The organism is Geodermatophilus ruber, from assembly GCF_900114385.1.
Taxonomy (GTDB): domain Bacteria; phylum Actinomycetota; class Actinomycetes; order Mycobacteriales; family Geodermatophilaceae; genus Geodermatophilus; species Geodermatophilus ruber.
In genome coordinates, this window is sequence record NZ_FOSW01000008.1 from 166823 (window position 1) to 223794 (window position 56972).

Annotated in this window: 56 protein-coding genes (2 of these 56 running past the window's edge); 33 read left to right on the plus strand and 23 right to left on the minus strand. The window is 74.2% G+C overall.

Annotated elements, in window-relative coordinates; genetic code table 11:
• From BMZ50_RS14425 to BMZ50_RS14445, 5 genes are all read left to right on the plus strand, one after another.
• Positions 1-693: the 3' portion of an NAD-dependent epimerase/dehydratase family protein gene (locus BMZ50_RS14425; protein ID WP_091325796.1), read on the plus strand. Its footprint begins 282 nt before the window's first position; the window shows 693 of its 975 coding nt (coding positions 283-975); its start codon lies off the left edge, out of view; the stop codon is at positions 691-693.
• A 38-nt stretch (positions 694-731) separates the two neighbouring features.
• A complete protein-coding gene (locus tag BMZ50_RS14430) occupies positions 732-2240 on the plus strand; it encodes a sugar transferase (RefSeq protein ID WP_177212793.1) in 1509 nt (502 codons plus the stop codon).
• Between the two features lie 76 nt (positions 2241-2316).
• Positions 2317-3615 carry a GumC domain-containing protein gene (locus BMZ50_RS14435; RefSeq protein ID WP_091325800.1) on the plus strand — a complete coding sequence of 433 codons (1299 nt, stop codon included), beginning with the start codon at positions 2317-2319 and terminating at the stop codon, positions 3613-3615.
• 8 nt (positions 3616-3623) lie between these two features.
• Positions 3624-4970: an O-antigen ligase family protein gene (locus BMZ50_RS14440; RefSeq protein ID WP_091325802.1), complete on the plus strand. Its 1347-nt coding sequence runs from the start codon at positions 3624-3626 to the stop codon at positions 4968-4970.
• A 22-nt stretch (positions 4971-4992) separates the two neighbouring features.
• Positions 4993-6471 (plus strand): flippase, encoded by a 1479-nt coding sequence (locus tag BMZ50_RS14445; protein ID WP_091325804.1) that lies wholly within the window; start codon positions 4993-4995, stop codon positions 6469-6471.
• Here the strand turns inward: BMZ50_RS14445 and BMZ50_RS14450 are convergent.
• Positions 6455-7642 (minus strand): glycosyltransferase, encoded by a 1188-nt coding sequence (locus BMZ50_RS14450; RefSeq protein WP_091325805.1) that lies wholly within the window; start codon positions 7640-7642, stop codon positions 6455-6457. The two genes, BMZ50_RS14445 and BMZ50_RS14450, sit on opposite strands and share 17 nt — an antisense overlap.
• Before the next feature lie 279 nt (positions 7643-7921).
• On the opposite strand from BMZ50_RS14450, the gene BMZ50_RS24225 reads away from it, so the two are divergent.
• Together BMZ50_RS24225 and BMZ50_RS14460 are read left to right on the plus strand one after the other, a co-directional pair.
• Positions 7922-9148 (plus strand): SdiA-regulated/phytase-like domain-containing protein, encoded by a 1227-nt coding sequence (locus BMZ50_RS24225; protein WP_177212794.1) that lies wholly within the window; start codon positions 7922-7924, stop codon positions 9146-9148.
• Between the two features lie 291 nt (positions 9149-9439).
• On the plus strand, positions 9440-10942 hold the full coding sequence (locus tag BMZ50_RS14460) for an SdiA-regulated/phytase-like domain-containing protein (RefSeq protein WP_143087179.1): 1503 nt from the start codon (positions 9440-9442) through the stop codon (positions 10940-10942).
• On the opposite strand, the gene BMZ50_RS14465 is transcribed toward BMZ50_RS14460, so the two are convergent.
• The 5 genes from BMZ50_RS14465 to BMZ50_RS14485 form a co-directional block, all read right to left on the minus strand.
• Positions 10890-11651: an AAA family ATPase gene (locus BMZ50_RS14465; protein ID WP_091325810.1), complete on the minus strand. Its 762-nt coding sequence runs from the start codon at positions 11649-11651 to the stop codon at positions 10890-10892. The genes BMZ50_RS14460 and BMZ50_RS14465 overlap by 53 nt on opposite strands.
• Positions 11648-13114 carry a nucleoside/nucleotide kinase family protein gene (locus tag BMZ50_RS14470; protein ID WP_091325812.1) on the minus strand — a complete coding sequence of 489 codons (1467 nt, stop codon included), beginning with the start codon at positions 13112-13114 and terminating at the stop codon, positions 11648-11650. The genes BMZ50_RS14465 and BMZ50_RS14470 overlap by 4 nt, the downstream gene beginning before the upstream one ends.
• 159 nt (positions 13115-13273) lie before the next feature.
• Positions 13274-14548, minus strand: a complete 1275-nt coding sequence (locus tag BMZ50_RS14475; protein WP_091325815.1) for a hypothetical protein — start codon at positions 14546-14548, stop codon at positions 13274-13276.
• Positions 14549-14727: 179 nt separating this feature from the next.
• Positions 14728-15426 carry a monooxygenase gene (locus BMZ50_RS14480; protein ID WP_218146254.1) on the minus strand — a complete coding sequence of 233 codons (699 nt, stop codon included), beginning with the start codon at positions 15424-15426 and terminating at the stop codon, positions 14728-14730.
• A gap of 78 nt (positions 15427-15504) precedes the next feature.
• On the minus strand, positions 15505-17616 hold the full coding sequence (locus BMZ50_RS14485; protein WP_091325820.1) for a catalase: 2112 nt from the start codon (positions 17614-17616) through the stop codon (positions 15505-15507).
• Between the two features lie 136 nt (positions 17617-17752).
• On the opposite strand from BMZ50_RS14485, the gene BMZ50_RS14490 reads away from it, so the two are divergent.
• The 3 genes from BMZ50_RS14490 (at position 17753) to BMZ50_RS23725 (ending at position 20187) form a co-directional block, all read left to right on the plus strand.
• Positions 17753-18655, plus strand: coding sequence for an ABC transporter ATP-binding protein (locus BMZ50_RS14490; RefSeq protein ID WP_218146255.1), 903 nt, complete (start codon positions 17753-17755; stop codon positions 18653-18655).
• Complete coding sequence (locus BMZ50_RS14495) at positions 18652-19401, plus strand: ABC transporter permease (RefSeq protein ID WP_091325825.1); 750 nt, start codon at positions 18652-18654, stop codon at positions 19399-19401. The genes BMZ50_RS14490 and BMZ50_RS14495 overlap by 4 nt, the downstream gene beginning before the upstream one ends.
• A gap of 408 nt (positions 19402-19809) precedes the next feature.
• Positions 19810-20187 carry a hypothetical protein gene (locus BMZ50_RS23725; protein ID WP_143087180.1) on the plus strand — a complete coding sequence of 126 codons (378 nt, stop codon included), beginning with the start codon at positions 19810-19812 and terminating at the stop codon, positions 20185-20187.
• An 8-nt stretch (positions 20188-20195) separates the two neighbouring features.
• Here the strand turns inward: BMZ50_RS23725 and BMZ50_RS14505 are convergent, their stop codons facing one another.
• The 3 genes from BMZ50_RS14505 to BMZ50_RS14515 all read right to left on the minus strand — a co-directional run bounded on the left by BMZ50_RS14505 (position 20196) and on the right by BMZ50_RS14515 (position 23118).
• A complete protein-coding gene (locus BMZ50_RS14505; protein WP_091325830.1) occupies positions 20196-21137 on the minus strand; it encodes a sulfite exporter TauE/SafE family protein in 942 nt (313 codons plus the stop codon).
• A 202-nt stretch (positions 21138-21339) separates the two neighbouring features.
• Positions 21340-22515, minus strand: a complete 1176-nt coding sequence (locus BMZ50_RS14510; RefSeq protein WP_177212795.1) for a serine hydrolase domain-containing protein — start codon at positions 22513-22515, stop codon at positions 21340-21342.
• A 54-nt stretch (positions 22516-22569) separates the two neighbouring features.
• Positions 22570-23118 (minus strand): DUF1990 domain-containing protein, encoded by a 549-nt coding sequence (locus BMZ50_RS14515; RefSeq protein WP_091325834.1) that lies wholly within the window; start codon positions 23116-23118, stop codon positions 22570-22572.
• A gap of 44 nt (positions 23119-23162) precedes the next feature.
• Here BMZ50_RS14515 and BMZ50_RS14520 point away from each other — a divergent pair, with 44 nt between their 5' ends.
• The 3 genes from BMZ50_RS14520 to BMZ50_RS14530 all read left to right on the plus strand — a co-directional run bounded on the left by BMZ50_RS14520 (position 23163) and on the right by BMZ50_RS14530 (position 26631).
• On the plus strand, positions 23163-24017 hold the full coding sequence (locus BMZ50_RS14520; RefSeq protein ID WP_091325836.1) for a HipA family kinase: 855 nt from the start codon (positions 23163-23165) through the stop codon (positions 24015-24017).
• The gene (locus tag BMZ50_RS14525; RefSeq protein WP_091325838.1) at positions 24014-24406 is read left to right on the plus strand and encodes a DUF3037 domain-containing protein; all 393 of its coding nucleotides are present in this window, start codon (positions 24014-24016) and stop codon (positions 24404-24406) included. The genes BMZ50_RS14520 and BMZ50_RS14525 overlap by 4 nt, the downstream gene beginning before the upstream one ends.
• Positions 24407-24693: 287 nt before the next feature.
• Positions 24694-26631, plus strand: a complete 1938-nt coding sequence (locus BMZ50_RS14530; protein ID WP_091325840.1) for a PhoX family protein — start codon at positions 24694-24696, stop codon at positions 26629-26631.
• Between the two features lie 74 nt (positions 26632-26705).
• On the opposite strand, the gene BMZ50_RS14535 is transcribed toward BMZ50_RS14530, so the two are convergent.
• The 7 genes from BMZ50_RS14535 to BMZ50_RS14555 all read right to left on the minus strand — a co-directional run bounded on the left by BMZ50_RS14535 (position 26706) and on the right by BMZ50_RS14555 (position 31015).
• Entirely contained in the window at positions 26706-26999 is a 294-nt protein-coding gene (locus tag BMZ50_RS14535; protein ID WP_091325842.1) for a 4a-hydroxytetrahydrobiopterin dehydratase, read from the minus strand.
• Positions 27000-27079: 80 nt separating this feature from the next.
• Complete coding sequence (locus BMZ50_RS14540) at positions 27080-27790, minus strand: phosphoadenylyl-sulfate reductase (protein WP_091325843.1); 711 nt, start codon at positions 27788-27790, stop codon at positions 27080-27082.
• On the minus strand, positions 27787-27963 hold the full coding sequence (locus BMZ50_RS23730) for an Insertion element protein (protein WP_143087181.1): 177 nt from the start codon (positions 27961-27963) through the stop codon (positions 27787-27789). The genes BMZ50_RS14540 and BMZ50_RS23730 overlap by 4 nt, the downstream gene beginning before the upstream one ends.
• Positions 27960-29633 carry a nitrite/sulfite reductase gene (locus tag BMZ50_RS14545; RefSeq protein WP_091325845.1) on the minus strand — a complete coding sequence of 558 codons (1674 nt, stop codon included), beginning with the start codon at positions 29631-29633 and terminating at the stop codon, positions 27960-27962. Before BMZ50_RS14545 ends, BMZ50_RS23730 begins: the two co-directional genes overlap by 4 nt.
• Before the next feature lie 100 nt (positions 29634-29733).
• Entirely contained in the window at positions 29734-29838 is a 105-nt protein-coding gene (locus BMZ50_RS25280) for a putative leader peptide (RefSeq protein ID WP_425432013.1), read from the minus strand.
• Between the two features lie 91 nt (positions 29839-29929).
• A complete protein-coding gene (gene cysC, locus BMZ50_RS14550; RefSeq protein ID WP_091325848.1) occupies positions 29930-30493 on the minus strand; it encodes an adenylyl-sulfate kinase in 564 nt (187 codons plus the stop codon).
• A gap of 48 nt (positions 30494-30541) precedes the next feature.
• Positions 30542-31015: an RrF2 family transcriptional regulator gene (locus BMZ50_RS14555; RefSeq protein ID WP_091325850.1), complete on the minus strand. Its 474-nt coding sequence runs from the start codon at positions 31013-31015 to the stop codon at positions 30542-30544.
• Positions 31016-31050: 35 nt separating this feature from the next.
• Between BMZ50_RS14555 and BMZ50_RS24520 the strand changes: the two genes are divergently transcribed.
• The 10 genes from BMZ50_RS24520 to dapC all read left to right on the plus strand — a co-directional run bounded on the left by BMZ50_RS24520 (position 31051) and on the right by dapC (position 41074).
• Positions 31051-31812 carry a (deoxy)nucleoside triphosphate pyrophosphohydrolase gene (locus tag BMZ50_RS24520; RefSeq protein WP_218146256.1) on the plus strand — a complete coding sequence of 254 codons (762 nt, stop codon included), beginning with the start codon at positions 31051-31053 and terminating at the stop codon, positions 31810-31812.
• Between the two features lie 429 nt (positions 31813-32241).
• Positions 32242-33900, plus strand: a complete 1659-nt coding sequence (locus tag BMZ50_RS14565) for a peptide ABC transporter substrate-binding protein (protein ID WP_091325852.1) — start codon at positions 32242-32244, stop codon at positions 33898-33900.
• Positions 33901-34036: 136 nt separating this feature from the next.
• The gene (locus BMZ50_RS14570) at positions 34037-34960 is read left to right on the plus strand and encodes an ABC transporter permease (protein ID WP_091325855.1); all 924 of its coding nucleotides are present in this window, start codon (positions 34037-34039) and stop codon (positions 34958-34960) included.
• Positions 34953-35903 (plus strand): ABC transporter permease, encoded by a 951-nt coding sequence (locus tag BMZ50_RS14575; protein WP_091325857.1) that lies wholly within the window; start codon positions 34953-34955, stop codon positions 35901-35903. Before BMZ50_RS14570 ends, BMZ50_RS14575 begins: the two co-directional genes overlap by 8 nt.
• Positions 35900-36952, plus strand: a complete 1053-nt coding sequence (locus tag BMZ50_RS14580) for an ABC transporter ATP-binding protein (protein WP_091325859.1) — start codon at positions 35900-35902, stop codon at positions 36950-36952. The genes BMZ50_RS14575 and BMZ50_RS14580 overlap by 4 nt, the downstream gene beginning before the upstream one ends.
• On the plus strand, positions 36945-38021 hold the full coding sequence (locus BMZ50_RS14585) for an ABC transporter ATP-binding protein (RefSeq protein WP_091325861.1): 1077 nt from the start codon (positions 36945-36947) through the stop codon (positions 38019-38021). The genes BMZ50_RS14580 and BMZ50_RS14585 overlap by 8 nt, the downstream gene beginning before the upstream one ends.
• A gap of 83 nt (positions 38022-38104) precedes the next feature.
• Positions 38105-38998, plus strand: coding sequence for an N-acetyl-1-D-myo-inositol-2-amino-2-deoxy-alpha-D-glucopyranoside deacetylase (gene mshB / locus BMZ50_RS14590; RefSeq protein ID WP_091325863.1), 894 nt, complete (start codon positions 38105-38107; stop codon positions 38996-38998).
• Complete coding sequence (locus BMZ50_RS14595; RefSeq protein WP_091325865.1) at positions 38995-39402, plus strand: DUF6113 family protein; 408 nt, start codon at positions 38995-38997, stop codon at positions 39400-39402. The genes mshB and BMZ50_RS14595 overlap by 4 nt, the downstream gene beginning before the upstream one ends.
• Positions 39403-39629: 227 nt before the next feature.
• The gene (gene fdxA / locus BMZ50_RS24525) at positions 39630-39956 is read left to right on the plus strand and encodes a ferredoxin (protein WP_091325867.1); all 327 of its coding nucleotides are present in this window, start codon (positions 39630-39632) and stop codon (positions 39954-39956) included.
• A 32-nt stretch (positions 39957-39988) separates the two neighbouring features.
• Positions 39989-41074 (plus strand): succinyldiaminopimelate transaminase, encoded by a 1086-nt coding sequence (gene dapC / locus BMZ50_RS14605; RefSeq protein ID WP_281245441.1) that lies wholly within the window; start codon positions 39989-39991, stop codon positions 41072-41074.
• 54 nt (positions 41075-41128) lie between these two features.
• Here the strand turns inward: dapC and BMZ50_RS14610 are convergent, their stop codons facing one another.
• The 4 genes from BMZ50_RS14610 to BMZ50_RS24230 form a co-directional block, all read right to left on the minus strand.
• Positions 41129-41926, minus strand: a complete 798-nt coding sequence (locus BMZ50_RS14610; RefSeq protein WP_091325870.1) for an alpha/beta fold hydrolase — start codon at positions 41924-41926, stop codon at positions 41129-41131.
• Positions 41927-41948: 22 nt separating this feature from the next.
• Positions 41949-43208, minus strand: coding sequence for an LLM class flavin-dependent oxidoreductase (locus BMZ50_RS14615; RefSeq protein WP_091325872.1), 1260 nt, complete (start codon positions 43206-43208; stop codon positions 41949-41951).
• Between the two features lie 340 nt (positions 43209-43548).
• Entirely contained in the window at positions 43549-44211 is a 663-nt protein-coding gene (locus tag BMZ50_RS24530; RefSeq protein WP_218146257.1) for a hypothetical protein, read from the minus strand.
• A 121-nt stretch (positions 44212-44332) separates the two neighbouring features.
• A complete protein-coding gene (locus BMZ50_RS24230) occupies positions 44333-45184 on the minus strand; it encodes a hypothetical protein (protein WP_177212796.1) in 852 nt (283 codons plus the stop codon).
• 122 nt (positions 45185-45306) lie between these two features.
• On the opposite strand from BMZ50_RS24230, the gene BMZ50_RS14630 reads away from it, so the two are divergent.
• On the plus strand, positions 45307-46404 hold the full coding sequence (locus tag BMZ50_RS14630; protein WP_091325873.1) for an alpha/beta fold hydrolase: 1098 nt from the start codon (positions 45307-45309) through the stop codon (positions 46402-46404).
• 25 nt (positions 46405-46429) lie between these two features.
• Here BMZ50_RS14630 and BMZ50_RS14635 read toward each other — a convergent pair whose 3' ends face one another.
• Together BMZ50_RS14635 and dapD are read right to left on the minus strand one after the other, a co-directional pair.
• Positions 46430-47803 carry a TrpB-like pyridoxal phosphate-dependent enzyme gene (locus BMZ50_RS14635; protein WP_091325874.1) on the minus strand — a complete coding sequence of 458 codons (1374 nt, stop codon included), beginning with the start codon at positions 47801-47803 and terminating at the stop codon, positions 46430-46432.
• A gap of 102 nt (positions 47804-47905) precedes the next feature.
• Positions 47906-48880, minus strand: a complete 975-nt coding sequence (gene dapD / locus BMZ50_RS14640; RefSeq protein WP_091325952.1) for a 2,3,4,5-tetrahydropyridine-2,6-dicarboxylate N-succinyltransferase — start codon at positions 48878-48880, stop codon at positions 47906-47908.
• A gap of 159 nt (positions 48881-49039) precedes the next feature.
• Between dapD and dapE the strand changes: the two genes are divergently transcribed.
• The 9 genes from dapE (at position 49040) to BMZ50_RS14685 (ending at position 56747) form a co-directional block, all read left to right on the plus strand.
• A complete protein-coding gene (gene dapE / locus BMZ50_RS14645; protein ID WP_091325877.1) occupies positions 49040-50146 on the plus strand; it encodes a succinyl-diaminopimelate desuccinylase in 1107 nt (368 codons plus the stop codon).
• Positions 50143-50979, plus strand: coding sequence for an LOG family protein (locus BMZ50_RS14650; protein WP_091325878.1), 837 nt, complete (start codon positions 50143-50145; stop codon positions 50977-50979). The genes dapE and BMZ50_RS14650 overlap by 4 nt, the downstream gene beginning before the upstream one ends.
• A 1-nt stretch (position 50980) precedes the next feature.
• Positions 50981-51358: a DivIVA domain-containing protein gene (locus tag BMZ50_RS14655; protein WP_091325880.1), complete on the plus strand. Its 378-nt coding sequence runs from the start codon at positions 50981-50983 to the stop codon at positions 51356-51358.
• Positions 51351-51809: an SRPBCC family protein gene (locus BMZ50_RS14660; protein ID WP_091325882.1), complete on the plus strand. Its 459-nt coding sequence runs from the start codon at positions 51351-51353 to the stop codon at positions 51807-51809. Before BMZ50_RS14655 ends, BMZ50_RS14660 begins: the two co-directional genes overlap by 8 nt.
• A 51-nt stretch (positions 51810-51860) precedes the next feature.
• Complete coding sequence (locus BMZ50_RS14665; RefSeq protein ID WP_245753654.1) at positions 51861-52790, plus strand: DMT family transporter; 930 nt, start codon at positions 51861-51863, stop codon at positions 52788-52790.
• A 44-nt stretch (positions 52791-52834) separates the two neighbouring features.
• Positions 52835-53383, plus strand: coding sequence for a DNA-3-methyladenine glycosylase I (locus BMZ50_RS14670; protein ID WP_091325885.1), 549 nt, complete (start codon positions 52835-52837; stop codon positions 53381-53383).
• A gap of 120 nt (positions 53384-53503) precedes the next feature.
• Positions 53504-53671: a DUF3117 domain-containing protein gene (locus BMZ50_RS14675; protein WP_012947303.1), complete on the plus strand. Its 168-nt coding sequence runs from the start codon at positions 53504-53506 to the stop codon at positions 53669-53671.
• Between the two features lie 71 nt (positions 53672-53742).
• Positions 53743-55275, plus strand: coding sequence for a leucyl aminopeptidase family protein (locus BMZ50_RS14680; RefSeq protein WP_245753655.1), 1533 nt, complete (start codon positions 53743-53745; stop codon positions 55273-55275).
• Complete coding sequence (locus tag BMZ50_RS14685) at positions 55275-56747, plus strand: hypothetical protein (protein ID WP_091325886.1); 1473 nt, start codon at positions 55275-55277, stop codon at positions 56745-56747. Before BMZ50_RS14680 ends, BMZ50_RS14685 begins: the two co-directional genes overlap by 1 nt.
• Positions 56748-56766: 19 nt before the next feature.
• On the opposite strand, the gene BMZ50_RS14690 is transcribed toward BMZ50_RS14685, so the two are convergent.
• A protein-coding gene (locus tag BMZ50_RS14690) for a phytoene desaturase family protein (RefSeq protein ID WP_091325888.1) crosses the window boundary here: on the minus strand, positions 56767-56972 show its 3' end. The gene runs 1297 nt beyond the window's last position; only the last 206 of its 1503 coding nucleotides appear in the window; its start codon lies beyond the right edge, outside the window; it ends in the stop codon at positions 56767-56769.

The window sequence follows — 56972 nt, forward strand, 5'->3', positions numbered from 1 at the left end:
GCGACGTACCTCTCCCGCAACGTCCTCGCCACCCAGGCCGTCCTCGAGGCGGCGCGGCAGGCCGGCCTCGTCAAGGTCGTCTACGCGTCGAGCTCGAGCGTCTACGGGGACGCCGAGTCCTACCCGACGGCGGAGACGCTGCGGCCGCAGCCGGTCTCGCCCTATGGCGTGACGAAGCTGGCCGGTGAGCACCTCTGCGAGCTGTACCGCGTGGCTTTCGGGGTTCCCACCGCGTCCCTGCGGCTCTTCACGGTCTACGGCCCACGGCAGCGTCCCGACATGGCCTTCTCCAGGCTGGTCGCGGCCGCTGTCCGCGGAGGCGTCTTCGAGCTGTACGGGAGCGGGACGCAGACCCGTGACTTCACCTTCGTGGCAGACGTCGTGCGGGCGCTGCGCGACGTGGCGCGGTCGGGCTTCACGGGCGTCGCGAACATCGGCGGAGGCAGCCGGACCTCGATGAACGAGGTCCTGCACCTCGTCGCGGAGCTGGCCGGTCCGCTGGAGGTCCGCCGGCTCCCCGCTGCGCGCGGGGACGTCCGCGACACCGCCGCCGACACGCAGGTGGCGTGCCGAGGCTTCGGTTATGCGCCGCGGGTGAGCCTGCGCGAGGGCCTGGCGTCGATGGTGGAGGCCGAGCGCGCGACCACCGGCGCCACCTCCGAGAGCCTGTTCCGGACGGGGGGCCGACTGTGACGTGTGCCGGACGACGGCACGACGGTGACGGAGCGGAGGTGCCGCTCCGTCACCGTCGTGCGGTCCGGGAACTGCGGCCGGCCCTGACCACCGACGTCGCGACGACCGGGACGTCGCTGGACGCGGAACTCCCGCAGGTGCGCACTCCTCTCGAGCCCGGGACGAGAACGGCGCAGGCGCCCACGTCATGGCCGGTGCTGCCGGCGCCCCGGAGGCGGACCCCCGCCCGGAGTTCCCTGCTCCCCGCGACGCTGCTGCTCCTCGACGTCACGGCGTTCGCGACGGCGACGCTGCTCACCGGGGCGGTGAACCCCAAGACGGTCGCGGTGCTGGCGCTGATCCTCCTGCTGTTCCACAACGCCGACCTCTACCGGTGCCGCCTGTCGCTCTCGGTGCTGGACGACGCCCCCTCGATCGTGGGGCGGGCCCTGGCCGCCGGCGCTGCGGCCATGGTGCTGGGCGGGCTGGAGGACGGCGTGGCCGGCATCGCCCGCCTGAAGACGGCCGCGGTGTTCGCCGTCCTGTGCCTGGGCGGTCGCGCCGTGGCGTACGGCGCGATCCGGACGGTGCGCCGGCACCACCGGATGCAGCAGCGGGCACTGATCCTCGGCGCCGGCACCGTCGCAGGGGCCCTCGCGGGCAACCTGCTGTCCCACCCCGAGTACGGCCTGCGCCCGGAGGGTCTGCTCGACGACGATCCGCTGCTGTGCCTGGACGAGCGCCCGGTACCCGTGCTGGGCAGGTATTCCGACCTCTGCCGGATCCTGGTGGAGAACGCCATCGACGTCGTGATCGTGACCTACGGCCGGATCCGCGAGCCGTCGGCGGTGGACATGCTGCGGGCCTGCGACCGTCTGTCCTGCGAGATCTTCCTCGTCCCGCGGCTCTACGAGCTGCACGCGGTCACCCGGGACACGGAGGTCCTCTGGGGCGTGCCGCTGGTGCGACTGCACCGGGCGCCGTTCCGGACCGGGTCCTGGACGGCCAAACGCGCGGCCGATGCCGTGCTCGCGGCCCTGGCCCTGGGGGTGTTCGCGCCGATCCTGGCCGTCTGTGCGCTGCTCAGCTGGTGGGAGACCGGGTCGGCGCTGTTCCGCCAGACCCGCATCGGCCTGGACGGCCGGCCGTTCACGCTGCTGAAGTTCTGCACCTTGCGGCCGGCGGTGGAGGCGGAGTCCGCCACCCGGTGGAACATCGGCGAGGACGGTCGTCTCCGGCCGGTCGGCAGGTTCCTGCGCCGCACCTCCCTCGACGAGCTCCCGCAGCTGTGGAACGTCCTTCGCGGTGACATGAGCTTGGTCGGGCCGCGACCGGAGCGGCCCTACTTCGTCGGCGAGTTCACCCGGCAGTTCCCCTGGTACATGGCCCGCCATCGGGTGCCGGTGGGGCTGACCGGCTGGGCCCAGGTCCACGGGCTGCGCGGCAACACCTCCATCGCCGACCGGGCGCGCTTCGACAACTTCTACATCGAGAACTGGTCCATGTGGGGCGACATCAAGATCCTGCTGCGGACCGTCGGACAGGTGCTCGGGGCGGTCGGCCGGTGACCCCCGAGCACGGACAGCGACATGCCAGAGCACTGCCTGTTGCAGCGGCAGGGCGCGGACGGATGGGACGGCGAGAATGGATCTGAACGAGGCGGCACAGCGCATCCTGAGGCGGCACTGGGTGCTCATCGTCGTGATGACCGTGATCGGACTGAGCATCCCGGTGGCGCTGCTCAGGCTGCAGGAGGACACCTACGAGGCGACGGCGCGCATCGTCATCGGCGCCGGTGACGCCCGGGACTCCAACGAGGCGACCGCTCTCGCCGACACGGCGCTGGCGTTGGCGACCAGCGAGGGCGTCCTCGGCCGGGCGCTGGAGCAGGCAGGGGCGCGCCGGGATCCGGTGATCTTCGTCGAGCAGGTGCAGGTCGAGCCGGTGGGGACGTCCGGGGTGCTGGAGCTCTCGGTCACCGACACCGACGCACGGGCGTCCGCAGCGATCGTGAACGCCATCGCGGCCGAGGTGGTGCGCATGCGGGACGACGGCTTCTACGCCTCGACCCGGCAGGCGCTCGCCGACACCGATGCGGAGATCGCGACGCTCTCGCAGCGGATCGCGGAGGTCGAGGCAGCGGCGGACTCGACGGTGGCCCGATTCGGGAGAGTCGATGCACTGGCGCTCCGGCATGCGCAGGCTGTGGGGGAGCGGGCCAACCTCCAGGGGCAGCGCCAGCAGCTCGTGCAGGCGCTCGCGGGGGCTGTCCGTCCGCAGGTCGTCGACGCCTCGGCCACCGCCGGGATCCTCGTGCCGTCGGAGGCGCCCAGCCGGCTGGCCGTCGGGGGCATCCTCGGCCTGGTCCTGGGGGTGGCACTGGCCGCGACGAAGGAGTCGCTCCGCCCCACGTTGAACGCAGCGGCGATCGCACGGCACCTCGGCGCCCCGCTGTTGGGCCGCTTGCCGCGGCGCCCCCGCGGGGACACCGGGGTGTCCGATCCGTGGCTGGCGAACTACCTGAAGCTCGCGGCCGACGACGCCGGCGTGCGGTCGGTCCAGCTCGTTCCGGTGGGACCGTGGGTGGACGTCTCCGGGCTGGCGCGGGATCTCGACGACGAGGAGGGCGGGCTGCGGGTCACCCCGCTCGCCCTCGACGCCGAGGCGACGCGCGACCAGGTGCGGCAGCGTGAGGCGGTTGGGCCCGGCGCGGGCATCGTGGCGGTGGTGCCCGCCGTGGTGAAGGGCACCGCGGTGTTCGAGCACGTGGAGCGGCACACGGAGCTGACCCGGCAGCCGGTCATCGGCGTCATCACGTACCGGGAGAAGGGCCGGCGCCGGCCGACCAGCGGCACCACCGCCCCGAAGCGGCCGGTGGCGGAGACCGGGGCGACGGTCGAGACGGACGCCGATCGCCGGCCCACCGTCGCCCCGGCGTCGTAGGCAGCGGCATGCGAGACGAGCTCGGCGGCGCACCCCGTAGCCCGCTGGATGCAGCGCCGCGGAGGCCGCCGGTCGGGCCGGCGGAGCCGACCCCGTGGCAGGCCGGCCCGGACGAGCCAGGGAGGCCGGTCCTCGCCGTCCTCGGCCTCTGCATCGCCCTGGTCCCCATCGTGAACCCCAAGGGGCCGGGCAACGCCGGGCCGATCGACGTCTTCATGGCCCTCGCCGTGACCGTCGCCCTGTTGTGGGCCCTGAGCCGGGGAGCCCGGCTGCGCGTCCCCTACTTCGTGCCCACGGCGGCCTTCGTGACCGTCGGACTGCTGGCGGCGATGCTCAGCGTGCTGCCGCTGCGCAGCGGCGTCGCCGTGGTCCAGGAGATCTTCCTGTTCTGCTGGTGCGCGGCGCTCGCCACCGTGTGCCGGACACCACACGCGCTGGGCGTGGTCATCCGGACGTGGGCGCTGAGCGTGACCGCCTGGGCCGCCGTGCTGGTCTTCGGGGTCGTGGCGGGTGTGGCAGCGATCACCAACGCCGAGGCCGGGGGAACGCGGGCCCGGCTGTTCTTCGACCACCCGAACATGGCCGGCAACTTCTTCATGATCGGCATGTTCGTGGTGGTGGCGTCCGGCTGCCCGCGGCGGCGCTGGCTGCGCTACGGATGTGTCGCCGTGCTCTTCCTCGCGATGTTCTACACCGCGTCGAACGCCGCCCTGCTGTCCCTCGTCGGCGGCGCTGCGGTCGCGGTGTTCCTCCACCTGAGGTCGCGTACCGGGATGGTCAAGGCGACCGCGGTCGGCGCGGCCCTGGTGGTCGCGCTCGGTGCCGGGGCCGTCGCGGCCCCGCCGCTGCTCGCGGCAGCGGAGCAGAGCCACAACCCGCTGCTCCGGTACACGGTGGGACGCAGCCCGGAGGCCGCCGACACGCGGACCCAGACCTTCGCCCAGCAACTCGAGGTCTTCGGGCGCGGCGAACTGCTCGGCATCGGCCCGGCCGCCACGAAGCACACGCTGGACAGCACGTTCGCCGGGCAGGCCAAGGAGGCGCACAACGACTACCTGGCGACGCTCGTCGAGCGCGGCCCCCTGGGGGTGCTCGCCCTGGTGGCCCTCATGGGTGCGGTCGGCGCCCGCGTCGTCGGCATCACCAGACGCCGGCTGCCCCCGGGCCTGGCGGCGGCGATCCCCGTGCCCGCCGCGCTGGGCGGAGCGTGCGCGGCGTTCGCGATCACGGCCGTGACGCACGAGGTGCTGCACTACCGGTGGTTCTGGACGCTCCTGGGCCTGGTCGCCGCCGTCCACCTGCTCGCCCGGCCGGTCGAGGCGACGTCGCGCACCGCGGCGCGGTCCGCCCGATGACCGGTATCCGTCGTCCCGGGACATGAGCACCGCGCTGTCCGCGGCGGCGGACGGCCACCGCCCGCCCGCGCCGCGGAGAGCGGTGTCCAACTCGACGGCGCAGCTGGCGACGTTCGCCTTCCGCGCCGCCGCCGGTGTCGGGGTCATCGTGCTGCTGGCGCGCAGCGGCGGGCCGTCGGCCCTCGGCATCGTCCAGTTCGCGCTGACGCTGACCGGGCTGCTGCCCTTCTACTACGGCGTCCCGACGCTGCTGGCCCGCGAGGTGGCCCGCCGCCCGGAGGAGGGACGGCGCTGGGTGGAGACCGGCACCCTGCTGGCCCTCCTGCTCGGCACCCTGTTCACCGTCCTGCTGCCGCTGGGTGCCCTGGCGGTGGGCGCCTCCCGGGACATGGTGCTGGCGTTGGGCGTCGCGTCGCTGGGGATGGTCCTCGACGGGGTGGCCCGGGTCCAGTTCGCCGCGTTCTGGGCGTGGGAGCGGCTGGAGCTGGAGACCCTGGTCACCGCCGTGCAGGAGACGGCGTACGTCGTCGCCACCGCGGTCGTCCTGGGCCTGGGCGGCGGGCCCCTGGAGGCGCTCATGGCCTTCACGGCCTCGCGCGCCCTGGGCGCGTGCGGGGGGTGGCTGCTCGTGGGCCACCACCTCGGCGGGCTACCCGTTCCCCGCGCCGGCCGTCCCCTGTGGCCGACGGTGCGCCAGTGCACCCCCTTCGCGCTCGGCGACACCCTCACCCTGACCTACGCCCGCTTCGACACGGTTCTGCTGGGCCTGTGGAAGGGGCCGGCGGCGGTCGGGCTCTACCAGGCCGCGACGAACCTGGTCCTGTACTTCAACGTGGTGCCGCGCAGCATCAACCGGGCGCTGTTCCCGCGCATGGGACGGGCCTGGCCGGCGCGCCCGGAGGAGTTCCGCTGGATGCGCGACGTCTCGCTGCGGCTCGTCGCCCTGATCGGCGTGCCGGTCACCGTCGCGTCGCTGCTGCTGGCCCCGCGCACGATCGACTTCCTCTACGGACCCGGCTTCGCCCCGGCCGTCCTGACCTACCAGCTGCTCGTCCTGATCATCCCGGTGCGGATGGTGGGCCACACGCTCAGCCTCTCCCTGGCGGCGACCGACCGGCAGACGGCGCGCACGGTCGCCGTGACCGTCGCCGCGGTGGCCAACGTGGCCCTGAACTGCTGGCTCATCCCGCGGTGGTCCTACCTGGGCGCGGCCGTGGCCACGGTGGTCTGCGAGGTGGGCCTGCTCGTCGCCTACGCCGTGCTGCTGCGCCGGGCGGCCGGCCGGTCGGAGCTCCTGCGGGCCAACGGGTGGCCGCTGCTGGCCGGCGTCCCGATGGGCGCGGCCATCCTGCTGACCGCCGGGCAGCACGTGCTGGTGTCGGCGGCGGTCGGGGCGGCGAGCTACGCGGCCGTCATCGCCGCTCTGGCGATGGCGAGCGTCCCCCGTGACCGGCGCACCCCGGGCCGGGCGCTGACCGCGCTGGTCAGCCCCGCGCGCTGAGCCGTTCGGCCCCCGTTCCCGCCAGCACGGGAGCCAGCGCGGCCCGCCAGGCGGCGGTGATCGCCTCCGGCGCCCAGCTGGACAGGTCGGCGCGCGGCTCCCGCTCGGCGGGGCCGGCGGCCAGCCAGGAGCGGGCGGCCCCGGCCACCTCGTCGAGCCGGCCGAGCGGCACCGCCGAGCCGCGGGCGCCCAGCGCCAGGATCTCGCGGACCCCCTCCACGTCGAACGCGACGAAGGGGGTGCCGGCGGCCGCCGCCTGCACCAGCACCTGCGGCAGGCCCTCCGCCTCGCTCAGCAGCACCACCAGGTCCGCGCCGCGCAGCGCGTCGTGCACGTGCCCGGGGTCGGCGAGGTGGCCGGCAAGGACGGCGTGGTCGCGGAGCCCCAGGGTGGCCAGCTCCCCGGTCAGCCGGTCCCGCTGCGGGCCGTCGCCCACCACCAGGAGATCGGGCGGGTCGGCTGCGCGGTCGTGCAGCCGGCGGAGCAGCGCGGCCAGCAGCAGCGGGTTCTTCCGCGGCTCGAGACTGCCGACGTAGCAGAGCAGCGGCCGGCCGGGCACGGTGCCGTGACGCCGGTCGAGGAGCCGCCGCGCCTCGGCGCGCGGCCGCAGCCGCCCGGGGAGCGGGACGCCGGAGCGCACCACGTGCAGCCGCTCCGGGGGGACGCCGACCGCGGCGAAGCGCTGCGCGAGGTCCGCCCCCACGACGCAGAACGCCGACGTCCGAGCGCCGAGCGCCCGCTCCACGTGCGGGAACACCCGGTTCTCCACCCGGCCGTAGCCCGGCCCGAAGCTGGCCATGGACAGCGAGTGGACGGCGGGCGGACCGCCGCCCGCCGCCGCGGCGATCCGGGCGAGCACGCCCGCCTTCGACTGGTGCGAGACGACGACCGCGTAGTCGCGCCGGTGCAGCAGCCGCCACAGGGAGACCAGTGCCCGCAGGTCGCGGACCGGGTCGACCGGGCGCACCAGCGTGGGCAGGGCCCACACCCGCTCCGCGCCGGTCTGCTGCCGGGCGAGCTGCAGGTCGGACTCGGCGCCGAGCAGCACGTGGTGCCGCAGCTCCGGCAGGGCGCGAATGCTGTCCCGCAGCCGGCGCTCGGAACCGCCGCGCTGGTAGCGCGTGCACACGTGCAGCGCCGTCGGCCGCTGGGTCTCGGGAACGACGTCCACGGGCGTGCTCCTGCCGGCCGGCGGAGATCGGGCTCAGCGCAGTGTGCGCGGGAGACGCGAGGGTGGGAAGCGTTCCCGTCGGCCCCGGACGAAGCTGCCGGGTTCCTCCGTCACACGCATGGCGCCGCCTACTGCACCCGCTGGTCGACATCGCCACGGGAATCCGCCTTATTACCGGTGAGAGGTCTCGGTAGGCCGGCGAACCGAAGGTGTCGACGTGCGGATGCGATGGCGGGGTCAGGCTGGCGTGCGGCTCGGCGAGCTCCGCAGCAGGCATCCGTGAACCCGGTGGCACGGACGTTCCGCCTGCGGCCGTCCCGATCCCTGCGCCTGGCCACCGCCGGCGGCATGTTCCTCGCCGCGGTGCCCAGTCTGACGGCACCACCCGTGGTGCCGGCGACGGTGACGGCCACGCTGATCGCCGACCGGCCCACGTCCACGTGGGACCGCCCCAGCCCCGATCCGTCCGGGATCACCTACCTCCCGGCCACGAACCAGTTGCTCATCAGCGACGGTGAGGTGGAGGAGACGCCGCTGTACGCGGGCACCAACCTGTTCCTCTCCAGCCTCGACGGGAAGCAGCCGGCCGGCTTCCCCGGCGGGACGAGCCTGCCCTGGACCAAAGAGCCGACCGGCATCGACTACTGGCCCGCCACGGGCGACGTCGTCGTGACCGACGACGACGCGGACCGGGTCCTCCGGTTCACCGCGGGTCCGGACGGCCGGTACGGCGCGCGGGACGACGAGGTGGCCTCCTTCGCCACGGCCGCGGTCGGCTCCGGCGATCCGGAGGACGCCACCGTCCTCACGGACCTGATGGGCGGCAGCCGCCTCTTCGTGGTCGAGGGGAGCGGGGCGAGGCTGTACGACTTCACCGCGGGCGTCGACGATCTCTTCGACGGGGTCCCTCCGGCCGGTGACGACACGGTCGTCGTCCACGACGTCGGCCGGTACGGCGCCCGGGACCCCGAGGGGGTCGAGTACCACCCGGGGCGGAACACGCTGCTCGTGCTCGACGGCTCCACCGAGACCGTGTACGAGCTCGACCTGCGGGGGGAGCTGCTCAACACAGTGGACATCTCCGCCGCCAATCCCCTGAAGGCAGGGGGGATCGCCCTCGCCCCCGCCAGCGACGGCTCGGGGGAGCTGCACCTCTACATCGTCGACCGCGGGCTCGACAACGACTTCTTCCCGCACGAGAACGACGGCCGCTTCTACGAGATGTCGCTGGACCTGCCGCCGCTGGCGGGCCGCGGCGCGACCGACGCTCCGGCGGGGAGCCCCGGTGCCGACCTCACCGTGCTGCAGCCCGATGCGGCGGCGGGCGGTGCGCTCCCCGGCGGTGAGCTGCGGCCGCCGATCGGCGTAGTGGCGCCGTCCCGGTCGCAGGTGGGCGGTCCGGGGTCGGTGAGCTTCGCCCGCCCGGAGCCGCCGGCGGGCGCCGGGTCCGTCGAGGCGGTAGCCGGGAGCGGCCTGCGGCTCCTGCAGTTCTCCTCCGTGCTGTAGGCCTCCGACGACGCAACGGTGCCGGACGGTGGAGGCCGGACCCCTGCTCCGTCGCGGGCACCAGGTGCGGCCGGAGCAGCGGCGCGGGCGGCGGATACGGAGAAATGATGACGCCGGATCGTCCACCTGGCGGTCCCTGACCAGCAGGAATAGCGGTTCGGTCACCTCTGCGACCGCGTTCGCACTGCGTTCGGAGACGCCGGGGACGCTGTCGGACATCGCCCAGGAGTGGTCGGCATCGTCGGTGTCCTCCGGACGCCGAGCGGGCCCGAACTAGTTCGGATGGTGATCGTGAGAATTCCTACCGCTGTGCGCGTCGTGCTCGTGCTGGCCGTCGTCGCCGGCGGAGCGGTGGTGACACAGGAGACCGCGCAGGCGGCCGCTCTCGCTGCGACGCTGGTCGCGCAGCACTCGACGTCCGGGTGGGGGCGGCCGAGCCCCGACCCGTCCGGCATCACCTACGACCCGCGGACCAACCAGCTCCTCATCAGCGACGGTGAGGTCGAGGAGACCCCCCTGTACGCCGGGACCAACCTGTTCGTCAGCAGTCTCACCGGCCAGCAAGCAGCCGACTTCCCGGGCGGCACGAGCCTGCCCTGGTCCCGCGAGCCGACCGGCGCCGGTTTCCGGCCCGCCACCGGCAACCTCTACGTCTCCGACGACGACGCGGATCGGATCTTCGAGGTCGTCCCCGGCGCCGACGGGCGATACGGGACCCCGGACGACGGCGTGACCTCCTTCTCGACCCGGCCCCTCGGCGGTGACGCGGAGGACGTCACCATCGACATGGACGTCGCCAGCAACGGTCACCTGCTGGTCATCGACGGGGTCGCCAAGGACGTCTTCGACTACGGCCCGGGCGCGAACGGCCGCTTCGACGGGGTCCCCCCGGCCGGTGACGACACGGTCGTCGCCTTCGACGTGGCCCGGTACGGCGCCCGGGACCCGGAGGGCATCGAGTTCCACCCTGAGCGCGGCACGATCCTCGTCCTGGACGGCCCCAGTCGGACCGTCTACGAGCTGGACCGGCAGGGTGGGCTGCTCAACACGATCAGCATCGCCGCGGCGAACCCGCGGAAGGCGGCCGGGATCACACTCGCCCCGGCCAGCAACGGGTCCGGCGGGCAGAACCTCTACATCGTCGACCGCGGGGTCGACAACGACACCAACCCGAGCGAGAACGACGGTCGTTTCTACGAGCTGGCGGTCACCCTGCCGCCGCTGCCCGGCGCTCCTGTCGACGGGCTGGGGGGACCGGGGGGTCTCGACGCGCCCGTGCGGGCCGGTGCGGACGACGCCGAGGAGCGCGCGTCGACCGGCGCGGTCGGCCTGACCAGCGGGGACCTCAACCTCGGACAGGACGGGACCAGGCCGCAGACGGTGGCCCTGCGGTTCACGGGGGTGGCGGTGCCGGCGGGGGCGCGGGTCACCAACGCCTGGGTGCAGTTCCAGGTCGACGAGGCCTCCACGGCTGCCGCGAGCCTGAGCATCGTGGGCGAGGCCGCGGCCGACGCCGGGCCGCTCACGACGACAGCGCGGAACATCTCGGCTCGGGCGAGGACCGCAGCCACCGTCGCCTGGGCTCCCGCGCCGTGGCCGACGGTCGGCGCGCGCACCGCCGACCAGCGGACCCCGGCCCTGACCGGGGTGCTGCAGGAGATCGTGGCGCGTCCCGGCTGGGCCTCCGGGAACGCGCTGGTGCTGATGGTCACGGGAACCGGGACGCGGGTGGCCGAGGCATTCAACGGCGGTGCGGCCCGGGCGCCGGTCCTGCACGTGGAGTACACGGTCTGACCGAGGCGCAGACCCGAGCCACCAGCAGCTCGAGGTCGGCGCCGTCGTCCGCCGCGCCGTCGAGCAGGTGCACCTCCCCGGAACGTGCCCACCACTCGGCCAGCCGGTCGAGCAGCCGGGCCCCGCGGTGCAGCTCGGCCAGCTGCGCGGGCCGGTCCAGCAGCTGCGTCCGGCTGTGCCGCGACACCCGCCGGGTCAGCCGCTCCAGCGCCAGCTCCGGCGGTACCCGGACGACGACGAGCAGATCGGCCGGGTGCCGGTGGGGGACGGCGGCGAGGACGGGATCCACGTCCCCGCGGATCCCGATCGACCACAGCGCCTGGACCGGTCCCTCGTCGAGGATGCTGACCCCGTCGAACCGCGCCGCGCGGGCGGCGGCCTCCTGGGCGACCAGCCACTGGACGACCCGGCCCGCGAGGTCCCCGGGGCCGGGCTGGTGGGAACCGGCGAGGGCGCGCAGCACGCGTGCCGTCGTTCCCGGCGCGGCGACCGCGGCGGCTCCGCAGGCCCTCGCCTTGCGCGCCAGCCGGCGGGCGGTCGGCACCGACGGGGCGAACCGCGCCTGGGGCTGGGTGACCGCGACCCCGAGGTGGGTCAGCCGTGCCGCCAGGGTCCCGACGCGGCGGCTCTTCCCGGACCCCGGGATCCCGGCCAGCTCCAGGCAGCGGCCCGGGGACGCCGCGGAGCCGGACGGGGGGCGGTCGGTCACAGGTTCGCCCAGACGGCGGACCGTGCCTGCGCGAGCACGTCGTCCGCCGGCCGGGCGGCGTCGAGCACCACCGCGCCGGTGGCGTGCCAGTCGGCGGCGAACACCTCGGCCGAGCGCGGGCGGACGAACTCCGCCGGGTCGACGCCGAGCTTGCGGGCCACCGCGGTGTCGGGATCGACCCGCAGGACGACGAGCAGGTCCGGGGGCGCGATCGCGGCGTAGGCGCGCTGCTCGGCCCGCACCAGCCGGCGGGCCAGGGCGGGCACCCCCTCGGTGGGTACCCACCGGGTGCGGGGGCCGTCCATGCGCGTGACCTGGTCGACGGGGAAGCGGTCGCAGACCACCAGGACGCCCCGCCCGGCCAGCGACCGGACCCGGCGGTGCTGCCGCCGGCGGTCGGTGGCGGTGACGAGCTGCCACAGCAGCCAGGCGTGGCCGGGGAAGCGGCCGCGGTGCTCTGCGGGGGTGGGGTAGTTGGGCAGCCAGCCCGGCAGCAGCCCCGCTCGGCGGGCTGCGGTGAGGGCACCCTTGACGACGAGGTTCGCCGGCCCGCGCGGGGGTTTGCCCATGTGCACGACCCGGGTGTCGAATGCGCCGCCGAGCCAGCCGGCCAGGCCGTTGGTCAGGGTGGACTTCCCAGCGCCGTCGCCGCCGACGACGGCGACGACGCTGCCGCCTGCCACCAGGCGCTTGGTGTTGCGCTGACCCAGTACGTAGTGCCGCACCCCCCACTCCACGCGGCGGCCGCACCGCAGGGCGGTGTCGACCGCGGGACGGCGGCGCATCAGGTCGCCGACCCCGCGCACGACGGCCCGGCCTGCGGGCAGGCACGCGCGGAGAGGCGCGCCGTCCAGGAGTGCGCGGTGGTACCGCGACCAGTCCCCCCATCCGATCCACGGGAGGTGGACCTCGACGACGCGGCGCAGGACCTCGTCGTCGACGCGTGCGGACAGGTACTGCAGCTCCCGACGCTCAGCGGGGCGCAGCGGGGCCAGGCCGAACGCGGCGGCGTCCCAGGTGGCGTGCTTGAGGGCGAGTCGCACCACGAGGACGGCGAGCTCGAACACCGGTGCGGGCACGGGGAACAGCGGCCCCTGGGTGCACGAGGCCAGGTAGGCCTGCTCGATCGGGAGCCGGACGCTCTTGGTCGTGTCGTCGCCGAGGACCAGCTGGGCCTGGGCGTCGACGTGGACCAGCGTTCCGGTGCGGGCGTCCAGGCCGTAGTAGTGGACCACCCCCGGCACCTGCCGCCCCCGCCGCGGGCGGGCCTGCTTGAAGCCGCACGCGGCGAGGACGCCGAGGAAGGCCGGCAGGTGCCGCCGGTCCACCAGGAGGTCGAGGTCGTTCACGCCCGAGGCGGAGAGGTGGAGCATGTCGGTGCTCTTCCAGTGGCAGTAGGACACACCGGTGTCGCGCAGCCGGCTGCACAGCTCCTCGACCAGCCGCAGTGGAACGGTGGGCACGGCCGACGACCGCCCGGGCCCGCGCACCGCTGTCGCAACAGGTGGAGCGTCGGGGTGCTCAGCCGCCACGTGCCCTCCTTCGTCCGAGCCCGATGCCGGCGTCCTCCTGGCGACGGCATCCGGCCGGTCCGTTCCGTTCCCGCACGGGCACCCACGCGGCTACGCCGCGGGCGGATCCGGGTTGATCATGCGGTTCATGTCCACGGCGTCGTCCCCGGCGACACCGTGCCGCGACTTCCAGTCGGCCACCGCGTTCTCGTAGACAGCCGGATCGGTGGTGAGCGTGCATCCATCGGGGACGTTGCCGGGGTACCGCCCGGGGCCGAGCCACACCAGCGTGACGTTCTCGTAGCGGTCGGCGAGCTGTCCCCGGCGTTCGGGGAGCTCGGCGTCCGACGGCTCCTGGAACCGTTCCGACGCGATGACGACGTCGCGCAGGACGAGCGCCGGCGAGTTGCGCCGGCTCTTGTAGATCTGGCCGTGGACGGCGTCCGTGGACCGGGTCTTGTAGCCGCCGGGGAACGGTCGCAACCGGACGACGCTGTTCTCGACGGTGACCGCGTGGTCCGTGGAGGCGTCGTCCAGGTCCTCGTCGTTGCAGGACAGGAACGTGTAGGTGCCCTCGACGAGGGTGTCGAAGACGTGCAGCTCGTGCCAGTCGTCGTTCTCGATCGCGTCGTCGTGGATGCTGCGCAGCCAGCAGTTGCGGATGTAGCAGGTGCCCGGGCCCTCGGCGAAGTCGCCGTAGAGGCCGATGCCGTCGTGGGTGTTGCGGACGCGCACCCCGTCCCACACCGCCCAGCTGCCCGGCTTGATGTAGACGCGGGGATCGCCGTCCTGGTTGCGGTTGTCGATCTGGCCGCGGTGCGGGTCGACGTCCTCCGGCCGGCCCGCGTCGATCCAGGCGTCGGTGTCGTCCTGCACGTGCTGGCCGTACTTCATCCGTTCCCAGGTCAGGGTCTCGGGCTGGGCGCCCTCGACCACGCCGCCGATGATGGCCGCACCGCCCACGGGTTGCCGGTAGCCGATCCGGATCGGGTGGGCGTTCTTCTGCTCCTCGGTGGCCCCGCCGGCGAACGCGTTGACCTCGAAGCGGGCGTCGGCGTCGAAGTAGCCGATGAACGTGGCGCCGCGCATGTCCCAGGTCGTGTCGTCGGACGGCCGGGGCACCTCGTACGGCGTCGTGAAGCGGCCGGTGGGCACCACGAGGGCGGAACCCGAGCGGGCGAGCAGTTCGCTCGTCGGCGCACCGAGGGAGTACTGGGGCGGGCGGGCCCCGGCGCTGCTGGTGGGGCCGTCTGGCGACGGGGCGGGCCCGGACGGTGCGGTCGCGGGAGGGTCCTCGGCCAGAACCTCCACGCCCAGCCACACCGCGACGGGCGCGGCCACCACGACGCCCGCGATCACGAGGAATCGTCGGCGGTCGAGCTCCATGTCCCCCGTCCTGCTGGGAAGGGATACCGGGGCGCGGCGACCATAAGGGACGTACGTCCCGCGGTGAAGGGCGAGGACGGCGACCGGAACGACGAGGGCCCGTCCCGCGGATTGCCCGGCCTGACGGTGAGCGGGCGGTCACGATCGGTGGGCGAGCGGCCGACCTGGCCGTTCGCCGTTCAGGCCAGGGGGTCGCGTCCGCCCAGGGTTCCGCCGGCCGACAGCAGCCCGAACCGGGCGAACAACTCCTCGGCGTACCAGCCCTGCCGAGCGGTCTGCTCGATCACGGCCGCGTGCGGTGCGCGGGTGTAGGCGAAGGCGTTGAGGGCCGCCGCCGACTCCCACACGCTGAACGTGCCCTGCAGCCCGATGGGCGCCTCCCCGATGCCGAGGGCCAGCCGCAGGCCCGGGCCGGCGTGCAGGTCCGCGGCGACCGGCGGCACGGCCCGCCAGAAGGCGAGCGCCTTGCGCGGGGCGAGGCGGGCGCGGGTGATCGCCGCGACGGGACCCTCCCAGCGCTGCGGCCAGGGGCGCCCGAACGGCTCGGCGCGGGACCACCGGCCGCGTGCGGCCAGCGGGCGCAGCCGCGCGGACCACTCCTCCTCGGCCGGCCGGCGCCACCGGCGCAGCAGGGGGCCGTGCTCGAACGCGTCCGCGTCGTCCGCGTCGTCCCACACCGCCAGCAGCGCCCAGCGGCGGGGGTCGGCGTCCCGCACGGTGAAGGTGCGTCCCCGGCCGGTGCCCAGCAGCTTGGCGAACCGCAGGCCCGGCGTGCGCCGCAGGGCGGGGCGGTCGGTGGCCACCCGGACCAGCGCGCCGGGCACCGCCCGGCCCGGCACGCCCCAGACGTGCAGCGTCACCATCCGTCGGGTCGTCACGGGCGCCGATCCTCCTCCCGATGCCGGACCGCCTGGAGCCGGGCCGAGGCGGCGGAGCGCCCCGGCCCGGACCGGCGGTCAGACCGTCGGCGGCACCAGCGACGCGCTGACCAGCGGCGTCCGCTCCCACGCCCGGTGCATCCCGAGGGCGGCGATCAGCCCGGTGGCCAGGGTCTTGTCGGACTTCTCGCCGGTCAGCACGCCCGGGGCCTCGACATCGACGCCTGCGGCCTGCAGCACCTCGACGCCGTCGCCCCAGGCGCCGACCGCCTTCAGGTGCCGGAAGGCCTCCTGCAGCATGACGAGGGCACGGAAGTCGCCGTCCTTCGGTGCGCCGTCGGCCACGACGATCGCATCGAACTCGATCGAGCGGCCGGTGGCGAAGGTGCGCTCGACGATCTCGACGTCCGAGCCGTCGACGAGCTGACCGCCGTGCGGGGCGATGACCCGCAGCAGCGCGCCCTCGGCCTCCAGCGCCTCCCGCAGCTTCGCGATGCCCTTCAGATCGGCGCCGGGACCGGCCACCACGCCGACGATCCGGCCCTCGATCGGGAAGGGCTCCGGCTTGATCTGGCGCAGCGCCGGCGACTCCCCGTGCTCCACCGGCTCGGGGGACGGCGCGGGCAGGCCGAGGCCGGCGGCGACCCGGGCGCAGAGATCGGCGTCGATCTTCGCGAGCACCGTCAGTGCCCGCTCCTTGATCGACTGCTCGTAGCACTTGCCCAGCTCGAAGGTGTAGGCGTCGGCCACGTGCTGCTGCTCGACGCTGGTGAGGCTCGCGTAGAACATCGCCGGCTGGGAGAAGTGGTCGTCGAAGGACGCCGGCGCGCTGCGGCCGACCTCGCCGCTGACCGCCCGTGGCACGTTCACGTAGCCGCCCTCGGACCAGTCCGACGGGAACGGGCTGCCGGCGTCGACGCTGTTGGGCGTGTACGGCGCCTGCCCGGTGTGGATCCCGTGCTGGTGGAAGCCGTCCCGGGTGTTGTCGTTGACCGGCGCGTGCGGCCGGTTGATCGGGATCTGGGTGAAGTTGGGGCCGCCCAGCCGGGTGAGCTGGGTGTCCAGGTAGGAGAAGTTGCGCCCCTGCAGCAGCGGGTCGTTGGTGCCCTCGATGCCGGGTACCAGGTGGCCGGTGTGGAAGGCGACCTGCTCGGTCTCGGCGAAGAAGTTGGTCGGGTTGCCGGTGAGCACCATCGTCCCGATCACCTGCACCGGCGCGAGCTCCTCCGGCACGATCTTGGTGGGGTCGAGCAGGTCGATGCCCTCGAAGGTCTCCTCCGGGGTGTCGGGGAAGACCTGGATGCCCAGGTCCCACTCGGGGAAGGCGCCGGCCTCGATGGCGTCGTAGAGGTCGCGGCGGTGGAAGTCGGGGTCGACGCCCGCGGCGATCTGCGCCTCCTCCCACGTCAGGGAGTGCACCCCGAGCCGGGGCTTCCAGTGGAACTTGACCAGGCAGGTCTCCCGGTCGGCGTTGACCAGCCGGAAGGTGTGGACCCCGAAGCCCTCCATCGTCCGGTAGCTGCGCGGGATCCCGCGGTCGCTCATGTTCCAGATCGTGTGGTGGGTGGCCTCGGTGTGGAGCGTGACGAAGTCCCAGAAGGTGTCGTGCGCCGACTGCGCCTGCGGGATCTCCCGGTCCGGGTGCGGCTTGCCGGCGTGGATGATGTCGGGGAACTTGATCGCGTCCTGGATGAAGAACACCGGCATGTTGTTGCCGACCAGGTCCCAGGTCCCCTCCTTGGTGTAGAACTTCGTCGCGAACCCGCGGGTGTCGCGCACGGTGTCGGCCGAGCCGCGCGAGCCCAGCACGGTGGAGAACCGGACGAACACCGGCGTCTCCAGGCCCTTCTCGGCGAGGACGGCGGCCCGGGTGACCTTCGCGGCCGCCCCGTTCGCGGTGAAGACGCCGTGCGCCCCCGCCCCGCGGGCGTGGACCACGCGCTCGGGGATCCGCTCGTGGTCGAAGTGCATGATCTTCTCGCGCAGGTGGAAGTCCTCGAGGAGGACCGGCCCGCGGGGGCCCGCCTTGAGCGAGTGGTCGGAGTCGGGGATGCGCACCCCGTTGGGCGTGGTGAGCGCGTCGCCGGCCTGCGCCCGGGGATCGCGGCCGTCCTTCGGGCCCTCGTGGCCCACGCCGGTGGGACTGACGGTGGTCGGCGCGGACTGGTTCGGCTGGCGTGCGGGGGGCATGGGTTCTCCTGAGGGGCCGTCCTGCGTGCGAGGCCCCGCGCTACCCGGTGTCGTTGCGTCCTCAAACGGCCAGGTCCGGAGCCCGTGTCCCTCGCGCCTCCACCCCGCGGCGGCCCCGGGCCGCGATGCTGTCCGGGTGATCGAGCTCGACGGGCTGACCAAGGAGTACCGCGAGCGGGTCGCCGTCGACGACCTCACCGTCCGCATCGAGCCCGGCCGGGTCACCGGCTTCCTCGGCCCGAACGGGTCGGGCAAGACGACGACGATGCGCTGCGTGCTCGGCCTCACCCGGCCCACCGCCGGGACGGCGACCGTGCTCGGCGTGCCCTACCGCGCCCTGGACCGGCCGATGCGGCGGGTCGGCGCGCTCATCGACCCCGGCGCCCGGCACCCCGGGCGCACCGCCTACCAGCACCTGGCCGTGCTGGCGCAGAGCAACGCGCTGCCCGCCCGCCGGGTCGACGAGGTGGTGGAGCTGGTCGGCCTGGGCGGGGTGGCGCACGAGCGGGTGCGCGGCTTCTCGCTCGGGATGGCGCAGCGGCTGGGCATCGCCGCGGCGCTGCTCGGCGACCCGGAGGTGCTGCTGCTCGACGAGCCGGTCAACGGGCTGGACCCGGAGGGCATCCGCTGGATGCGCGAGCTGCTGCGGGAGCTGGCCGCCGAGGGCCGCACCGTGCTGGTGTCCAGCCACCTGATGAGCGAGATGCAGGACACCGCCGACCACCTCGTCGTCCTCGGCCGGGGCCGGCTGCTCGCCGACGTGTCGATGGCCGACCTGCTCGGCGCGCACGCCGCGGTCCGGGTGCGCAGCCCGGAGGCGCCGCTGCTGTCGGTGGCCCTGGGCCGGGCCGGCGCGCACGTCTCCCTCGAGCTCGACGGCGCCCTGCGGGTGCGGGGCCTGGATGCGGCGGCCGTCGGTGACGTCGCGTTCGCCGCCGGCCTGCGGGTGCACGAGCTGACCCGGGTGGTGGCCTCCCTGGAGGCGGTCTACCTCTCGCTGACCGGCGAGGACGTCGAGTACCGGGCGGGCCGGTCGTGAGCGTCGCCGTCCCGGCCCGGGCGCTGCTGCGCAGCGAGTGGACCAAGCTGCGCTCGGTGCGCTCCACGTGGTGGTGCACCGCGGTCTACCTGGTCACGGTCGGGGCCTTCGGCTGGCTGGCCGCGGCCACCACGCCGACGGCGATCCGGGCCGACGTCGCGGTGAGCGTGGCGCTGACCGGCTTCGGCTTCGGGCAGCTGGTGATCGTGGTGCTCGGCGTCCTGGCCGTCTCCGCCGAGTTCGGCACCGGCACCGCGCTGGTCTCGCTCACCGCGGTACCGCGGCGGACCCGGCTGCTGATGGTGAAGACCGCCGTCGTCGCCACCTGGACCGCCCTGCTGACCGCCGCGCTCGCCGCCGTGTGCGCGCTGGCCGCCCGCACGCTCACCGCCGTCCCCGGCGGGTTCCTCCTGACCGGGGAGGGCGTGCTGCGCCCGCTCGGGCTGCAGGTGGCCGGCGCGGTGCTCGTGGCGGTGCTCGCCGTCGGGCTCGGTGCGGTGCTCCGCTCCACCGCGGGCGGCGTCGGGGCCGGCGTCGCGCTGGTCTTCCTGCTGCCGCCGCTGCTCGCCCTCTCCGGGAGTGAGCTGGCCGCCCGGGCCTCGCAGGCGCTGCCGGCGCTGCGGGTGGGGGAGGATCCGTTCCTCGCCGTCCCCACCAGCTGGCCGGTGGGCCTGGTGGTCACCGGCGCGTGGGCGCTGGGGACGTGGGCGATGGGCGCGGTGCTGCTCGAGCGCCGCGACGTCTAGATGACCTGTTCCGCGGGGCGGGTTCGTCGGGGCACGTGCCGGCACCGCGTCCCCCGCCCGCCCCGAAGCACCGGAACGAAACGGCCTCGCTGAGCGCGGGTTCGCCGCTAGCCTCCGCCGCGTGACCTGCCTCGTCACCGGCGGTGCGGGGTCCACCGGTGGATGTCGTCGCCGCGGACCGCGGCGAGCCTCCGCGGTCACGCACCGGCCCTGGCGCCGACCACACGTGCGCGCCGGCTGGAGCTGCGGATCACCGCCCCGCTGTTCACCGACGCCTACCGGGTCAACCGGATCACCGGCAGCTTCATCCGTCATCGACGCGGCGAGCAACGCCACCGTCGGCGCCGGGATGATCCTCTGACCTCCGGCCAGACCGTTCCGCCGGACCGAGAGGCGGTGAGGCGAGCGATGACGTACCCGGGGGCGCTGTGGCCGGTCGAGGCCGGCCACGTCCGCTCGGTCTCCGCGCCGGGCATCGTCGTCGCCGCCCCCGACCGGCCCCCGGTCACGCTGCTGTGCGTCACCGAGTGGCTGGGGCAGCTCAGCGTCCACCTGACCTGGCCGCTGCGGGAGGGCGACCCCCATTGCGGTCTCCGCGAGGCCCACCACCTGGCCGACGCCGCCGGGCGTGGGTGCCCGCTCGTGGCGTCCCTGGTGCAGCCGGTCGCCGGCCGGATGGTGGAGGTGACCTTCTTCGACACCCGCTCGGTGTCTGGGCCGCAGACGCTGGCACTGCGGCTGCGCTCCCGGCTGGCCGTTGCCCTCGACATCCCCGTCGAGGGGTGAGCGCCGCCTCAGGCCGCTCCGCGCAACCGGCGCCGGTGCTGGAAGACGAACGGCGGCTCACCGTGCCGCACCCGCACCCACGCCCAGCCGGCCGCGCCGCCGACCGCCGCCGACACGCCGATCACCAGCACCACGGTGGTCGGGACGCCGAGCAGCTTGGCGCCCGACGCGAGCAGGATCACCGGGAGCGTCCGGCGGACCAGGCTCCCCGGCGACCGGGAGGAGACCCGTGCCCCCAGCCACACGCCGGGGAGGGCGCCGGCCAGGATGCTGCCGGTCAGGCCGAGGGTGAACTCGCCGAACAGCAGGTGCCCCAGGGAGGCCGAGGCGACCAGCGGGACGGCCTGCACCAGGTCGGTACCGACCAGCTGCCGCGCCTGGATGGTGGGGTACAGCAGGAGCAGGCAGACGATCATCAGCGAGCCGGCTCCGACCGAGGTCATCCCGACGACCAGCCCCCCACCGGTGCCGACGAGGACGGTGGCGAGCGGCCGCGGCGGGACGGCCGACAGCCCCGTCTCCGCGCGTGCGCGGCCCGCGGTGCGGGCCCGCTCCCGCGCGCACAGCTTCAGGTACGCGCGCGCGGCCATGCCGAACGCAGCGAGCACGAGGACGGCGCCCAGCGCGACCAGCAGGACATCCTGCAGCGGAGCCCTCTCGCCGATGAGCCGGAGGAGGAGCACCCCGCAGAACCCGCCCGGGATCGAACCCAGGCACAGCCACTTCACCAGCCCGACGTGGACGGTGCCGTGCCGCAGGTGCACCAGCCCACCGACCGGCTTCATGAACAGCCCGGCGACCACGTCGCTGGAGACCGCCGCCAGCGGGGGGACGCCGAAGAAGAAGACCAGGGCGGGCGTCATCAGGGCACCGCCGCCCATTCCCGTCAGGCCGACCACGACACCGACCAGCAGGCCGCACGCGGCGATCGCCGGGTCCCACCAGTCCATCGGGCCTCCACCCCGTCCGGTCGAGCCCCAGTGCTCGTCCCGCGGGATGTCGGAGGACTCGCGGGCACGCATCCGCCCGGGTCGGGGCGTCGACGATAGGCCGTCGACGGCTCCGCGGACACCGGAACGTCCGCGATCCGGCACATCGCGGTTCCGGACGTATCGGGTGGTTACTCCACGTCATCCGTCACGGACGGGCAGGTCACCGGCGAGTCGGGTCCGGGCAGCTCACCCCGAACGCGGCCGCCCAGAAGTCGCCGAACACCGCGGGGGGCTGCGGGGACGCCCACATCTGGTTGGTCAGCAGGATCGCCGTGACGCCCGTGACGGGGTCGGTCCACCACGAGCCGCCCAGGCCGCCGTCCCAGCCGTAGGTGCCCGCCGAGCGGCCGTCCGGCGCGGCGGCGATCCGGACCCCGATGCCCAGGCCCCACCCACCGCCCTCGTCGTCCACTGCGCCGACCTGATCGGTCGTCATCGCCCGCACGGCCGCCTCGCTGAGCACCCGGGAGCCGCCCGGCGTGCGGCCCCCGGCGGACAGCATCGCGGCGAAGGCGGCGAGGTTGTCGACGGTGGAGACCAGCCCGTCCCCGGCGTCGGGGAACGCCGGGGGATGCGCCCACTGGCCCTCCGCGGGGTCGTAGACCGTCCGGGTGCCGTCATCGGCGGGGGGCGTCCAGTGCGGTCCCAGCCGGTCGCGGGCCGGCCCGGGCACGCCGAACCCGGTGCCGGCCATGCCCAGCGGGTCGAGCACCCGCTCGGCCAGCACCTCCGGCAGCGGGCGGCCGGCGGCCCGGGCGACGAGGACGCCCAGCACGCTGGCGCCGGTGTGGTAGAGCCAGCGCTCGCCGGGCTGGTGGGCCAGCGGGACGGTGGCCAGCCGCCGCAGCCACTCGTCCGGCGGTGGCGCGGCCTGCGGCTGGGGCGGACCCGCGGGCAGGCCGGCGGCGCCCATCGCGATCAGGGTCGGCGACGGCCAGGGGGCGGTGAAGTCCATCCCGAGGCCGAGCCGGAACGTCAGGACGTCGCGCACGGTGATCGCCCGGCGGGCCGGCACCGTCCCCGCCGCTGCATCGGCCGGATCGGCGAGGACCACGCGCCCGCCGAGCTCGGGGAGGACGGCGTCCACCGGGTCGTCCAGCCGCAGCACACCCTCGTCGACCAGCGACATCACCGCCGCGGCGACGACCGGCTTGGTCACCGACGCGATGCGGAACACCGTGTCCGGTGTGACCCGGTCCTCGCCGCCGGGGACGTGCACCCCCGCCGCGCCCCGGGCCACCTCGTCACCCCGGCTCACCCACCAGCTCGCGCCGGGTACCCGGCCCGCAGCCACGTGGCTGCTCACCGCCCTCTCGACGTCCTCCGCCACCCCCACGCCGCCTCCTCGGTCTGCCTCCGTGCACATTCCGACCGGCCGACCGCGCCGGACTCATCGGCCGCCGGCCGCCCGACGGATCGCGGCGACGTACCGCGCCGAGGCCAGCCGCTGCACGACCCGGCTGACCGGCCCACCGAGACGGGCCAGCGGCGAGGCCAGCCGGTAGAAGACCCGGAGGGTGAAGACGACCTCCCCGGTGGGGGTCAGCCGGACGAGGAACGCCTCCTCGCCGCTCTCCGGGTGCCCGGGCAGCGTGCCGTAGGCGAACCCTCGCTCGTCCCCGGTGGTCTGCGCCCACACCACCCGGCACGGGATGTCGTAGCCCAGGCGTGGCAGCCCGGCGGTGAGGACGACGACCGTGCCCGGCTCGCTCGCCGGCCCGTCGGCCCGCACCCGCATCCCGACGCTGCGCTGGGCGCGCCAGTCGAGGACCGCGGCCGTGGCCCGCTCGAACGCCTTCTGCCCGGTGCCGACGACCACGGACCGCTTCCCGTGCGTGTAGCCGGCCGGGAGCTCGGCGTCCCGGGTGGCGCCCACTTCGGCGTAGGTCAACGGTGCGGCGGCGAGGTCGCCGGGGGAGGTCGCGCGGAGAAGGCCCACCGCTGCAGTGTCGCCGGTGGGGGCGGCGATAGGGTCCGCGCACTGTGCTGCCCGCCGTCACCGCCACCCGCTACGTCACCCCGCTGCGCGAGGGTGGCTCGCTGCCGGGGCTCATGGAGGCCGACGACCTGGGGACCTACGTGGTCAAGTGGCGGGCCGCCGGCCAGGGTGTGAAGGTCCTCGTCGCCGAGGTGGTCTGCGGCGAGCTGGCCCGGGCGCTGTCGCTGCCGGTGCCCGCGCTGGTCACCGTCGACGTGGCCCCGGAGCTCGCGGTGGGGGAGCCGGACTTCGAGGTGCAGGAGCTGCTGCAGCGCTCCGCCGGGACGAACCTCGGCCTGGACTACCTGCCCGGCGCGCTGGACTTCGAGGCCGGTGTCGCCGAGGTCGGCCCCGAGCTCGCCGGGCGGGTGCTGTGGTTCGACGCGCTGGTCGGCAACGTCGATCGCTCGTGGCGCAACCCCAACATGCTGTTCTGGCACGGGAGGCTGCAGCTGATCGACCACGGCGCGGCGCTCACCTTCCACCACCACTGGCCGGGGGCGGAGGCCGCGGTGGCCCGGCCCTACGACGCCTCGCAGCACGCGCTCGTGGAGTGCCAGCCCGACGTGGTCGGCGCGGACGCAGCGCTCGCGCCCCGGGTCACCCGGCCGATGCTGGAGGCGGTGCTGGCGCAGGTGCCCGACGACTGGCTGGAGGGCCCGTCGCCGGACGACGCCCCGGACGACGTCCGCGTCCGCTACGTCGACCAGCTGCTGGACCGGGTGGCCCTCCGCGACGCGTGGCTGCCGCAGCTGGTCGCCACCGCGGCCGCGGGCGGGGCGCGCCGCCGGTCGCCGCGCGGGGAGAACCGGCCGCCCTGGCTCGGCCCGCCGCCGCCGGAGGGGGTGACCCAGCGATGAGCCGGGACACCTTCGAGTACGCCGTCCTGCGGGTCGTGCCCCGGGTGGAGCGGGGAGAGTCGCTCAACGCCGGCGTCCTGGTCTACTGCCGCCAGCGGGACTACCTGGGTTCCCGCGTCGACCTCGACGTCGACCGGCTGCGCGCGCTGGACCCGACCGCCGACGCCGAGGCCATCGGCCGCGCCCTGCAGGCCGTGGTCGACATCTGCGCCGCGGCGCCGGAGGCGGGCGCGGCCGGCCGGGAGGCGCTGGGTGCCCGGTTCCGCTGGCTCACCGCACCGCGCAGCACCGTGGTGCAGGCGGGGCCGGTGCACACCGGCCTGACCGGGGACCCCGACGCCGAGGCCGACCGGCTGCTGGGCCTCCTGGTCCTCCCGGTCCAGCACTGATCCGCCCCGGTCCTGTCAGCGGGCGGGGGTAGGCCCGACCCGTGGAGATCGCCGCCGTGGCCGTCAGCGCCACCGACCTGCCCCGAGCCATCGCCTTCCAGGAGCTGCTCGGCTCCGTTCCCGCCGGTGGAGCCCGGGTCGGTGCCCCCGCGGGGCCGCCTGCCGCGTGCGGAGGGCACCCGACGCGTGGCCCGGGGTTCACCGCACGGGCAGGTGCAGGCCACGCGCGCGTCAACCGGGCTTCCTAGCGTCCGCAGCGGTCCATCGCCCGACGTCCTGGAGGCTCCGTGTCCCTCACCCTCGAACCCGCCGCCGATCCCGACGACGACGCCAGCAACCCCTCGACCGCGCGGCCGTTCTCGGAGATCGCCGGAGCGCGGCTGTCCCGCCGCTCCGTGCTGGCCGGTGGCGTGCTGGCCGCGGCCGGGTTCCTCACCACCAGCCTGGTCGGCCCGCCGGCCGCGGTGGCCGCGCCCCCCGGGGGCCAGGACCGCGGCGGGCGCGGGCTGCTCGGGTTCGAGCCGGTGCCGCCGGGCACCGCCGACGAGGTGATCGTGCCGCGCGGGTACACCGCGCGGCCGTTCATCCCGTGGGGCACTCCGATCCTCGGCTCGTTCCCCGCGTTCGCGCCGGGGACCGCGGAGGAGGGCGGGCCGGCCGGCAACACCGCCGCCGAGCAGGCCGAGCAGATCGGCATGCACCACGACGGGATGACCTACTTCCCGCTGCACAGCGGCCGCCGCGGCAACGAGCACGGCCTGCTGGTCCTCAACCACGAGTACACCGACGAGTACTACCTGCACCGCGCGCAGTTCGTGGACGGCTACAAGCCGACGTCGGCCGAGGGGGTGCGCAAGTCGCAGAACGCGCACGGGGTCAGCGTCGTCGAGATCGAGCGCGCCCGGTCGGGGGAGTGGCAGGTCAAGCGCTCCCCGCGGAACCGGCGGATCACCGCCACCACCCCGATGTCGTTCTCCGGCCCGGCGGCCGGCCACCGGTTGCTGAGGACGGCGGCCGACCCCGCGGGCAGCACCCCGCTGGGCACGATCAACAACTGCGGCAACGGCGAGACCCCGTGGGGCACGTACCTGACCTGCGAGGAGAACTTCAACGGCTACTTCCGGGTGGATCCCGGCCACGGCGGTGAGGACGCCGCGCTGCAGACCCGCTACGGCGTGGGCGGGGACCGCAACGGCTGGGCGGCGCACGACCCGCGCTTCGTGGTCCGGGCCGGTGACGCCAACGAGCCCAACCGCTTCGGCTGGGTGGTCGAGATCGACCCGCTCAACCCGCGCTCGGCCCCGGTCAAGCGCACCGCGCTCGGCCGGCTCAAGCACGAGGACGCCACGGTCCACGTCAGCCGCGGCGGCCGGGTCGTCGTCTACATGGGCGATGACCAGGTCAACGAGTACGTCTACAAGTTCGTGAGCGCCGCGAACTGGCGCTCGATGCGCGCCCGTGGCACGAGCCCCCTCGACGAGGGCACCCTCTACGTGGCCCGGTTCACCGACGACGGCCGCGGCGAGTGGGTGCCGCTGGTGCACGGGCAGCATGGGCTGACCCCGGAGAACGGCTTCGCCGACCAGGGCGACGTGCTGGTCAAGACCCGCCAGGCGGCCGACCGGGTGGGGGCCACGCCGATGGACCGGCCCGAGTGGACCGCCGTCGACCCGCGCAGCGGCACCGTCTACGTCACGCTGACCAACAACACCGGGCGGACCATCGCGAACGCGGCCAACCCCCGGACCCGCAACCAGTGGGGGCACATCGTCCGCTGGGACGAGGACCACGGGGACCACACCGCGACCGGGTTCAGCTGGGACGTCTTCCTGCTCGCCGGCCCCGGCGACGGGGCCGACGGCTCGACGATCGCCGCGGAGGACGCGTTCGGCTCACCCGACGGTCTGTGGCTGGACCCCGACAGCCGTGCCTGGATCCAGACCGACGGCACGCAGCCCGGCGGCGCCAACAACCAGATGCTGGCCGCCGACCCGTACCGGACCGACCGGAACGGGGTCCCCGAGGTGCGCCGCTTCCTCACCGGTGCCCGGCAGTGCGAGGTCACCGGGATCGCGATGACGCCCGACCAGCGGACCCTGTTCGTCAACCTGCAGCACCCCGGTGAGGACGGCGACAGCAGCTGGCCGGGGCTGGACGGCGTCACCACGCCGCGCTCGGCCACCGTCGTCGTCGCCCGGGACGACGGCGGCGTGATCGGCAGCTGAGCGACCCCGTCGGTTCCGGACCTTCCGCGCCGAGAGTCCGGAACCGACGGGGACTCTCCGCGCGGAGGGTCCGCTCAGCCGGGGAAGAGGGCGTCGATGCGCCGGGCGAGCTCGAGGTCGAACTCGGTGACCCCGCCCGAGGCGTGGGTGACCAACGTCAGGTGCAGGCGACGCCAGCGCAGGTCCACGTCCGGGTGGTGGTCCATCTCCTCGGCGACGAACCCGATGCGCACGATCGCGGCGACGGCGTCCGGGAAGCCCGGCAGCTCCACGGTGCGGTGGAGGCCCTCGCCGTCCCCCGACCACAGCGGGAGCCCGGACAGGGCGGCAGCGAGCTCGTCAGGGGACAGGCGCGGCGGTGGGGGCACGGCCCCATCCTGCCGCTAGGGCTTCGTTCCAGGGGCCCGCGGCGTGCGAAGCGCGGCGTGGGGTGGAACGAAGCCCTTCATCAGGTGTGCAGGCCGCACTCGGTCTTGCCGCGACCGGCCCACCGGCCGGCACGCGGGTCCTCGCCCGGGGCCACCGGCCGCGTGCAGGGGGCGCACCCGATCGAGGCGTACCCGATCTCGTGCAGCGGGTTGACCGGCACCTGGTGCTCGGTGATGTAGGAGTCGACGTCGTCCTGGGTCCAGGCCGCCAGCGGGTTGACCTTCACCATGCCGCGCTTGGCGTCCCAGTCGACCAGCCTGGTGCCGGCGCGGCTCGGCGACTCGTCGCGGCGCACCCCCGAGCCCCAGGCCGTGTAGCCCTCCAGCGCCCGGGCCAGCGGCTGCACCTTGCGCAGCGAGCAGCACAGGTCGGGGTTGCGGTCGTGCAGCTTCTCGCCGTGCTCGGCGTCCTGCTCGGCGACCGTCCGGGAGGGGCGCACGTTGACCAGCGTGATCGGCAGGACCGCGCTGATCCAGTCCCGGGTGCCGATGGTCTCGGCGAAGTGGTAGCCGGTGTCGAGGAAGACCACGTGGACGCCGGGCGCCGCGCGGCCGGCCAGGTGGGCCAGCAGCCCGTCGGCCATGGACGACGTGACCGCGAAGTCCTCGCCGAAGGTCTCCCCGGCCCAGCGCAGCACGGCGAGGGCCTGCTCGACCGGGTCGGCGATGCCCTCGAAGCGGGCGTCGGCCTCGGCGGCCAGCTCGGGGCTCGGGCGGATCGCGGTCGTCATGGGTGCTGCACTCCTGTCCCGGTCAGCCGAACGGTGAAGGTCCGCAGGCAGGCGGCGCAGTGCCACTCGCCCTTGTCCCCGTGCGGGGTCAGCTCCTCGTCCCCGCAGTACGGGCAGTGGAACACCGGCAGTGACCGGGCCCTTCCCGTGCCCGCCCCGGGTTCGTCGGTCACAGCAGCCAGGCCTCCTCGGCCCGCGACACGTAGTGGGCGAAGGACTCGCCCTCGGTCCGGCGCTCCTGGAAGCCACGCAGCACGCGCTCGCAGTAGTCGGCGGTCTCGGCCTTGGTCACCTTGTGCCCGCGGAACTTGCGGCCGAAGGTGGCCTCGACGCCGAGGTGCCCCCCCAGGTGGACCTGGAAGCCCTCGACCATCTCGCCGGTGTCGTCGCGCACCATCGAGCCCTTGAACCCGATGTCGGCGGTCTGGAACCGCGCGCAGCTGTTCGGGCAGCCGTTGACGTTGATGCCGATCGGCACGTCGAAGTCCGGCAGCCGCTTCTCGAGCTCCGCGTAGAGGTCCTGCGCGTGCTGCTTGGTCTCGACGATCGCGAGCTTGCAGAACTCCAGCCCGGTGCATGCCATGGTGCCGCGGCGGAAGGCACTCGGGCGCACCTGCAGGTCGTGTTCGGCCAGCGCCGCGACCAGGGCCTCGACCTTCTCGTCCGGGACGTCGAGGATCACGAGCTTCTGCTGCGTCGTCGTCCGGATACGCCCGGCGCCGTACTCGTCGGCCAGGTCGGCGATGCGGGTGAGCAGGCTGCCGCTGATCCGGCCGGTACGCAGCGCGAAGCCGACCGCGTTGTTGCCGTCCTTCTGCCGGGCCACGCCGACGTGGTCGCGCTGGTCGTGCTTGGCGGGCGCAGGGGGCGGGCCGTCGGGCAGCACCTCGTGCAGGTACTCGTCCTGCAGCACCTGGCGGAACTTCTCCGGGCCCCAGTCGGCCATCAGGAACTTGATGCGGGCGCGGTTGCGCTGCCGGCGGTAGCCGTAGTCCCGGAAGATCGCGGTGCACGCGGCCCAGACGTCGGTCACCTGGTCGGGCCGGACGAACACGCCGATCCGCTGGCCGAACATCGGGTTGGTCGACAGGCCGCCGCCGACCCACAGGTCGTAGCCGGCCTCGCCCGCGTCGTTCAGCACGCCGACGAAGGCGACGTCGTCGATCTCGGGCTCGGTGCAGTGGTCGGCGCACCCGGACATCGACGTCTTCCACTTGCGCGGCAGGTTGCTGAACTCCGGGTTGCCCACGTACTTGGCGACGGTCTCCGCGAGGACGTCGCTCGCGTCGATCACCTCGTCCTCGAGGATCCCGGCCAGCGGGCAGCCGAGCATCACGCGCGGCACGTCGCCGCAGGCCTCCGTGGTCGACAGGCCCACCGACTCCAGCCGCCGCCAGATCTCGGGCACGTCCTCGATGCGGATCCAGTGGTACTGCACGTTCTGCCGGTCGGTGACGTCGGCGACGTCCCGGCCGAACTCGGTGCTGATGCCGCCGATGATCCGCAGCGCCTCGCTCGTCAGCTGCCCACCGTCGATGCGCACCCGCATCATGAAGTAGGAGTCCTCGAGCTCCTCGGGCTCCAGCACGGCGGTCTTGCCGCCGGGGATGCCCTGGGCCCGCTGGGTGTAGAGACCCATCCAGCGCATCCGGCCGCGCAGGTCGCCCGGGTCGATGCCGTCGAAGCCGGTCTTCGAGTAGATGTCGAGGATGCGCTGACGGACCTCGAGCCCGTCGGAGTCCTTCTTCATCCGCTCGTTCGGGTTCAGCGGCTCGCGGTAACCCAGAGCCCACTGGCCCTGGCCGCGCTGCGGCCGGTTGCTCGTGCGGGAGGGGGCAGTCACGAGGGCACTTCCTTCTGCGCCGTCCGCCCGGGCGCCGGGCAGGGAGGGGGCGCTGCCAGATCGGGGGGCGCAGCGGGCGCTGCGCGGGGACCGGGGGGTGTCAGCGCGGGAGGCGACAGACAGCGCTGCTCACGCGCGCCAGGTCGATGTGACGGCGCGCGACGAGGAACAGCCCGCGGTCGCTCACCGGGACATCCTCCCACATCCCCCGCTGGGTCGAGCGGTGACTCGGGCCATGTCCTCGGGCCCGGCTCCGCTCCCCGGTCGTCCCTCGCTGCGCTGCCCCCGGGCTGTCATCAGGCGACCCCGGCGGACTCCTCGTCCGTGGCGGCGTCCATCGCGGCGCGGATGCGGGCGACCGACTCGGCCAGGGGGGTCACCGAGGTGTCGATGACCAGCTCGGCGCGCACCGGCGGCTCGTAGGGGTCGTCGATGCCGGTGAACCCGGGGATCTCGCCGGCCCGGGCCCGGGCGTACAGGCCCTTGACGTCGCGACCTTCGCACACCTCGAGCGGGGTCGACAGGTGCACCAGGAGGAACCGGCCGTGCTGCTCGACCAGCGCGCGGGCCTCCTCGCGGGCGGCCTCGTAGGGGGCGATCGCCGCGACGAGGACCGTGCCGCCGTGCCGGACCACCTCGCCGGCGACGAAGCCGATCCGACGGATGTTGAGGTCGCGGTCCTCGCGGGAGAACGTCAGCTCGCTGGAGAGGTGGGTGCGCACCACGTCGCCGTCCAGGACCGTGACCGGCCGGCCGTCCCGCTCCAGGTCGGCGACGAGGGCGTCGGCGATGGTGGACTTCCCCGCGCCGGAGAGCCCCGTGAGGAAGACGGTGACACCGCGCTGCTGCGTGCCTGGCATGTGGCCCAGTGTCACCCAGCGGCGACCCGGTGCCGAGAACTGCCCCCGCTACTCGCCCGGTTGGTCGCTGAAAGAGCGCCAGGCCGCCTCGAGGGCGGCCAGCTCGGCGACCGGGGCGGGGAGCTTCCCCGCGACGACGTCGGCGAGGGTGACCTCCTCCAGCACCCGCCGGTAGGCCTCCCGCGCGGCCACCCACACCCCGGCCAGCGGCGCGGCGGTGCCCGGGTACTCGACGTCCTCGGGCCGCTGGCCGTGCACCTCGGCGAGGAAGCCCTGCTCGACGCGCATGACCCGGGCGATGGACACCTCCTCCGGCGGCAGGGCGAGCCGGTACCCGCCCTCGCGCCCGCGCTGGCTGGTCACCAGCCGGGCGTGCTGGAGGTCGCCGAGGATCGACTGGAGGAACCGGGACGGGATGCCCTGCGCCGCCGCGATGCGGTCGCAGGTGAGAGCGCCGGGGGCCGCCGCGGCCAGCTCGACGGCGGCGCGGACGGCGTAGTCGACCCTCGCGGTGATGCGCACACGGGCATAGTGCCCTGGTCTGGGAGGGTGGGCGGGTGCCGCAGCTGCGATTCACCACCCTGGTGGAGGCGCCGCTCACCGTGGCGTTCGACGTCGCGCGCTCGCTCGGCCGCCCGTGGGGTGCCCCCCTGGAGGAGCTCGTCTCGCTCCGGCCGGTGCGGGACGTGTACTCCGTGCGGGCCGGCCGGGGCTGGCGCTGGCTGACGCACTCCCGGCGCTTCTCGGCCACCGGCGCCGGCACGCTGGTCGACGAGCAGGTGGACTGGGCGACGTCCGTGCCGGGCCCGCTGGGTCGGCTGCTCGACCTGCTGCTGCGCCGCCGGGTGCTGCGCGCGATGCAGGCCCACCTGGACGCCTACGCCGCGGCCGCCGCCCGGCGGGCGCTCGACGTGGTGCAGGTGGTCGGCGCCGCCCTCGTCGACGGGGACCGGGTGCTGGTCGCCCGGCGCTCGGGTGGGCCCTACGACCGGTGCTGGGAGTTCCCCGGCGGCAAGGTGGAACCGGGCGAGGACGACCTGTCCGCCCTGGTGCGCGAGATCGGCGAGGAGCTCGGGGCGCGGATCGCGCCGCAGGCGTTCCTCGGCGAGGTCGTGCTGGACGGCGTCGTCGCCGGCGGGGCCCCGGGTACCTCGACGCTGCGGGTGTGGTGGGCCCGGGTGGTCGACGGCGGGCAGCTCACCGCGCACGAGCACGCCGAGCTGCGCTGGGTCACCGCCGACGAGCTGGAGTCGCTCGACTGGATCCCCGCCGACCGGCCCCTGCTGCCCGCCGTCCGGGACCTCCTGGCCCGCCTCTGACCCTTCCGCCGGTTTCGCGACGACCACCCCCTGCGGGGGAGAGCGGGGGCGGCCGGGCCCGGGCCTCGACGGGGCTGGCTCATTCCGCACTCCCGCTGTCCGGATCGCGGGCCGTCCACCCCGCACGAGTGATCCCGGAGCGCAAACGCCCAGGTCGACGGAATACGTCCGGTGAAACGTGATCCGCACCGCAACTCCTGCAGGCCACTGTCCGGCGGCCTTGCGCAAGCAAAATTCCACCCTGTGAGATCCTGAGCCGAGGTCACAAGTCGGTGACGGCCGTGGACGCCTCTTGCGGAGCGCGCCTAGGGTCCCCCGTCGTACCGGCTCCCGCCGGTATCCGAGCACGACGTCCAGCCGTCCGGCCTCCGGTGCTGGCTGCTGGACCAGAACCAGTCCATTCCCCCCGCAGCGCGGGACGAGGGAGGCATGTACGTGAAGTTGGGCAAGCGCTCTGCTGCGCTCATCGCAACCGGCCTGTCCGGTGCCTTGGTGCTCTCCGCCTGCGGCGGCAGTGACGACGACAGCGGCTCGGGGGGTGGGTCCGCCGACGGCGGCAGCTTCAGCATCTACATCGGTGAGCCCGAGAACCCGCTGGTGCCGAGCAACACCACCGAGAGCGAGGGCCACCAGGTCATCTCCTCGCTCTGGACCGGCCTGATCGAGTACGCCCAGGACGGCGCGGTCGAGTACACCGGTGTCGCGGAGTCCATCGAGTCCGAGGACAACACGACCTGGACCGTCACGCTGAAGGACGGCTGGACCTTCCACGACGGGACGCCGGTCACCGCGCAGTCCTTCGTGGACGCGTGGAACTGGGGCGCCTACAGCCCCAACGCGCAGGGTGCCTCGTACTTCTTCTCGAACATCCAGGGCTACGAGGACCTGCAGGCCCCGACCGACGACGCCGGCAACGTGACCGGCGACCCGGCCGCGACGGAGATGAGCGGTCTGAAGGTCGTGGACGAGCAGACCTTCACGGTCACGCTGGCCAGCGCCTTCGCCCAGTTCCCCGTGACCGTGGGCTACAGCGCCTTCTACCCGCTGCCCGAGGCCTTCTTCGACGACCCCGAGGCCTTCGGCACCCGCCCGATCGGCAACGGCCCGTTCCAGGCCGACGAGGACTTCGTCCCGGGCCAGGGCTTCACCGTCTCCAAGTTCGACGACTACGCCGGTGAGCAGCCCGCGCAGGCCGACACCGTCGACTTCCGCGTCTACGCCGACCTGAACACCGGCCTCAACGACGTGGAGGCCGGCAACCTCGACGTGCTGCCGGACATGCCGCCGGACGCGCTCGCCTCGGCCGAGGACACCTTCGGGGACCGCTTCATCGAGGCGCCGTCGTCGGGCTTCCAGTACCTGGGCTTCCCGACCTACGACGAGCGCTTCGCCGACAAGCGGGTCCGCCAGGCGCTGTCGATGGCCATCGACCGCCAGTCGATCGCCGACGCGATCTTCTTCGGCGGCCGCACGCCGGCCACCTCGGTGATCGCCCCGGTCGTGGACGGTCAGCGCGACGACGCGTGCCAGTACTGCTCGCTCGACGTCGAGCGCGCGAACCAGCTGCTCGACGAGGCCGGTTTCGACCGCAGCCAGCCCATCGAGCTGTGGTTCAACGCCGGCGCCGGCCACGACGCCTGGGTCGAGGCCGTGGGCAACCAGCTGCGCGAGAACCTCGGTGTCGAGTTCGCCCTGCGCGGGGACCTCGACTTCGCCGAGTACCTGCCGCTCGGTGACGAGAAGGGCTTCACCGGTCCGTTCCGCCTCGGCTGGAGCATGGACTACCCGAGCCCGCAGAACTACCTCGAGCCGCTGTTCTCGACCTCGGCCCTCCCGCCGGCCGGCTCGAACTCGGCGTTCTACTCGAACCCGCAGTTCGACCAGCTCGTCGCGCAGGCCAACGCCGCGTCCAGCAACGAGGAGGCCGTCAAGCTGTACCAGCAGGCCGAGGACCTCCTGCTCGAGGACATGCCGATCATCCCGATGTTCTTCGAGGTGGAGCAGGCGCTGCGCTCGGAGAACGTGAGCGACGTGGTCATCGACGTCTTCGGTGACATCGACGTCGCGCGGGTCGTCGTCAACAGCTGACCCGCACCTGGCACCATCCGGCCGCCGGGGGTGGCTGTCCGTCTGGACAACCACCCCCGGCGGCGCGTGTGCCCCCAGGCGGGCACCATGAGTCCGGCGCCGGTCGAAGCCGGCGCGCGCCAACCCAAGGGGGGACATGGGCCGCTACATCGCGCGCCGACTCCTGCTCACCATCCCGGTCCTGATCGGTGCCTCGTTCCTGATCTTCGCGATGGTGTACGCCCTGCCGGGCGACCCCATCCGCGCGCTGGGCGGTGACCGGCCGCTCGCGCCCGCCGTCGTCGCGCAGCTGCGCGACCAGTTCAACCTCGACGACCCGCTGCTCATCCAGTACGTCAAGTACGTCGGGGACCTGCTGCAGGGGGATTTCGGCACGGACTTCCGCGGCCGCGAGGTGCTCGACACGATCGAGCAGCGGCTGCCGGTGACCGTCAAGCTCACGGTGGTCGCGATCGTCTTCGAGGCCGTGATCGGCATCATCGCCGGCGTGCTCGCCGGTATCCGGCGCAACGGCTTCCTGGACAACCTGGTGCTCGTGTCGAGCACCATCGTGGTGTCCGTCCCGATCCTGGTGCTGGCCTTCGTCTCCCAGTTCGTCCTCGGCGTGAAGTTCGGCTGGTTCCCGATCGCCGGCATCAACGACGGCTGGTACAGCTTCCTGCTCCCGGGCCTGGTCCTGGCCGCGGGCTCGCTGGCCTACGTCGCCCGGCTGACCCGCACCAGCGTCGCGGAGAACCTGCGGGCCGACTACGTCCGGACGGCGAGGGCCAAGGGGCTGCGCAACCGGGACGTCGTCATCCGCCACACGCTGCGCAACAGCCTGATCCCGGTGGTCACCTTCATCGGCGCCGACATCGGCACGCTCATGGGCGGGGCCATCGTCACCGAGACGGTCTTCAACCTCCCCGGCATCGGGCGGGCCATCTTCGACTCGGTCCAGGCCCAGGAGGGCGCGGTCGTCGTCGGCATCGTGACCCTGATGGTCTTCTTCTTCATCTTCTTCAACCTGGTGGTCGACGTGCTCTACGCCGTCCTCGACCCGAGGATCCGTTATGACTGATCAGCAGCAGGCCGACCTGCGGCACGACGAGGTCGAGGCCGGGACGCAGACCGTCCTGGCCGCGCCGTCGATCGACGTCACGAACGCCCGGCAGAACAGCCTGTGGAGCGACGCCTGGGACTCCCTCCGGCGCAACCCGCTGTTCTGGATCGGCGCCGTGCTCGGGCTGGTCTTCGTCCTCATGGCGCTGATCCCGCAGGTGTTCGCGCGCGGGGCCGACCCCCGGGCCTGCAACCTGGCCAACAGCAACCAGAAGCCGTCGGCGGAGCACTGGTTCGGGTTCGACCAGCAGGGCTGCGACTACCTGGCCAACGTCGTCTACGGGGCGCGGAACTCGCTGATCATCGGCCTGCTGGCCGTGCTGGTCGTCCTGGTGCTGGGCGTCCTCGTCGGCGCCGTCTCCGGCTTCTACGGCGGGATGATCGACAGCGTGCTCTCCCGGATCACCGACATCTTCTACGCGCTGCCGCTGATCCTCGGCGCCCTCGTGGTCCTGCGCAGCGGGACCATCGGCCGCGGCGTCGTCGCCGTGGCCATCGCGCTGGCGGCCTTCGGTTGGATGACGGCGATGCGGCTGGTCCGCTCCCAGGTCATCGCGGTGAAGAGCTCCGACTACGTCGCCGCAGCCCGCGCGATGGGCGCCTCCAACCGGCGCATCCTGCTCCGGCACATCCTCCCGAACGCCGTCGCCCCGGTGCTGGTCTACACGACGATCACCATCGGGGTGCTGATCGCGGCGGAGGCGACGCTGACCTTCCTCGGCGTGGGTCTGCAGCGGCCGGCGATCTCCTGGGGGCTGCAGATCGAGAACGGCCAGTCCCTGCTGCGGACGGCGCCGCACCTGGTGCTGTTCCCGAGCCTGATCCTGACGACGACCGTGATGGCCTTCATCATGATGGGCGACGCCCTGCGCGACGCCCTCGACCCGAGGCAGCGCGCATGACCCGACCCGAACTGTCCGAGCACGCCTCGCCGGCGGCCCTGCCGGGGACGCCGGTCCTGGAGGTCGACGACCTGCACGTCGAGTTCCGGACCCGCTCGGGTGTGGTGAACGCCGTCAACGGCGTGAGCTACAGCCTGGCGGCGGGGGAGACCCTGGCGATCCTCGGGGAGTCCGGCTCCGGCAAGTCCGTCTCCGCCCAGGCGATCATGGGGATCCTGGACACCCCGCCGGCGGTCATCACCGGGGGCGGCATCTGGTTCGAGGGCCGCGACCTCCTGCAGCAGCCGGCCGAGGAGCAGCGCAAGGTGCGCGGCCCCGGCATCTCGATGATCTTCCAGGACGCGCTGTCGTCGCTGAACCCCGTCTACAGCGTGGGCTACCAGATCGGCGAGATGTTCCGCGCGCACCGCGGCATGTCCAAGAAGGACGCCAAGGCGCGCGCTGTCGAGCTCATGGACCGGGTGCGCATCCCCGCGGCGAAGTCGCGGGTCAACGACTACCCGCACCAGTTCTCCGGCGGCATGCGGCAGCGGGTCATGATCGCCATGGCGATCGCGCTGGACCCGCGGGTGCTCATCGCCGACGAGCCCACCACCGCCCTCGACGTCACCGTGCAGGCGCAGGTCATGGACCTGCTCAAGGAGCTGCAGCGGGACACCGGGATGGGGCTGATCCTCATCACCCACGATCTGGGCGTGGTGAACGAGGTCGCCGACAACGTCGCGGTCATGTACGCCGGCCGGATCGTCGAGCGGGGCACCGTGGACGACGTCTTCAGCGACCCGGCCCACCCCTACACCGACGGCCTGATGGGCTCGGTGCCGCAGGTGGAGGCCAAGGGCGGCCGGCTGCAGCCGATCGTCGGCCAGCCGCCGAACCTGGCCGCGATCCCCAGTGGCTGCCCCTTCCACCCGCGCTGCGCTCGCCGCCGCCTGGGTGCCGCCGCGGCTCCGGGCAAGGACTGCGCGGCCGACGTCCCGCCGCTGCGCCTGGTCGTCCCGGGCCGCGAGGCGGCCTGCCACTACAGCGAGGAGGTCCTCGGTGTCTGACGCCAGCTACGGGAGCATCGCAGCGAGCAACGGGCGAGAAGCGGACCGGGGCGGCCGCGGGGGGGAGACGCTGCTCGAGATCCGCGACCTGAAGAAGTACTTCCCGCTGACCCAGGGGATCCTGTTCAAGCGGACGATCGGTCAGGTCCGCGCGGTGGACGGCGTCAACCTGTCCATGCGCCGCGGCGAGACCGTGGGCCTGGTCGGCGAGTCCGGCTGCGGCAAGTCGACGGTGTCGAAGCTCCTCGTCGCGCTGGAGAAGCCGACATCGGGCTCGATCGTCTACAAGGGCCGCGACGTCACGACGATGAACAGCCGGCAGCTCAAGGAGTACCGGCGCGAGGTCCAGATCATCTTCCAGGACCCCTACGCGTCGCTGAACCCGCGGATGACCGTCGGTGACATCGTCGCCGAGGGCTGGGCGGTGCACGCCGACGTCGCGCCGCGGAAGGGCCGGCTGCAGCGCACGCAGGAGCTGCTCGACCGCGTCGGGCTCAACCCCGACTACGTCAACCGCTACCCGCACCAGTTCTCCGGCGGCCAGCGTCAGCGCATCGGCATCGCCCGCGCTCTGGCGCTGCGCCCGGAGATCATCGTCTGCGACGAGCCGGTGTCGGCCCTGGACGTCTCGGTGCAGGCCCAGGTGGTCAACCTGCTGGAGGACCTGCAGGACGAGTTCGGCCTGTCCTACCTGTTCATCGCCCATGACCTGTCGGTGGTGCGGCACATCTCCGACCGCGTCGCGGTGATGTATCTGGGCAGCATCGTGGAGGAGGGCACCGACCAGCAGGTCTACGCCTCGCCCTCGCACCCCTACACGCAGGCGCTGCTGTCGTCGGTGCCGCTGCACGAGCCGGCGCTGCGCGGGCAGAAGGACCGGATCCTGCTGCAGGGGGACGTGCCGAGCCCGGCCGACCCGCCGTCGGGCTGCCGGTTCCGCACGCGGTGCTGGAAGGCCCAGGACATCTGCGCCACCGAGGCCCCGGCGCTGGTGGACCGCGGCCAGGGTCACCCGTCGGCGTGCCACTTCGCCGAGGCCCGCGAGGTCGTCCCCGTCGACGCGGAGTAGGCGGCCGCGACGCAGCGGCTCCCCGGCCGCGCCGGACGGCACCTGGTCGCGGCGTCGTCCCGCGGGACGACCATGATGCAGCCGTGACCGACCGACGCCTGCTGCTCGTGCACGCCCACCCCGACGACGAGACCATCAACAACGGGGCCACGATGGCCCGCTACGTCGCCGAAGGGGCGACGGTCACCCTGCTCACCTGCACCCTCGGTGAGGAGGGCGAGGTGCTCGTCCCCGAGCTCGAGCAGCTCGCCGTCGACCACGCCGACCAGCTGGGTGGCTACCGGATCGCCGAGCTGCGGACGGCGATGGAGGCGCTCGGTGTCACCGACTGGCGCTTCCTCGGCGGCCCCGGCCGCTACCGGGACTCCGGGATGATGGGGACGCCGGCCAACGGCAAGCCGCGGGCGTTCTGGAACGCCGACCTCGACGAGGCGATCGCGCACGCGGTCGCCGTCGTCCGCGAGGTGCGGCCGCACGTCCTCGTCACCTACGACGAGAACGGCGGGTACGGCCACCCCGACCACATCCAGGCCCACCGGGTCGCCATGGGCGCGGTGACGGCCGCCGCCGACGCCTCCTACCGCCCCGACCTCGGCCCCGCGTGGGAGGTGGCGAAGGTCTACTGGACCTGCATTCCGCGCTCGGTCCTGAAGCGGGGGACGGAGATGATGGCCGCTCTGGGCGAGGCGTCGCCGTTCGACGACCTGGGTGACATCGACGAGGTGCCGTTCGCGGTGCCCGACGAGCTGGTCGCCGCCGCCGTCGACGGGCGGGCGTACGCCGATCGCAAGGACGCCGCGATGCGGGCGCACGCCACCCAGATCACCGTCGACGGCCCCTTCTTCGCCCTCTCGAACAACTTCGGCCAGGAGGTGCTGGGCACCGAGTACTACCGGCTCGTGCGCGGCGCGCGCGGCCCGGCCGGTGAGGGGCCCGACGGCTGGGAGGACGACCTCTTCGCCGGCCTGCCCGGATGAGCCCGAGCCCCTGGACGCGGGCGGGGGCGGGGCTGCTGGTCGTCGTCGCGGCGACGGAGCTGGCGCTGGTCGAGGTGTTCTGGCTGCCGCTGCGGATCGGCGGGGTGCTCGTACCGGTGTCGGTGGTCGCCGCGGTCGCGGGCAACCTGCTGCTGGTGCGGCTGGCCCACCGGGTCACCGGGTCCCGGATCGCCGCGGTGCTCCCGGCGGTGGTCTGGCTGGTCGTCGCGGTCGCAGCGAGCATCCGCCGTCCGGAGGGAGACCTGCTCGTCACCGGGACCGGGGTCGCCGGGTACGTCAACCTGGCGTTCCTGCTGCTCGGCGTCCTGGCCGCGGCGTTCGCCGTCGGGCGGGTGCTCGCCGCCCCGCGACCGGAGCTCAGCCGGCCGGCCGTGACCCGGTAGTGCTCCTCCGTCCAGCGCCAGCCGTGCGCGGCGACGCGCTCCAGGCCGACGACGTCGAGGCGGCCGCGGCTGCCTCCCGTGCGGAGGATCGTGGCGGGTACGGCCCGGGAGGCCGGCAGGTACCCATCGCGCTCGCGGGCAGGACGAGGCGCCATACTGAGGGCCGGAACAACCGACCCTGGCGTGGCCAGCGGTCGCTGCCAGCGCGTCCCCGGGAGGGATCCACCGTGACCTACGTCATCACCCAGGCCTGCGTCGACGTCCTCGACAAGGCGTGCATCGACGAGTGTCCGGTGGACTGCATCTACGAGGGCGACCGGATGCTCTACATCCACCCCGACGAGTGCGTGGACTGCGGGGCGTGCGAGCCGGTGTGCCCGGTGGAGGCCATCTACTACGAGGACGACGTCCCGGACAAGTGGAAGGACTTCTACAACGCCAACGTGGAGTTCTTCTCCGACCTGGGCAGCCCCGGCGGCGCCGCCAAGACCGGCAAGATCGGCCGGGACCACCCGCTGGTCGCCGCCCTGCCGCCGCAGGCGGAAGGCCACTGACGGCCACGGCCGCGGGGACGGCGAGCGGCCGGCTGCCCGACTTCCCCTGGGACTCCCTCACCGGGGCGCGGGCCAAGGCCGCCCGGCACCCCGGCGGAGTGGTGGACCTCTCCATCGGCACGCCGGTCGACGACACCCCGCCGGCCCTCAGCACGGCGCTGGCGGCGTCGGGTAACGCGCCGGGCTACCCGACCGCCCTGGGGACGGCGGACCTGCGCACCGCCGCGGCCGAGTGGCTGCACCGCCGGCTGGGCGTGCGGCTGGCCGACCCGCTGGGCGCCGACCCATCGGTCATCCCCACCATCGGGTCCAAGGAACTGGTCGCGCTGCTGCCCACGATGCTGGGCCTGCGCGCCGCCGGCACCGTGCTCGTGCCCGAGGTCGCCTACCCCACCTACGAGGTCGGCGCGGTGCTCGCCGGGCTCGCGGTGCAGCGCACCGACACCCCGCCGGACGACGCAGCCGGCGTCGTGCTCGTCTGGCTCAACTCGCCGGGCAACCCGCACGGGCGGGTGCTGGGGGACCAGCAGTTGCGCGAGTGGGTCGCTTGGGGCCGGGCCCACGGTGTCCCCGTGGTCTCCGACGAGTGCTACGTCGCGCTGGGCTGGGACGTCGCCCCGCGGTCGCTGCTGCACCCGGAGGTGGCCGGGGACGACCACAGCGGCCTGCTCGCGGTCCACTCGCTGTCCAAGCAGTCCAACGCCGCCGGCTACCGCGCGGGTCTGCTGTCCGGTGACCCGGCCCTGGTCCGCCAGGTGTGGGAGGTGCGCCGGCACCTGGGCCTGCTCGTCCCCACCCCGGTGCAGGCCGCCATGGCCGTGGGCCTGGCCGATGACGCCCACATCGACACCCAGCGGGAGCGCTACCGGGCCCGGCGGGACCGGCTCATGGCCGCCGTCCGGGGCGCCGGTGCCCGGATCGACCACTCCGAGGCGGGGCTCTACCTGTGGGTCACCCGCGACGAGGACTGCTGGGCGACCATCGACTGGCTCGCCGGCCTCGGCATCGTCGCCGCCCCCGGCTCGTTCTACGGTCCCGCCGGGGCCCGGCACGTGCGCATGGCGCTGACCGCGACCGACGAGCGGATCGCCGCCGCCGCGGAGCGCCTGGCCGGCTGACCCGGCGCGGGCCCGGCGGACGGCACGACGTCGTGTCGTCCGCCGGGGCGCGGGCTACTCCTTCAGGAAGTCCTGCACCAGCGGGATCACCGCGTCCGCCTTCTCCCACTGCGGCACGTGGCCCGCACCATCGATGATCTCGACCCGGGAGTCGGCGATCCTGGCGGCGAACTCCTCCGCATAGGCCGCCGACACCAGAGCGTCCTTGTCGCCCCACAGGACGAGCGTGGGCGCGGTGATGCGGTGCAGTCGCTTGTGCAGCCCCTTGTCCGGGATCGGCCAGACGAACTTGCCTGTCGTCCCCAGGGCCCAGATCAGGTCCGCCTGCGCGACGGCGGCCTCCTTGAAGTCCGCGGGCGGGGTCAGGAAGGCCTGCACGGGAGCGGGGCTCGTGTCGGCGAAGAGCGTGGTCACGAGGTCGTCCGGGGGCATGAGCATGTACTGCGCCACGGGCGCGTCGTCGCGCCACAGCCCGATCGCGCTCATGAGCACGAGCTTGCTGACCCGGTCCGGTCGGTGCGCGGCCACCTCCGCTGCCATCATCCCGCCGAACGAGCTCCCCACGATCGCCACCTCGCTGAGGCCGAGCCGGTCCAGCAGCTCGTCGTAGGCGAGGACGAGGTCCCAGAGCGTGTCGATCTGGTGGATGGAGTAGCGGTCGGTCTCCCCGGTGCCGGGGTGGTCGGGCGCGTACACCGTGTGCTCCTCGGCGAGCGCGTCGAGCAGCACGTCCCACCGGGGGCCGCCGGCCGTGTGCAGGTAGAGGACCGGGCTGCCGCTGCCGGCGACCTTCACCTTCGCCTCGAAGCCGCAGTGGTCGAGCTGGATGGTCTCCGTCTTCGGAGTGGGCATCGTCGTCTCTCCTCGAGTGCGATCAGGCCTGGCCGGCCAGGGCGGGGGCGGGGACCTTCTGGCACTTCTCGGGCCACCAGTTGTTGGTCCAGCCGTCCTCGACCCACAGGCGCTGCAGGTGCGGCAGGACCTCCCGGCCGAAGAGCTCGATGTTCTTCATGGCCAGGTCGTGGGGCATGGAGCCGAACTGTGGGACGACCATCAGGTGGCCGACGTTGAGCCGGCGGCACATGGCCTCGAGCTTCTCGCGCACCGTCGCCGGGCTGCCCACGATGGCGAACTCCTTCTCGATCATGTCCTTGGCGGTCAGCGGCTTGAGGTCGACCGAGTAGTCCATGTGCTCGAGGTAGGGGTTGCTGAAGAGGCTGACCATGCTCCGGTAGTCCATCTGCCCGGGGGGTGCGAGGTAGTGCGGAGGCAGGTGCAGGAGCTTGTGGTAGAAGAACTCGACGTGCTTGCCGAACTCCTCCTCGGCGCGCTCGTCGGTCTCGGCCACCCCGACCAGCTGCAGCATCGCCGCGCGGTAGGGGTTCCGGTCCCGACCGTGGGCCTCGCCCCGCTCCCAGAACCGGTTCAGCACGTTGTCCGCTGACTTGCCGCCGAAGTAGCTCAGGAAGGCGTACGGCACGTCGCGCTCGTGGCAGTAGTCCCAGGTCGAGGAGCTGGCCGCGCCGGGTACCAGCAGCGGCGGGTGGGGCTTCTGCACCGGCCGTGGCCACAGGTTCACCTTGGGCAGCTGGAAGTACTTGCCGTTCCAGGCGAAGAACTCCTCGGCCGTCCAGGCCTTGCGCATCAGGTCGATCGCCTCGGCCCAGCGCCCCCGCTGCTCGATCGGGGTGATGCCGTAGCTGACGTTGGCGTCGCAGCCGAGGCCGAGCGGCAGGCCGGCGACCAGTCGGCCGCCGCTGATGCAGTCGATGACCGCGTACTCCTCCGCGATGCGGATCGGCGGCGCGGTGGAGGAGACCGTGGCGCCCAGCTGCACCAGCGCGACGTCGTCCAGGCCGGCGTCCCTGGTCAGCTTGGCGAGGGTCGCGCCGAACAGGTTGGGGTTGCACATGAAGCCGTAGACGTTCTGGTGGTGCTCGTTGGTGCCCAGGCCGTCGAAGCCCATCCGGGCGGCGTGCATCAGTTCGTCGATCGACTGGTTGTAGTACTCGCCCACCTTCTCCGCGTCGCCGAGCTCCCACCACGGAGCATCGACCCAGGCGGACCGGTATCGCTGGTCGAAGTCATCGGGTAGGTCCCGGTAGGGCATGAAGTGGAACGAGGTGACCTTCATGTTCTCCTCCTTCACGTGCCGGCGGCGCGGCGCCGGCGGGGTGCCACTGGATCGCGGACGGTGCTCGGTGCGACGTGCGCGGCCGACCCCCGACGGGTGTCGGGCGCCACGCGCCGGGAGGAGGGCGGTCGCACGGACTCGTGCGATCGGCCACCCGGCCGGTCACCATGGCGCGGCTGCCGCGAGGCAGCTCGTGTGATCCAGGTCACCGCGCCGGGACAAAGTAGGGGCTCGGTGACTTTTAGGCAATGCGCTGCTCAGCGCTGCGGAGCGGCCGAGGTGTGTCAGTAGCCCGCGCCGGGCGTCCGCCGGGTGCCGGCGCGACGACGGCGCCGCCGGCTCAGCTGCAGGCCAGGTCGCCGTGGGCCAGGGCGGCCGCGAGCTCGACGGCCATGACCTCGTGCTTCTGGTAGGCCTCGGGGAATCCCGACCGCTGCACGATCTGCGCGGCGTCGGTCAGCCGCCGGGTCGGCCAGTCCGGCACCTGCACCAGGTGGTCGTAGAACTTCCCCGCCGCGTAGGCGGGGTCCTGCACCTGCTGCGGAGTGCCCCAGCCCTGCGAGGGGCGCTGCTGGAACAGCCCGAGGGAGTCGCGATCGCCGTAGTCGATGTTGCGCAGCCGCGACTCCTGCATGGCCGTGGCCAGCGCGATGACCACGGCCCGCTGGGGCAGCCCGCGGTCGAGGGCGATCTGGGCGATGATCCGGGCGTTGGTGATCTGCTCCCCGGTCAGCGTGAAGCCGGAGCCGGGCAGCGTGCACTGCGCGGCGGGCACTGCTGCGTCGGGCACATCGGCATCCTGCCCGCCACGGTCCCAGGCCAGCCCGGCGCCCACCGCGAGGACGAGGAGCAGTGCCGGCCACCAGCCGGCCGGTCGCAGCCGCTGCAGCCGCTTCGCCGGCCGGGACCGCCGTCGCGCCGGACGGCGTCCCTGCGGGCGCGCCGTCGTCCTCCTCCGAGTCCCGGCCGGGGGGCGGCGGGTCACCGTGCGTGCCGGGCTCATCACGCACGACTGTAGGGGCGGGGCTCGTCGGCCCCCGGGAGGTCCGACCGTCGCGCCGGACACGAGCCGGCGCCGACGAGCGGTCGTCGCTCCTGGCCCGGGGGCCCGCGGCCGGCCCGGCTTAGGGGCAGGAGGGCGCCGCGGGCGGCGCCAGGCTGGCCGCCAGGTCCGTCGCCAGGCCTTCCCACTGCTGGTAGAGCTCCGGGTAGCCCGACCGCTGCACGGCCTGCGCGACGTCGGTCAGCCGGCCGGCTTGCCAGTCCGGCACCTGCACCAGCCCGTCGTAGAACTTCGCCGCCGCGTAGACGGGGTCCTGCACCTGCTCCGGGGTGCCCCAGCCCTGCGAGGGGCGCTGCTGGAAGAGGCCCAGCGAGTCCAGGTCACCGTAGGGCAGCGAGACGAGCTTGGACTCCTGCTGCGCCGTGGCCAGCGCGATGACGACGGCCCGCTCGGGCAGGCCTCGGTCCCGGGCGACCTGGGCGATGGCCCGGGCGTTGCCGATCTGCTCGCCGGTCAACCCGGCGGGCGGGGGCGGGGGAGGGGTGCTCACCGGGCACGGCGGCCCATCCGGGGGCGCCTCCGGGGGCGCCGCTGGGGGCGGGGCGGCCTCGGCGGGCGGCGCCGCCTGAGCGGCCGGGGCGGCCGGGGCGCCGGGGGAGGCGCTCACGCCGATGGCGCGAGCGGTCCACGGCGTCAGCACCAGCACGGCGAGGCCCAGCAGCAGCGTCGGCCTGGCGGCCAGGTGTGCCCACCACGCCGTCCCGAACTCGCGCAGGCCGGTCCGGACGGCGTGCAGGAGCGCCGGCCACCAGATGGTCCGGGTGCACTCCCACGCGGCCCTGGCGGAGCGCTGCACGGCCCGGCCCGACCGCTGCAAGGCCCGCTCGGCACGGGGCAGCAGCGGAGAAATGGGGGCGAAGTGTCCGGCGTGTCGCTTGACAGCGGGGCGGATAACCGTCTGCGCAGTAGCCATCACTCCCACGGTATGAGCACTGAGCGAGCACGCCCATGTGCGTCGCGTCACGCCCCGGGTGGACGGCTGTCCCCGGCGGGTGCGGATCGCTACCGTGTGCCCCCCCCTGCCGAGGAGCGCCCATGGCCGACCTGCTGCTGCCCGGGGTCACCGCGACCCGCGTCCGCACGCCGCGACTGGTGCAGAACGTGCTGCAGGTCGAGGCCGCGGATTCCGGCGAGGTCGTCCTGTTCGTGCACGGGAACGTCAGCTCGTCCCTGTTCTGGCAGCAGCCGATGCTGGCGCTGGCCGGCACCGGGCGGATCCGCCCGCTCGCAGTGGACCTGCGCGGCTACGGCGACTCCGATCCGCTGCCCGTCGATGCCCGGCGCGGGGTGCGGGACTGGGCCGACGACCTGGCCGCGCTGGTCGAGACCCTCGGCCTGGACCGGGTGCACCTGGTCGGCTGGAGCATGGGTGCGGCGGTCGTGCTGCAGCACCTGCTCGACGCGCCGCAACGGGTCGCGTCGGTGGCCCTGGTCGCGCCCGTCTCGCCCTACGGGTTCGGCGGTACCGCGGGCCCCGAGGGACGCCGGCTGTCCGAGGACGGCGCCGGCTCGGGTGGCGGGGCGGCCAACCCGGAGTTCGTGGCGGCGCTGGCCCGGGGCGACACCTCGGCCGAGCACCCGACCAGCCCGCGGTCGATCCTTCGGGCGTTCTACGTCGCGCCCGGCGCGCTGCCGCTGGACCCGCAGCTGGAGGACATCTTCGTGGCCGCGATGCTCAGCACCCGCACCGGCGAGGACCACTACCCGGGCGACACCGCGCCGAGCGACGCCTGGCCGGGGCTGGCGCCGGGCGGACGCGGCGTGCTCAACACCATGGCACCGACCGTGCTCGACCTCTCCGGGATCACCGAGGTCGACGGCAAGCCGCCGGTGCTGTGGATCCGCGGGGACGCCGACGCGATCGTCTCCGACAGCTCGGTGTTCGACCTGGCGCAGCTCGGGGCGCTCGGTGCCGTGCCGGGCTGGCCGGGGGCCGAGCTGTGCCCGCCGCAGCCCATGGTCACCCAGACCCGGGCGGTGCTCGACCGGTACGCGGCCGCCGGGGGTGCCTACCGGGAGGTCGTGCTGGCCGGCGTGGGGCACTCACCGCACGTGGAGCGGCCGGACGAGTTCGTCGGCGCGCTGCTCCAGCACCTCGACGTGCCCACCGAGCAGCCGGCCAACCTGACCTGACCCGGCCGGTCGGGCACCGGGCGGGTCAGGCCCCGGCGGGCACCGGCGGCAGCCCGGTCAGGCCGGGAGCGAGCCGCTCCTCGGTCACGTCCTCGTCGACCATCCGGCCGGACAGGTAGGCGTCGTAGGCCGGCAGGTCGAGGTGCCCGTGCCCGCAGAGCGCGGTCAGGATGACCTTCTCCTCGCCCGACTCGCGGCAGGCCAGCGCCTCGCGGATGCAGGCGGCCAGCGCGTGCGCGGGCTCCGGAGCCGGGACGATCCCCTCGGTCCGGGCGAAGCGGACGGCGGCCGCGAAGCACTCGGTCTGCGGCAGGGCGAGCGCCTCCAGCAGGCCCAGCTCGTAGACGTGCGAGAGCAGCGGGGACATCCCGTGGTAGCGCAGGCCGCCGGCGTGGATCGGGTCGGGGACGAACCCGTGGCCGAGGGTGTGCATCTTGAGCAGCGGGGTCGTGCCGGCGGTGTCGCCGAAGTCGTAGGCGTAGACGCCGCGCGTCAGCGACGGGCAGGAGGCCGGCTCGACCGCCCGGATCGCCGGCGACATCCGGCCCGCCAGCTTCTCCCGCAGGAACGGGAACGCCAGCCCGCCGAAGTTGGAACCGCCGCCGGTGCAGCCGATGACGAGGTCGGGCGTCTCCCCGGCGGCCTCGAACTGCAGCAGCGTCTCCTCGCCGATGATCGTCTGGTGCAGCAGGACGTGGTTGAGGACGCTGCCGAGGGCGTACCGGGTCTGCGGGTCCTGGCCGGCGACCTCCACCGCCTCGCTGATCGCGATGCCCAGTGACCCGGGGTGCTCCGGGTCGTCGGCCCGGATGGCCTTGCCCGCCTGGGTGAGGTCCGACGGTGAGCGGTGCACGCGCGCGCCGAAGGTCTCCATCATGGTGCGGCGGTACGGCTTCTGGTCGTAGGAGGCGCCGACCATCCAGATCTCGCACTCGAGGTCGAACAGGGCGCCGGCGAAGGCCAGCGCGGTGCCCCACTGGCCCGCCCCCGTCTCGGTGGTCAGCTTCCGGACGCCGGCCTTCGCGTTGTAGTAGGCCTGCGGCACGGCGGTGTTCGGCTTGTGCGAGCCGGCCGGGGAGACGCCCTCGTACTTGTAGTAGATCCGGGCGGGCGTCCCGAGGGCCTTCTCCAGCCGGTGCGCGCGGTACAGCGGGGAGGGCCGCCACAGCCGGTAGACGTCGAGGACCTCGCCGGGGATGTCGACGAAACGCTCGGTGCTGACCTCCTGGGCGATGAGGTCCAGGGGGAACAGCGGCGCGAGGTCGTCGGGGCCCACGGGCTGCAGCGTCCCCGGGTGCAGCGGGGGCGGGGGCGGTGCGGGCAGGTCCGGCACGACGTTGTACCAGCGCGTCGGCATCTGCGACTCGTCGAGCAGGATCTTGGTCCGCGACTCAGCCACCGGCGTCTCCTCGACTCGGTCCGCCCGGGGTGCGGCGAGCCTAGTCGAAGGACCCCCTGCCCCCCACCACTCGCAGCCTCGCGGCGGGGCCCTGCAGGGGCCTCAGTTGGCGTGGAGTTCGGCGTTCAGCGCGCCCCAGTCACCGTCCCGCGGGAGGGCCTCCAGCGCGCCGCTCACGCTGTTGCGGCGGAACAGCAGCCCGTCGCGACCCGAGAGCTCCGCGGCCTTGACCGCCGAACCGTCGGGAAGGGTGACGCGCGAGCCGGCGGTCACGTAGCAGCCGGCCTCGACCACGCACCTGTCGCCGAGGGAGATCCCGATGCCGGCGTTGGCGCCGAGCAGGCAGCCCGAGCCGATCGAGATGACCTGCTTCCCGCCGCCGGAGAGGGTGCCCATGATCGAGGCGCCGCCGCCGATGTCGCTGTCGGCGCCGACGACCACCCCGGCGCTGATCCGCCCCTCGACCATCGAGGGGCCCAGGGTGCCGGCGTTGAAGTTGACGAAGCCCTCGTGCATGACCGTCGTCCCCTCGGCCAGGTGGGCGCCCAGCCGGACCCGGTCGCCGTCGGCGATCCGCACCCCGGAGGGGATGACGTAGTCGACCATCCGCGGGAACTTGTCGACCCCGAAGACGGTGACCTGACCGTGGGCCGCGCGCAGCCGGTGCAGGTTGAACGTCGCCGCCTCGACCGGGCCGGCGCTGGTCCAGGCCACGTTGGTGAGCAGCCCGAAGATGCCCGTCAGGTCCGCGCCGTGCGGGCGGACGAGCCGGTGCGAGAGCAGGTGCAGCCGCAGCCAGGCGTCGTGGGTGTCCACCGGCGGCGCGGACAGATCCGGGATGACCGTCCGGACGGCGATCACCTCGACCTCGCGGACCTCGTCCGTGCGCACCAGCCCGCCGTAGTCGGGGCCCAGCTCACCGGCCAGCTCGAGGGCGTTCAACCGGGTGGTCCCGGGGGTTGCGCCCTCGGGCGCGCCGAGCCGGGGCTCGGGGAACCAGCAGTCGAGGACCGTGCCCGAGGGCGTCACGGTCGCGAGGCCGGTGGCGACGGCGGAGAGCGGGGCGGCGGCAGTCACGCCCACGACGCTACCGAGGGCCTCGGACCGGGTCGGCGAGGGACCGGACGACGCGGGCCGGGTCCCCGACGGCGCTCATGGGTGAACGGGAGGTGCACGTCCGGCGTCCCCGCGCGCTGCGGCGTCCGCCCACCGACGGCGCCCGTAGGCTCGGGAACCGTGACCGACCAGCCCGTCCTGGACCTGTCCGCCGACGTCCTGACCCTCACCCGGGCGCTGGTCGACACCCCCTCGGTGTCGGGGTCCGAGCGTGCGCTGGCCGACGCCGTCGAGACGGCGCTGCGCCGGCTGGGCGGCCTGGAGGTGGAGCGGGTCGGCGAGGCCGTCCTCGCCCGCACCAACCTCGGCCGGCCGACCCGCGTGGTGCTGGCCGGGCACCTGGACACCGTGCCGATCGCCGACAACCTGCCCAGCCGGCTGGAGGACGGCCGCCTCTACGGCTGCGGGACCAGCGACATGAAGGCCGGTGACGCGGTGATGCTCCGGCTGGCCGGCCGGTTCGGCGTCCCGGGCGCGGAGCCGGCGCACGACCTCACGTTCGTCTTCTACGACAACGAGGAGGTCGAGGCCGTCAAGAACGGCCTCGGCCGGGTCGCCCGCGAGCGCCGCGGCTGGCTCTACGGCGACCTGGCGGTCCTGCTGGAGCCCACCGACGGAGAGATCGAGGGCGGCTGCCAGGGCACGCTGCGGGCGGTGCTCGAGGTGCCCGGCCGGCGCGCGCACAGCGCCCGGAGCTGGCTCGGGGAGAACGCGATCCACCGGGCCGCCGGCATCCTCGACACCCTCGCCGGCTACCGGGCGCGCGAGGTGGAGATCGACGGCTGCGTCTACCGGGAGGGGCTCAACGCCGTCGGCATCGAGGGCGGGGTCGCCGGCAACGTGATCCCCGACTGCTGCCGGGTGACGGTCAACTTCCGCTACGCCCCTGACCGGGACGAGGACGCCGCGGAGGCGCACGTCCGCGAGGTCTTCGCCGACGCCGTGGCCGCCGGCGCCACGCTCACCGTCGTCGACAACGCCGGCGGCGCCCTGCCCGGCCTGTCCGAGCCGGCGGCCGCGGCGTTCGTCGCCGCCGTGGGCCGGCCGGCCCGGGCCAAGCTCGGGTGGACCGACGTCGCCCGGTTCGCTGCGTTCGGCATCCCGGCCGTCAACTACGGCCCCGGCGACCCGCAGCTGGCGCACACCCGCGAGGAGCACGTCGTCGTCGAGCGGCTGCAGCCGGCCGAGGACGCGCTCGTCGCCTACCTCTCCGGGAGCTCAGCATGACCGCACAGCCCACCGAGGGCCGCCGTCCCCGGCCCACCCGTCACCGCGGCCCCGTGACCCTCCGCGGTGGGGAGCCCGACGCCCACCTCGCCGGGACCACGACCGACCAGCGGCTGCTGGACCGGCGCGGGCCCACCGACTGGGTGCACACCGATCCGTGGCGTGTTCTGCGTATCCAGTCCGAGTTCGTCGAGGGCTTCGGCCTGCTGGCGGAGCTGCCCCGCGCGGTGAGCGTGTTCGGCAGCGCCCGGACCCCGCGCCACCACCCGCACTACGAGGCGGGGGTGCGCATCGGTGCGGCACTCGCCCGCGCCGGCTACGCGGTCATCACCGGCGGCGGCCCCGGCGCCATGGAGGCGGCCAACCGGGGCGCGTCGGAGGCCGGCGGGTTGTCGGTGGGGTTGGGCATCGAGCTGCCGTTCGAGCAGGACCTCAACGAGTGGGTCGACGTCGGCATCTCGTTCCGCTACTTCTTCGTCCGCAAGACGATGTTCGTCAAGTACGCCCAGGCGTTCGTGATCCTGCCCGGCGGCTTCGGCACCCTCGACGAGCTGTTCGAGGCCCTCACCCTGGTGCAGACCCGCAAGGTGACCCGCTTCCCGGTGATCCTCTACGGCACCGAGTACTGGTCGGGCCTGATCGACTGGATCCGCAACACGATGGCGCTCGCCGGCACGATCCACCCCACCGACCTGGACCTGTTCACCGTCACCGACGACGTGAACGACGTCGTCCGGGTCGTCTGCGAGGCAGAGGCGGCCCGGCAGGCCGACCACGACTCCGGTGGTGGCATGCGGGCGCTGCCGCCCGACACCGGGCCGAGCGACGCCTGACGTGCTCTCCTTCCTGGTCGTCGTCCTCAGCGTGCTGGTCGTCGGAGGGCTGCTCTTCCTCGGTGGCTCGCTGCTGCTCGGGCGCGGCGAGAGCGAGCCCCCGGCGGACCTGGACCGGTCACCGGTCGAGCTGCCCGACGACCGGCCGGTGACCGCCGACGACGTCCGCGGCCTGCGCATCTCGGTGACGGTCCGGGGTTACCGGATGACGGAGGTCGACTGGCTGCTCGAGCAGCTCGCGCAGACGATCGAGGACCGCGACGAGCAGATCGCCGCGCTGCGGGCCCGGGTGGCCGATGCCGGACCGGCGCCGCGCCAGGAGGCCCGGCCCGCCGACGGGACGCCACCCTGCGGGAAGGGAGCGCACGCCGATGCCTGAGCTGACCGAGACGATCGAGGTCCTCGCGCCCCCGGAACGGGTGTGGGCCGCGCTGACCGACTGGACGCGGCAGGGCGAGTGGATGCTGCTCACCGACGTGGAGACCGTCGGCGGCCCGGCCACCGGCGTGGGCGGCCGGCTCGCCGCCCGCACCGGCCTGCCGTGGCGACGCGGCCGGCACCTCGGCGTCCTGGACACGATGGTGGTCACCGAGTGGGATCCGCCGCGGCGGGTCGTGATCCAGCACACCGGCCGCATCGTGCGCGGGCCGGGGATCTTCGAGATCGAGCCCCGCGGGGAGCGGTCCGCGCTGATCTGGACCGAGCGCCTCCACCTCCCGTTCGGGCTGCTCGGCCGGCTCGGCTGGGTGCTGGCGAAGCCGGTCGTGGTCGCCGGCATCCGGCGCTCGCTGCTGCGGTTCGCCGCGTTCGCCGAGTCCCACCCCGGCTGAGCCGGTCCGCTTCGCCCGCCGGGGCAGGTGCAGGATGTCGGCCGTGAGGCCGTGCAGCGTGCGCCGCGGGGGACGATGAGCCGCCGGGGCTGGGCGCTGTTCCTCGCGATGTCGGTCATCTGGGGCGTCCCGTACCTGCTGATCAAGGTGTCCGTCGAGGAGCTGTCCCCGGTGCTCGTCGTCTTCGGGCGCTGCGTGCTCGGCGCCGCCCTGCTGCTGCCCTGGGTGATCGCCCGCGGCTGGCTGCGCCCGGCGCTGCGGCACTGGCGGGCGCTGCTGCTGTTCACCGGGCTGGAGATGGCCGGCCCCTGGCTGCTGCTGTCCTACGCCGAGCAGTCGCTGTCCAGCTCGCTGACCGGCCTGCTCGTGGCCGCGGTGCCGTTCGTCGCGGCGCTGGCCGGGCGCCTGGTCGGCGAGGAGGACCGGCTCACCCCCGCGCGGCTGCTGGGCATGGGGCTCGGTGTCGTCGGGATCGCCCTGCTCCTCGGTCTGGACATCGAGGGCGCCCAGCTGCTGCCGATCGTCGCGGTGGGGCTGGTGATCATCGGGTACGCCACCGGGCCGCTGGTCGTCAGCCGGGCGCTGCCGGAGGTTCCCGGGGCGGCGGCCAGCGCGATCGCGCTCACCGTCGCCTCGGTGGTCTACGCGCCCTTCGCCGTCCCCCGGCTGGACGAGGTGGGGGAGGCCTCCGCCGCCGCCCTGGTGTCGCTGGCCGCGCTCGGCGTGGTCTGCACCGCGCTGGCGATGGCGCTGTTCTTCGCGCTGATCCGCGAGGTCGGGCCGCAGCGGGCGCTGGTCATCACCTTCCTCAACCCGGCGGTGGCGGTGGTGCTCGGCGTGCTGCTGCTCGGTGAGTCGTTCACCCTGGGCCTCGCCGTCGGCCTGCCGCTGATCCTGCTCGGCTGCGTGCTCGCCACCCGGCGCAGCCCGGCCCGCACCCACCGCTCCGAGCTGACCGACGTCGACGCCGCCGTGCCCTGAACCGGCCCGCCCGGTGTCGGTGGGCCGGGCTAACGTGCTCCGCCGTGGACCGCGTCCGGTGTGCGTGGGGGAACAGCGCCCCCGAGTACGTCCCCTACCACGACGAGGAGTGGGGCACGCCGCTGCACGGCGACGACGCCCTGTTCGAGCGGCTCAGCCTGGAGGCCTTCCAGTCGGGGCTGTCCTGGATCACCATCCTGCGCAAGCGGCCCGCCTTCCGCACCGCCTTCGCCGGCTTCTCCATCGACGCGGTCGCGGAGTTCACCGAGGAGGACCAGGCGCGCCTGATGGCCGACCCGGGCATCGTGCGCAACCGCGCCAAGATCAGCGCCGCGGTGCGCAACGCCCGCGCCGCGCAGCAGCTCCCGGAGGGGCTCTCGGCGCTGCTGTGGTCCTTCGCGCCGGAGGGGCCGCGCCCCCGGCCGGCCACCCTCGCCGACGTCCCGGCGACGACTCCCGAGTCGGCCGCCATGGCCAAGGAGCTCAAGCGGCGCGGCTTCGTCTTCGTCGGCCCGACGACCGCCTACGCCCTCATGCAGGCCACCGGGATGGTCGACGACCACGTCGCCGGCTGCTTCCGCGCGACCCCCTGACGGCGCCTCGGCTTGGACCTGAGCCGCGGATACGGGATCATGAGGTGCGAGGATTCTTGATCGACGACAAGCCACACCGCAGTCGACCGGGCGGCGGGTGGCCGGGCGAAGGAGGCACGCATGGCGGCCATGAAGCCGCGCACGGGTGAAGGTCCCCTGGAGGTCACCAAGGAGGGGCGCGGCCTCGTCATGCGCGTACCGCTCGAAGGTGGCGGCCGCCTGGTCGTCGAGCTGTCGCCCGACGAGGCCGCGGCGCTGTCGGAGGCACTGAAGGGCGCGACCAGCTGAACATCCCCGCGAGTCTGCCCCCGGGCAGCCCCGCTCAGGGCGACGCGGCCCCGGCCGCCGGCAGCACGCCGGTGACCGGGGCCGCGCCGTTGCCGCGGGTCGAGGTCCTGACCACCCTCCCGGAGCTCGGCGAGGACGACGTCCTGGCCGTACCGGTCGGTGCGGGCGGTGCCCTGCCCGGCTGGGCCACCGGCGCCGGTGCGCCGGTCGACGCCGAGCTGCTGGCCGGCGCGCTGCGCGACACGGGCAATACCGGCAAGCCCGGCGCGATCACCAACCTGCCGGTTCCCGGCCGCCGGCCGCGCAGCCTGGTCGCCGTCGGCACCGGCGACGGGACCGTGCCGGACCTGCGCAGCTACGTCGGGGTCGCCGTGCGCCGCGCCCAGACCCTCGCCGAGCACGGCGCCCGCCGCCTGGTGCTGCCGGTCGACGGCCCGGCAGCGCCCGCCGGCGCCGACGAGGTGCGGGCCGCCGTCGAGGCCGCCCTGCTGGCCGGCTACCGCTTCCGCGAGACCTCGCGGCGGCAGCCCCCGCGACTGGCCACCGTCACGATCGTCGCCGCCGACGGCGCCGACCCGGCCGTCGCCGCGGCCGCCCGCGCGGGCGAGGCGGCCGGCGAGGCCGTCACCTGGGCCCGCGACCTGATCAACACGCCCAGCAACACGAAGACCCCCGCCTGGCTGGCCGAGCAGGCGGTGGCACGCCTGGCGGATCGGCCGCACGTGACCGTCAGCGTGCTGGAGCCCGACGCGCTGGCCGAGGGCGGCTTCGGCGGCGTGCTGGCCGTCGGCGGCGGCTCGGCGAGTCCGCCCCGCGTGATCGTGGCCAGCTACCGCCCGCCGGGCGCCCGCCCCGGCCACCCGGTCCTGGTCGGCAAGGGCATCACCTTCGACACCGGCGGGCTCTCCATCAAGCCCACCGCCGGCATGCGCGAGATGAAGACCGACATGGCCGGCGGCGCCGCCGTGCTGGCCGCCCTCGACGCCGCGTCCCGGCTGGCGCTCCCGGTCGCGGTGACCGCCGTCGTCCCGGCCGCGGAGAACGCCGTGTCCGGGTCCTCCTACCGGCCTGCCGACGTCGTCCGGCACGTCGGCGGGCGGACGACGGAGGTGCTCAACACCGACGCCGAGGGGCGGATGGTGCTCGCCGACGGGCTGGCCCACGCCCGGCTGTCGCTCGGCGCCACCGTGCTGGTCGACGTGGCGACGCTGACCGGGGCGATGAAGGTCGCCCTCGGCACCCGCACCGCCGGCCTCTACGCCACCACCGACGGGCTGGCCGACGCGCTGCGCACCGCCGCGGCGCACGCCGGGGAGCCGGTGTGGCGGATGCCGCTGGCCGAGGAGTACGCGGACCTGCTGGAGAGCGCCGTCGCCGACGCCAACAACGCGCCCGGCAACCCGGGCGGGACGACGGCCACGCTGTTCCTCAAGCCGTTCGCCGGGGACCTGCCGTGGGCGCACCTCGACGTGGCCGGGCCGGCGCGGGCCGGCGCGGACGACGCCGAGATCGTCAAGGGCGGCACCGGCTTCGGCGCCCGCATCCTGCTGCGCTGGCTAGAGGCCGGGGCGCCGGTCCACCCCGTGCCGCCGGTCGTCGGCTGATGGATGACACCGGCGTCGTCTTCCCGGCCGGGCCCGACGGGCGGCGCAGCACCGCCACGCTCGGTCGCGCGGTCGTCGCCGACGCGCTGCGCCCGGTCGACCCACCGGGGGCGCGCGCCGCGGAGCAGGAGACCAACTGGCGGGCCGGGTACCTGACCCATTTCCGCCGGCTGGTCGAGGCGGGGCTGGAGTCCCGGGAGGACGCCCTGGCCATCGCCGGGGCGGGGCTGGCCTCGCTGCACGCGCGCATGCGGGTGGCCGGGCCGGCCGGCGAGACGGGCCTGGGCGCGCTCGCCACCGCACCGCCCGGGCGGCCCCTGGCGACGGCCGAGGTGACGGGCACCGGCGAGCCGGAGCGGGAGCTGTCGCTGCCGTTCCACGGCGGACGGCTGCGCGGTGACGCGCTGCAGCGCAGGCTCGACGCCTGGGTCGAGGCCGGGGTGGTCGAGCCGTCCTGCGCCGAGGCGGTGCGCACCGTGGCCGCCCACCCGGAGTGGCTCTCGCTGCCCGGCACGACCGTGGTCGTCCTGGGAGCCGGCGCCGAGATGGGGCCGCTGACCGCGCTGCTGCGCTGGGGAGCCCGGGTCGCCGGCGTCGACCTGCCGCGGGCGGCGCTGTGGGAGCGGGTGTTCGACACCGCCCGGCGCGGAGCCGGCACGCTGCTGCTGCCGGTGACCGGCGACAGCGCGGAGGACCCGGGGAAGGCCGACCCGGCCCGCGCCGGGGCGGACCTGATCGCCGAGGTCCCCGCCGTCGCCGACTGGGCGGCCGGGCTGCCGGGCCGGGCCGTGCTCGGCAACTACGTCTACGCCGACGGCGCCACCAACGTGCGGGTCTCGATGGCCGTCGACGCGCTCACCCTGCGGCTGGCCGAGGCCCGGCCCGACCTCGCGCTGGCCTTCCTCGCCACGCCGACCGACGTCTTCGCCGTCCCGGCCGCCGCGGTCGAGCGCTCCGCCCGCGCCTACGCAGACCGCTCCCGGGCGGCCAAGCTCCTCGGCCGGCCGCTGCGCACCCTGTCGGCCGGCCGGCTGCTGCGGCGCGCCTACGTCCCGGGGAGCGACCCGGGCATCGCCGACAGCCTGGTGGCGCAGCAGGGCCCGAACTACGCCCTGGCCAAACGGCTGCAACGGTGGCGGGCGACCGTGGCCCGGGCGGCCGGGGGCACCGTCTCGATGAACGTCGCCCCGCCGACGCGCACCCGGTCGGTGGTGAAGAACAGGGCGCTGGCGGCGGCCTACGCCGGTGCCCACCGGTTCGGTGTCGAGGTGTTCGAGCCGGCCACCTCCAACGTGCTCATGGCGGCGATGCTCGTCCACGACCTGCACACCGGCGGCGGTCCGGCGCAGCAGCACCCGTGGCAGGAGGAGGCGCACGCGGCGGCCCACGGCGGGCTGTGGCGCAGCGCGTACGCACCGCGCAGCGCCCTGGGCCTGGCGGCGCTGCTCGGCCTCGGCGCCGCCCGCGGCTGACGACGTCCGCCGGAGGGCGTCACGCCGGGCCGATCATCCCTGCGGCGATCTCGGCCGACAGGGCGACCAGCGGCAGCCCGCCGCCGGGGTGCGCGGAGCCGCCCACCAGGAACAGGCCCGGCACCGGCCCGGCGTTTCCCGGGCGCAGGAACGCCGCGCGGGTGCCGTTGCTCGACGTCCCGTAGATGGACCCGCCGACGCTGCGGGTGTCCCGCTCGAGGTCGG

Coding starts and splice junctions, on each gene's coding strand:
- BMZ50_RS14435 (WP_091325800.1), top strand. CDS start 2,317: ATGGATCTGAACGAGGCGGCACAGCGCATCCTGAGGCGGCACTGGGTG.
- BMZ50_RS14440 (WP_091325802.1), top strand. CDS start 3,624: ATGCGAGACGAGCTCGGCGGCGCACCCCGTAGCCCGCTGGATGCAGCG.
- BMZ50_RS14445 (WP_091325804.1), top strand. CDS start 4,993: ATGAGCACCGCGCTGTCCGCGGCGGCGGACGGCCACCGCCCGCCCGCG.
- BMZ50_RS14475 (WP_091325815.1), bottom strand. CDS start 14,548: ATGGAGCTCGACCGCCGACGATTCCTCGTGATCGCGGGCGTCGTGGTG.
- BMZ50_RS14485 (WP_091325820.1), bottom strand. CDS start 17,616: ATGCCCCCCGCACGCCAGCCGAACCAGTCCGCGCCGACCACCGTCAGT.
- BMZ50_RS23725 (WP_143087180.1), top strand. CDS start 19,810: ATGACGTACCCGGGGGCGCTGTGGCCGGTCGAGGCCGGCCACGTCCGC.
- BMZ50_RS14505 (WP_091325830.1), bottom strand. CDS start 21,137: ATGGACTGGTGGGACCCGGCGATCGCCGCGTGCGGCCTGCTGGTCGGT.
- BMZ50_RS14525 (WP_091325838.1), top strand. CDS start 24,014: ATGAGCCGGGACACCTTCGAGTACGCCGTCCTGCGGGTCGTGCCCCGG.
- BMZ50_RS14540 (WP_091325843.1), bottom strand. CDS start 27,790: ATGACGACCGCGATCCGCCCGAGCCCCGAGCTGGCCGCCGAGGCCGAC.
- BMZ50_RS25280 (WP_425432013.1), bottom strand. CDS start 29,838: ATGTGGGAGGATGTCCCGGTGAGCGACCGCGGGCTGTTCCTCGTCGCG.
- cysC (WP_091325848.1), bottom strand. CDS start 30,493: ATGCCAGGCACGCAGCAGCGCGGTGTCACCGTCTTCCTCACGGGGCTC.
- BMZ50_RS14565 (WP_091325852.1), top strand. CDS start 32,242: ATGTACGTGAAGTTGGGCAAGCGCTCTGCTGCGCTCATCGCAACCGGC.
- BMZ50_RS14570 (WP_091325855.1), top strand. CDS start 34,037: ATGGGCCGCTACATCGCGCGCCGACTCCTGCTCACCATCCCGGTCCTG.
- BMZ50_RS14575 (WP_091325857.1), top strand. CDS start 34,953: ATGACTGATCAGCAGCAGGCCGACCTGCGGCACGACGAGGTCGAGGCC.
- BMZ50_RS14580 (WP_091325859.1), top strand. CDS start 35,900: ATGACCCGACCCGAACTGTCCGAGCACGCCTCGCCGGCGGCCCTGCCG.
- BMZ50_RS14595 (WP_091325865.1), top strand. CDS start 38,995: ATGAGCCCGAGCCCCTGGACGCGGGCGGGGGCGGGGCTGCTGGTCGTC.
- BMZ50_RS14610 (WP_091325870.1), bottom strand. CDS start 41,926: ATGCCCACTCCGAAGACGGAGACCATCCAGCTCGACCACTGCGGCTTC.
- BMZ50_RS14615 (WP_091325872.1), bottom strand. CDS start 43,208: ATGAAGGTCACCTCGTTCCACTTCATGCCCTACCGGGACCTACCCGAT.
- BMZ50_RS24530 (WP_218146257.1), bottom strand. CDS start 44,211: ATGAGCCCGGCACGCACGGTGACCCGCCGCCCCCCGGCCGGGACTCGG.
- BMZ50_RS24230 (WP_177212796.1), bottom strand. CDS start 45,184: ATGGCTACTGCGCAGACGGTTATCCGCCCCGCTGTCAAGCGACACGCC.
- BMZ50_RS14630 (WP_091325873.1), top strand. CDS start 45,307: ATGGCCGACCTGCTGCTGCCCGGGGTCACCGCGACCCGCGTCCGCACG.
- BMZ50_RS14650 (WP_091325878.1), top strand. CDS start 50,143: ATGACCGCACAGCCCACCGAGGGCCGCCGTCCCCGGCCCACCCGTCAC.
- BMZ50_RS14660 (WP_091325882.1), top strand. CDS start 51,351: ATGCCTGAGCTGACCGAGACGATCGAGGTCCTCGCGCCCCCGGAACGG.
- BMZ50_RS14675 (WP_012947303.1), top strand. CDS start 53,504: ATGGCGGCCATGAAGCCGCGCACGGGTGAAGGTCCCCTGGAGGTCACC.
- BMZ50_RS14685 (WP_091325886.1), top strand. CDS start 55,275: ATGGATGACACCGGCGTCGTCTTCCCGGCCGGGCCCGACGGGCGGCGC.